The organism is Ornithinimicrobium sp. INDO-MA30-4 (genome assembly GCF_021535045.1).
GTDB lineage: Bacteria > Actinomycetota > Actinomycetes > Actinomycetales > Dermatophilaceae > Ornithinicoccus.
The window spans coordinates 1357251-1411647 of record NZ_CP091056.1 but is presented as its reverse complement, the minus strand read 5'-3'; the positions used below and the strand labels follow the sequence as shown (position 1 = coordinate 1411647).

Below are 54397 nucleotides of genomic sequence, written 5' to 3'. Positions count from 1 at the left end.
CCAGGAGCTCCGTAGTCTTCTGCTGCTCGTCGGCCTGCTTGATCCTGTCCAGCGCTCCCATGAGCCTGTCCCTTCTGTGCGTGATAGTCGAAGATCTCTTGAGCACCTTCGGCTGTGAATTCGGGTGTCAGCGCCGAGGCCTTCTTCCGTCCGAGCTTCCCGTTGTCATCCCGGCGCATCTTGTAACTCCAACCGTCGCGGTTCGTCACCGCGAGCGTGACCCCGCGCTCGGCGAGGACGTGCTCGAACGCCTCGCGATTCGTTGAGCGCGAGTCGGTCAGTGCGTCATAGACCTTGTCCCCGAGGGCCTGCTCGAATCCGCCCGGCGCGAATTCCTCGCGCCGCAGCTCCCAGTCGGGCTTTGGTTCCGCGGGATCGGGGAGCACCCGCAGGCCCTCGTCTGCCATCAGCTCGTCGTTCAACTGGCGCAGTCCGTGCTTCCACGATGTGTACCGCTGGAGGCTCTTACCGGTGAGGTTGTCGTGGTTGATGACCAGGATGTGGCATGCCCGTGACCTCCGGCGGAATCAGAGTGCACCGCGACCATGTAGTCAGCGCTGTGCATGCGTTCCGCGAGTTCGACGGCCACGTCCCGGATGCGTTCAAGGTCGGCCTGCGAGGTCACGTCGAACTCGTCAGGGTGGAACGCCAGAACGTAGCTCTGAAGTTGGTTCGTTCGGCCATGAGCAGCGGCGTGCGCCTCAGCACACGCGATGAACTCCGCCGGAGTCGACCCGCCGTCGACCATGGACATCGCATACGCGGCCGCACGTGTCGATCCGACCCTGAGGAGCTCCCTGCGCACCTCAGGGTCACGCCCGTAGAGGATGTACCCCACGGCTCCTGCAGCATTGGTCGAGGGGCGGACGTTCACGGTGCTCATGTCCGCGTCCGGTCGCCGAGCGAGGCACGCACCTCGTCCACCGCAACCATCACCTCGTGAAGGAGGCCGTCATCGACGGCAGCACCCTTGCGGAGCGCCTGGTTCAGGTTCACACCAACTCGACGCAGCTGCTCTACTGCAGGAACAAGAGACGTAGGCGCCGCCTCCTTCACTCCCGCGTTGTTCTCCAGCTGATCGACCTTCGAGGACCTCGAGTCCAGCGCGTCGAGCATGACGGCACGAGCCCATGCGCTCGGCTTCACGCCGAGCACGTGGGCACGGCGGCGGATCGCATCGCGATCAGCCACCGTCAGCCGCACGTCGAGAGAGACCTCCCGACGACGGCTGTTCCGAGGCTCCACCGGAGCCTCGGCCGACCCTGCCCTCTGCGCAGCACCACGACCGGTGTTCACCTGGGAGTCGTGGTGCAGCTCCGCTGCCAGGGCCGGGTCTTCCGCACACCCTCCGCACGAGCCCGACCAGCACTGCTTGGGGAGTTGTGCTCGCTCTCCGGGGCGTACGGAAGACGGCCAGCAGGGTTCTTGTCCGACAATTCGCTGGCGCTCATGTCCTCCAAGAACCGCTGGCCCTCGTCCTCGGTCGCTGCGCTCCCTGCGGGCGAGGGGATCCCGGGACGCTGACGCAAGTCCCGGATCGGAGTCGTCAGCCGTTCCACGGTGCCGCCTCCTCATGCTCGGGATCGACGGACTGCGAGGCAGTCCCGTCGTTCGCCGACCCCGAAGACGATGCCGCCTTCTTCGCACGCCTCGACCTCTTCGCCTTCTCTGCCTCCAAGGTATCGGCCGCCTCCTCGGAGAGCCGGTCGTAGAGAGCGGGGCTTTGGTCGCGCAGCAGATTGATGACCTTCTCGTCGATGCGGCGCTGCTCGGCAGCGGCAGCACGCTTGAGCTTGGCGATGCGCTCGGACGCTCGGCGGCGCTCCTGATCGATCAGCTCGTCGAGGTTCGTCTTGGTCTTATTGCTCATGGTCAGTTCTCCTTCCCGTTGAGAGGGTGGCCCTCTCCGAGGACAAGCGACGCGATCTCGGACGGGAGGTCGAGGGCGGCGATGATCGTGTCTTCGGGCAGGCCTTCGTCTCGTGCTTCCTGCACGTCCTCGCGAAGCAGGTCGAGCGCTGCGCCAAGCACGAGTGCCTCAGAGCGCAGGGAACCCTCGATCGTGGTGCGCCGGGGGTCGCGGGCCTGCCAGGCGTCGCCGGGTGCGCGTCCGCTGATCAGCCAGTCCGTCAACGCGACGCGCGCGGCGCCCCTGTCCTGAATGTCCTTCATCAGGTCGTCCAGCATCTGGTCGTCGCTGTTCATGGTCGTTCCTTTCGAGTCGTTGAGTTGGTCAGTACGGGAGCCGGTCGGCGTCCGTGGGATGTTCGCCGGACGACATGGACGTCATCCGGCCGAGATACGGGTCGAGCGTGTCGATGGGGAGCATCTGGGACGCCCGCTCGGGCCGGCGGGCGTTGTCCCAGTCACCGCGCGAGACGGTGCCGAGCCCCCACTCGCCGAGCCAGTCGAGCCGCTCGGCGATGCTCAACGAGCGGTCGGCGAGGTGGGGATCGTGGTCACACCCTGGCGATGCGCCATGACGATGGACATCAGCACAGCGCGCTGCGGGGTACTGATGCGGCGACCCTTACCGTGCGAGAACTTCACGTTCCAGTCGTGCCATTCAGAGACGGTGCGCAGGCATCCCGTCTCGGCCATGTCGCGGGCGATCTGGCGAGCGCGCAGGCAGTCCTCGACCCGATCCCACGGCTGCGTGGCGAAGGTCGCCATCTCCTCAACCGAGCCGTCCGGCAGGGGCACCATCTCGGGTGTCATGGAGGACATAACGGGCTGGCGCTTGAGGTCGTAGTCCATGCTGACCGAGCGCTCGATCCGGGACGGCAGGAAGTCTTTCCGGTCCTCCTTGCGTGACAACTCCTGGAACGAGGGGAACCGCGTGTACCCGTTGGGAACCCGACCTTCCCTGCTCACGACGGAGGCCAGCAACAGCTCGCGGTCCTCGATACTGTCAGGGACAATATCTTTCGGTGCCTTGAGGCCGTTGTGAGCGCATACGCCGCCGAGGTCGAGAGAGACGTTCCCGCGCGTTGTGAAGTTCACCAAGTCGGACTGCGCGTGCTTGATCTCCCAGATGGACGGGTCGCCGGTCAGGGCAACCCGGGCATCGCCGAGCACCTCTTCCAGACCGTAAAGGTCGAGGGCAGCGACCTCGTCCACGGTGGCGTCCGTGATGAAACCGTCGGTCGTCACCGAGTAGACATCCCTACCGTTCTCGCTCAGCTGGTTCATCGTCGCCAACAGCTGCGCCCGGACCAGTGACGTGGTGGTGGCCGCGTGGTACGGGCTGGACACGGCGGAACCGCCGACGTTGTCCATCTCCTGCGCACGTGCATCCCAGGACCGCTGCTCAGCCACGTCCTGCGCGGTCTTCCCATAGATGCTGTTCACGCCGGTCTTGAGGGTCTGCTCCTCCAACGAGCCCTTGCCGAACAGCGCCTTCGCCGCGTTACGGTCGTCGATGAGCTGCTTGACGCCATGCCGGAGGGAGAAGCTCGGCCACCGTCGTGCTGCCGCTCACGACCGAGATAGCCGATCTGGCAGTGCACCTCAGCACCCAGGGTGAGCGCGAGCCACAGCTCCGGGCCGCACACCCATGTCCCGGCGACACCCTCGGATGTGCGCGGGTAGATGAGCGTCCCGTCGGCGACGATGGGCAGGCACGGGTGCAGCACGTTGGTCGGGAACGTGAAGGACACGAACCCGACGAAGGGCGTCGTGGCCGTCGGCACGTCATCAACGGAGAGGGCCCGCTCATGCACGACTTCCTCGATAGCACCGGCCTCCCAGTCGATGTCACGGACCAGCGCCATCGCCGTCGGGTATGCGTTCTGTGCGTCGATGTCCACGGTCGGTACCGGGTAGTAGCCAGGCATCGGGCAGCTGTTGAGACCACCGTGGTAGGCACGGGCGAACGCCGACGACAGCTGAGCAGCAGCGCCGTCCAGCGGGTTCCGTCCACGCTTCGCGTAGAAGCTCAGGCGGTCGCCCTCCTCGACAGCCTCGACACCCTCGTCCTCGTCCACCAGCCCGGCGAACAGCCGACGGAACTCGGCCGGAGTGGAGGCACCGAGGTAGGCGCTGCCCGAGTTGACGAGGGCAGCGGCAGCACCACCGCTGAGAGTAATCGGCGGAACGGTGCCGTCGCCCCACAGCCGGGCGAGGTACTCAACGACGATCACCGCGTCGTTGACGCCGTACTCCAGGAACTCCGCGAGGTGTTCACGGCGATAGTCGGTCATCCTGGAGATCCAGCCATCCGGCACGTCGAGCTTCGCGACTCCGCACGCCTCGCCGAGCGCCGCCAACGTCTTCTTCCCTGCCGGAGCCTGCGACATGGTGTCGCGCACGGTCACCGACAGGCTCTGCCACCAATGCCCGTTCTCGTTGCCGCGCTGGGAGCGAAACGGCAGGAGAGTCACGAGGCCACCGGCCGCCGAGGTCAGGCGGACGAGGGGGTCCAGCTCCGGGACTGACCACCCGAGCGGAACGTCGTCAGGTCGGCAGCGCCGTAGTGGCAGGCGAGGACGAGGGGAACCCTCAGCTTCGCGAGTGCCTCCCGGCGCTCATCCCAGTCATCCGTCCAGAACACCGAGCGAGGCACACCGCGCGGACCCACCCCGGTAGGCACCAGATGGGACCGCCACAGCTCAGCTGCTGCGACTACGGTCCACAGCGCCGTGTGCAGGGAGATGCGCGCACCGGAGCCCAGCGGCGGCAGGATGACGACCTCGACCATCACCGATGGGTCGAGCGGATCAGGTACGGCGAGCTGGTAAGAGTCGACGACCCGAGCACCGCCCACGGTCGTGAACTCGGTGTCGAATCCGACGACGATCCCGGCGCGGCCCGTGCCCATCGCCTTCACCGACGGGAGCTCGCCGAACGCGGTCGTCGGCAGCGACATGACCCTGCGACGGCCCCCGGCGAGGGCGGCGCCCAGCTGGTCGCAGAGCCACGGTCACACGGTCGAAACCCGGGGCTCCCCATAGGGGCTATTGACCGTGCCCGACCATCGCCCTCCTGACCGGGGGAAACGTTCGTCTCGGACGGTTGAAAAGGTGTGACAGTTCGGAACTGTCACACTCGGTGGCGGGCGTCTGAGACCTCTTCGCCCCGCCGTTCGAGGCGTCGCTGGGCACACCCGCGCCACCGCTGACCGCTGCTCGCGCGCGCCGCCGCACGAGCACCTCAAAGACGATGCCGTGCCTCGCACCGTCGGTGATCTCGTGGTGCTCCCAGCCAGGAGCCGCGGCGCTCATGACGCACCGCCGAAGATCGTGCTGAGACGACGAACCTGGGCGTCGCTCAGTGGGGAGAGCGGAAGCGACGAGCCGTTCTGCGGCAGCTTCGACGTCCTCGAAGGTCGCGGGCCTGACGGCGACCGCGAGAGCGTCGAGGTCGGTGCACAACACCTTGATGCGGGAACCGATCTTGACGGCGGGCAGCCGACCGTCAGCGATCCACTTCCGGAGGGTCTGATACGCGCCGTAGCCGAGCGAGACGGCTTCCTGGAGCGTGATGTAGTGAGTGAGATCGGACGAAGGAGGCGGGGAGTACCCCATGACAACTCCAGACAGCTTGAACTGTCCGGAGACGGGGGAATAGTTGTCCGGCTACATTCCCGGTCGCCGTGCGCGATGCTCCACTGGGCCCTGTTGAGCCTCCGTGCCTTACGGGAGAAGTCACTCCCTGCCGGGGCGTCTGTATTTCAATCTCGACGTGGTTCCCGGCGCTACCCGGTGCTGACTATGCGCTGCTCACCACAGCCCACGTGGGGTGATCCTCCTCGAACACCTTGCGGTCGCGGTGATCAAGGGCTTGGGGCGATCCTATCCAGTCTGTCAAGCGGGGTCAAGTTGGAGTGCCACTGACCGTAGTGGTGTCCGTAACGTGGTGGTGGAGTTCCGGTTTGCGGTCTAACATCTGCCAGCGCTGGTGGGCGGTCAGGTAGATTGCCTGTATGGAGCAACCTGGCGAAGTCAGCGGGACAATCGGCAATTGGCTCGAGAGCGCGCTACGAGAATCTGACGGACCCTCCCACTTTGCGAGCCCCTACCTTTCGTACGACGTCTGTCGCGTTTTGGCTGAGGCAGCTATGCAGCGGCGGCAGCCGTTTGTCCTGTTGACGGCGCTTGACCCTAGCGCCGTTGCGAACGGCTACCTGTCAGGGATTGAGGAGATTGGTCAGCAGCGGGGTTCTCGTTCGTCATGTCGACAGACTTCACGCGAAGTGTTTCATCGTTGGGCCGAATGGTGCGTTGGGGTCGGCTAATCTCACTGGCTCGGGACTTGGATCTTCTGTGAGCCCCAATAAGGAGCTCTGTGTGGTCCTCAATTCTGAGCAGGTGGAGTCGGCACGACGACTCATGCTCGATTGGCCCTCGCGACCCATCGACGCTATAGCTCTAGATGTCCTTGAAGAGGCCGCCGCCCGTTTGGGTAAACAGCACAAGTCGCAGCACGATACGCTCGACGCCGACTCTGCTCTTCAATTAGCCGAATCGCTTCTTGCTGATGCGCGCGACGGAGAACGCGGCTTCTGGTTGAAACTAGAGTATGGGCAACCTGCCCTTGATAGTTGGCGAGCGGAATCATGGTTCGCGAGCCCGAAGAAGGAAAGCCCGGATTCCGCGCTGGGGACTTCGTTTTCATTTGCGCTAAGGACACCAAAGACTGTTATGCCGTTGTGGAAGTGAAGGGTGAGTCAGAGTTCCAAGCCCCCTTTTATGAGTCGTGGACCGAGTCGCACGACCCCGAAGCGTTCTCGCGGTGGCCGTGGACCACGTCGACGATCCCTCGCTTTGTCCCAAATCGACTCCTCGAGTTAAAGCTCTCGGAGCTGGGCGTCAGCGGGCAAGCCCTTCAAAACGGGCACGTGCGCTTGAGGCTGGATCAGTTCACTGCCGGAGTCAGAGCGCTCGCGAGGTTGTCCACGGACTGAGGCCCCACGCCGACGAGTGGTCAGGCCGATCTCTGCAGACGCTATTCCGCTACGGAACGTGGTGGAATTTAGGTTCAATGTATAAGAGTAGCTTCTGACCTGGGAATTTGTTGCTTCGTCTCACGATTTGAGGCGTGAAGCGGCGCAAGGATCGTGTTTTCTGCATGACCAAACGCGCTGTTCGGTAAGCCCGACGGACATTAAAGGACCGCGGCCTAATTGAGCATTCGCCTCCGGGGCAGCATCAGGGCATGCCTGAAGTTGACTATGACGGGGGCTGATGTCTCCTTGAGCTTGTCCGCTGGCATGATCGGGGTCATGGCCTTGGATGACGAACCCGATCTCATCGATGAGCTCCTTGAGGAGCTAGTGCCGCCTGATCTCGAGGCGCGACCCAAGGCCGAGCAGGTTGCCGTGGGCACCTCGCTGCTCCACCGATTGAAGGAATCACTCGCCAACGATCCTGAGTCACTCACCCGTCAGATGTCCCGGCGGCAGGTCAGCCCGGAGCTCCCGCAGCTCATCGGTGAGGTTGTCATCGCCGCGGCCTGGGCCGAGGACGCCGGTGGCACCTTCCTGCAGGCGACCTCGGGCGACTGGGACACGCGGGCAAGAGGTTACGACGACACCAGTTCACGCCTCGTCAAGGCCCTCCGCGATACGGCACCGAAGGCGCTCGTCGACCGCCTGGAGGCAGCGCTTGAACTCCGCCACTTCGTTGTTCATGGCGTGTGGGTCAACGGCTCGTTCGTCAAGCACCCGGGCACCGGCGAGCCGTTCGACTTCGTCTCCATGAAGCGCAGGTACCGGACAGAGGCCCCGGAGAAGGACACCAAGGCCTTCATGAAGTCGGCCCTGAAGTGGCTCGCCCGTGAGTTCTGGGAGATCGAGGACGAGCTCGAGAAGCTCCACTCGAGGTGCTCTTCGGCAAGGGCAAGGCCGAGTAGGCGGCCCCCAGAGTGCCGACGCCGGCAGCGGCTCATCCTGTTCATTCCGGCCGGAGCCTGTGGGCACCATAGTCTGTTGGCATGAAGACGCTTAACGTTGAGCTGACCAACTGCCACGGGATCCGATCGCTTGACGCGACGCTGGACTTCGGCGACCGTAACGCAGTGGCCATCTACGCGCCCAACGGCACGATGAAGACCTCCCTCGCCCGGACCTTCAAAGACCTCGCCACGGGCAAGGAGACCACCGACCGAGTCTTTCCTGACCGTGAGTCCTCGCGCTCGATCGCCGATGAGAACGGCCAGTCGCCAGACCCCGGCGACGTTGCCGTTGTCCTGTCCTACGACGAGGAGCTTGGCCCGACGGAGTCGACCTCGACCCTGCTCGTCAACCCTGAGCTTCGGAAGGAGTTCGAAGCGCTCCAGGTGGAGCTCCTCGATGCCCGCGACGCCTTGGTCAAGGAATTGACGGCTCAGTCGGGCACGAAGCAGGACGTGATCTCGACGATCTCCAAGGTCTTCACCCAGAGCGATGACAAGTTCTACGACTCCCTCGTCCGCATTGCCTACGAGGTCGAACAGCTCGAGGACGCTCGGTTTGCCGACCTGCCACACGACCTGCTCTTCAACGGCAAGGTGGCTACCGCGCTCCAGGGCGCTGACGTCCAGGCCCAGCTGGCTGCGTACGTGAGCCAGCTCAACCAGCTTCTCGAGGAGTCCACGTTCTTCAACCGGAGTTCGTTCACGTACTACAACGCCACGAACGTTACGAAGAGCCTCGGTGCCAATGGCTTCTTCACCGCTCAGCACTCGCTCCTACTGCACGGCGAGGATGAGCCCCGCCAGATCACGAGCGACGCTGACCTGCGGGCGCTGATCACCGAAGAGAAGAAGCGCATCAGCGAAGACGATGCGCTGCGCAAGAAGATGGACGGTGTCGAGCGTGCCGTCCAGCGCAATGAGGACACGCGAAAGTTCTTCGAGTTCATCGCGAATCGGGAAGACCTCCTCCCGGAGTTCGCCAACGTCCAGACCTTCCATCAGGACGTCTGGAAGTCCTACCTCAAGGCACACGAGGAGGTGTTCCTGCGCGTCGTGACGTGCTACAAAGACACCGAGAAGCGCCGCAAGGCTATCGAGCAGCAGGCGGCTACCGAAAGCACCCAGTGGGACAGGGTCATCAAGATCTTCAACGAGCGCTTCTTCGTGCCGTTCACTCTCCGCGCGGAGAACAAGCACCAAGTGGCCCTCGGCCAGGACTCCATGCTCAAGCTCGTCTTCGAGTTTAATGACGGCCAGGAGTCCGCCAGCGTCGAGCGGGATGACCTGCTGTCAGTGCTCAGCAACGGCGAGAAGAAGGCGCTCTACATCCTCAATGTCCTCTTCGAGATGGAGACGCGCAAGGCGACGGGTCGGGAGACGATCTTCGTCATCGATGACCTCGCCGACTCGTTCGATTACAAGAACAAGTACGCCATCATCCAGTACCTCAAGGAGATGGCTGATCATGCGAACTTCAAGCTCATCCTCCTCACGCACAACTTCGATTTTTTCCGCACGCTTCTCAATCGAAGTGTCGTTGGCTACAACAAGTGCCTCATGGCCCAGAAGGGCGAGGGGAAGGTCTCGCTGAGCCAGGCCAGCCACGTGAAGAACCCGTTCATCTATGGCTTCAAGAAGAACTTCTTTGGCAACGGCATGCAGCGCATTGCCTCGGTGCCGTTCGTGCGTAACATTCTTGAGTACACGAAGGGCGAGGGCGACCCTGACTACTTGAAGCTGACCTCGCTGCTGCATTGGAAGGCCGACTCGGCAAGCGTCGATAACGCCGAGCTCGACCGGATCTTCAACGAGACCTTCCAGCCGGGTAACAAGAAGAAGTCGTGGAGTACCAGCACGAAGCCGGTCATCGACTTGCTGTTCGAGCAGGCAGAAGTGGCACTCATCGCAGACGAGGGCATCAACTTCGAGAACAAGATCGTGCTGTCCATCGCCACCCGCATTGTCGCCGAGCGACATATGGTCGCCGTCCTTGCCGACCCGCCGTTCACGGATGGGATCACTGGCAATCAGACCCAGGCGCTCTTCCAGGCGTACAAAAACCGGGGCCATGGAACCGACGAGTCACTCCGCACACTCGATGACGTCGTACTCATGACTCCGGAGAACATCCACGTGAACTCGTTCATGTACGAGCCGATCATCGATCTCTCCGACGCGGCTCTGCGCGAGCTCTACGCTCGGGTGAAGAGCCTCTGGGTGCGCCAGCGCCGGCGGTGGTTCCTAACCGTGGAGATTGGTGCGAGCGGCGGCATGCGCGATGATCACGGCATACGTTCTTAACCGTGGCGATGTGGTGGAGTTCCGGTTCAACGTTTGATGTGAGCCGATCCTGCTCCGCGGGCCCCGTCGATCTTCGTGATCGGCGGGGCTTCGTTGGCTTGTTGTGGGCTGTCCGCATCCAGCCATCTGCGCTATCGTGGTTGATAGCAGAAGGAGGTGGCCCGGATGTCATCCATCATCGTGCGCGGTCTCGATGACCACGTGAAGCAGCAGCTCTCATCGCAGGCGAAGGAGCACGGGCGGTCAATGGAGGCCGAGGTTCGCGACATCCTCACGAAGGCCGCTCGACGGCCGCACATCGGCATGGCTCTTCTGTCTGCGGCACGGGATGTCGATGGGGTCGACGAGTTGCCGATTCCGACGCGCGATGATGTCGCAAGGGCGGCGGACCTCGAATGATCGTCCTCGACACTAACGTCATCTCGGAGATCTTTCGGCCCTCTCCGGAGCCTCGTGTCGTCGAGTGGCTTGTGTCCTTGACGGGCGACGTCGCGATCACTTCCATCACTCTCGCGGAGTTGCTTGCCGGTGTGCGCAGGCTCCCGAACGGCCAACGCAAAGACGAGCTGGCGCAGAGGATCGATGAAGCGGTAGCGCCGTATCGGGGGAGCCGGTCGGTGCTCGCATTCGATGCTGACGCGGCGGAGCGATACGCGGAGGTGCTCGCGTCGCGTGAGGCAGCAGGCGCACCGGTCAGTACCGCCGACGCCCAGATCGCCGCGATCTGCCTGGCGCACGGGGCCACCTGTGCTACGCGCAATGTGAAGGACTTCCAGCACACCGGCGTCGAACTGGTGGACCCATGGAAGGTGGACGCGTGAAGCGTCATTCGATCGAGGTCCTCGCCCACCAGGAACTCACTGAGGTCGATCTGGGTGAACTTCGGCTGCTCTTCGACAGGGAGTACCTCAAGGAGTTCGGAGAGTGGGATCCGCAACAGCCATACGGTTACGCGTCACATGATGTCCACATCATGGCGCGGATCGAAGGCCGCGTCATTGGCCACGTGGGATGGGCGCGCCGCGAGATCGCTGTCGGTACGGAGACCCTCGCGATCGCGGGAGTCGGCGGTGTCTTGATCTCCGGTGACGCGAGAGGGATGCGTCTCGGGCGCGAACTCATGAGCTGGGCAGCGCAATCGATGCGCGATCGCGGTCGCCTCGCGTTCGGCTACCTGGGCTGTCGAGAGCAAGTCGTCCCGTTCTACGAGTCATGTGGTTGGAAGAGGATCCTTGCTCGCGAGAAGTCGATCGGGCGTGATGGCGAGTCTGTCGTGGACGAGCTCGGCCCGCCGATCCTCATCCTGCCAATCGCCCCGCTCGAGACATGGCCTGACGGAGAGGTCGACCTGCGCGGGCGGGCTTGGTAGTCGCTGACTGCAGATGGTTCTCCGTGCCGGAACGCGGTGGAGTTTAGGTTCAACGTGTGATCGACGGCCGATTACCGGGCACGCTGGACTTCAGTTCATCTGTGGTCGAGTGGCCCAGGCGTTGACATTGCATTGCTGCTCGGTGTGGTCGCCCGCAGCCACGACTGTGCCGTCGGCGCGCAGCCCAAGCGAGTGTCTCGCTCCGGCTGCGATCGCTGTGATGCCGGTCCATGACTGGACATCGCACTGGCCGAACTGGTTGTCGCCCGTTCCGAAGACCCTTCCGGTCTGGCTCAGCGCGAGCGTATGGACGGAGCCGGCCGCCACTGAGGTGATTCTTCTCCACGATGACACCTCGCACTGGCCTCTGCTGTCGTCGCCGACGGCGACGACGGTACCGTCTTCGTGTAAGCCGACGGTGTGCAGGTAGCCGGCAGAGACCCCGGACACGTGTGTCCACCGGGCGACGTCGGTCTGCCCTCGCTGATTGTTGCCAGTTGCGAGGGCTGTGCCGTCGCGTCGAACTGCGATTGTGTGCCAGTCGCCGCACGCGATCGCGACGATCCCGCTCCACAACTGCACGTCACACTGTCCTTCCGCGGTGCGACCGGTGGCGACGACCGATCCGTCGGCACGTAGCCCCACGGTGGTCCTCCAGCCGGCGGCTATTGCCGTGATCTCGCGCCACTGCGTGACGGCGGTCTGCCCGGCGTCGCTCCAGCCGGTAGCAAGTGCAGTCCCATCGGCTCGGAGCCCCACTGTGTGAGACTTGCCGGTATTGCGGGCCGTGTGGACGCTGCCAGCGGCTACGGCGATGACGTCGGACCAGGGTAGGACGTCACACTCGCCGGCTTGATTGTTGCCAGTGGCAATCACGGTCCCGTCCTCGCGTCGCAGCACTGAGTGCCGGTTCCCGGCCGCGAGTACGGTGCGCACGTGGACCTCCTCCGCGGTTCTCGTCGCCACCTGATTGTAGGCCGTCATACCAGTCGTTGCGGCAACGCCCGTCTCGTGGCCCCAGCGCGACGTGGCAAGGTTACCGACCTCGGAACTCGGACGAGCTCCAGCACTCCCGCGACCGTAGTGACAGCTCTGGTGCTCGCAGTCGTTCGAAAGCTTGTGATCGTCCCGATCTCCCACATGGGAGCGCCGGAGGGACGGTGAGCGAGCACCGACCTATGGACATAGCTCTCCAAAGGTGATTCGGCTACGGAATGCGGTGGAGTTTAGATTTTCGCTTTAACCTCTGGCGTTCATTCGCTGGCTCAGGCCATGCCTTCACGCGCAGCATGACAGCATTGAAGGGTCGGTGGTGAAGGCCTTGGCGGCGATCCGTATGCCTTCCGCCATGGTCAGGTAGGGGCCCACGCGTCGGCGACCTCGGAGACCTTCTTGCCGAGCACGTGGACCCTGCGGCGGCGAGTTCCCCGGCGTCCTTGGCGACGGCGGTCATGCCGAGGATCTCGCTCGTGTCGGCGTTCACGACGATCTTGATGAACCCGCGGGTGTCGCGGTTGACCAGCGCGCGGGGCACGTGGTGCAGGGGCAGGACGCGGCAGTCACAGCGGATCCCCGAGGCGACGATCTCCTTCTCCGTCATGCCGACCGCCCCAATCGCCGGGCTGGTGAATGTCACCCTCGGCAGCCGGGCATAGTCCACGGCCCGGTCGGCTTCAGCGAAGGCGTTCTCGGCGACCAGGGTGCCGTGGTGGGCGGCGACGTAGACGAATTCGGGGTGCCCCGTCACGTCGCCCGCGGCCCAGATCTGCGGGTTGGAGGACTGCATGCGGTCGGAGACGAGCACCTCGCCGAAACCGCCGGTATTCACCCCGACCGCGTCGAGATTCAGCCTGTCGGTGACCGGGCGGCGTCCGAGCGCCACCAGGACCTGGTCGGTCCGGAACTCCTGCGCCCCGCCCGACACGTCCGCGGTAACCAATACCTGCCCGGTCTCCGCTTCCCGGGACACTCGGGTCGGCAGCGCACGGCGCACCACGCGGATCGCCTCGTCGGCGAACACCTGCTGAAGCGCCCTGGACACCTCCGGCTCCTCCTTCGACGCCAGCCGGGACCGGGCCAGCACGGTGACCCGGGAGCCGAGACGCGCGAACAGCTGCGCCTGCTCCAGGGCGACGTAGCCGCCGCCGAGCACCAGCAGCGACTCGGGGACCTCGTCCAGCTCCATCGCGGTGGTCGAGGTCAGGTACCCCGCCTCGTCCAGACCATCGATCGGCGGAGCCCACGGACGAGACCCCGTGGCGACTAGGTAGTGCTGCGCCTCGATCGCCTCGACCGTCCCGTCGGCGGCTGCGACCTCCAGCGTCGGCGCGTCGGTGGTGCCCGCGAACGCGGCATCCCCTTGCCGCATCTGCCAGCCGTAAGAGTCGGCGACTTCGGCATACTTCTCGCCGCGCAGAGACTCGACCAGCGACTGCTTCCCGGCAATCAGAGTGGGCATGTCCAGCTGCTCAGCCGTCGTCGCGATCCCCGGGAACCGGGGCGAGGCGTCCGCGGCGACGTGTCGCGCTTCGGCGGCGGCGATGAGCGCCTTCGACGGCACGCACCCGGTGTTCACGCAGGTCCCGCCTGGCGTGCCGCGCTCGATCATCACCACCGACTTTCCGAGGGTGGTCGCGCGGATCGCTGCGGCGAACGCACCGCCACCCGATCCGATGATGGCGAGGTCGTACTTCGTAGGCATCGCAGCTCCCGTCAACGCTTGGACTTCTCTTCCTACTCAGCCATACTGGACCTTCCGGTGCAGGGGAAGGTCAAGGGTGCTCCTGACGAAAGGATGGAGGCTGCCATGCGCATCGGGGAACTCGCCGAGGCTGCGGGCACGACGGCGAAGACGCTACGGTTCTACGAGGAGCAGGGCTTGCTGCCCCGGCAGAGCGCACCCCGTCTGGCTACCGCGACTACGCGCCCGACGCCATCGCCCGGATCGACTTCGTCCACCGAGGGCAGGCCGCTGGCCTCAACCTCGCCCAGATCCGCCAGATCCTCGACATCCGAGACAGTGGCCACGCGCCCTGCGAGCACGTGCGCGACCTCCTCGACGCACGCCTGGCCGAGATCGAGCAGCAGATCGCCCGGCTCACCGCATTGCACGCCACGATCGCCGACCTCAGGCACAACGCCGCGCATCCGGACTCCGACACATGCGGAGCGGATATGGTGTGCCGCTACCTGTAATTCGGTATAGCGGGAGAATGCAGAGGTTGGTAGCTGCTGGAACTCGGTGGAGTTCCGTTTCAACGTGTGACTGTCCGGTGTAGTCAAAGTTGAATCGCCGCCCTCATTGATCTCTTTCTTATCGCCTCGATCCCTGGTTGGGGCGGCGCGAGCACGATTCGGTTCTTCGACGTTCACGCCGCAAAGGTAGCGTCCGCGGAACTATATGTGAGAAGCCAGTCGCGACCCTAGGATGACGTTATGGATCCTCTGGACTTGATTGTTCCTGCGCTCGCTCTCGTAGGTGCGCTGCTCGGCGGCTACCTGACACAGATCGTCGGTGGTTCTGTTGCCGAACGGCGGGAGGATCGACGGCTGCTACGCGAAGCTCGTGTGGCGTTGGAGCGGTGGGTAGCCACCCGTACTGGCCCAATGGGGCTGGCGTACCCGGGAATTACGGAAGCAGACATGGCACCCATTCAGAAAAAGTCCTTCGAGGACTTCTTTAGTCGACACTTTCAAGCAACTTTCGAGGCGAAAGCTGCCCTCGGTGCCGTTCGCAGGTTCGATGAAAGAATTGGGCGAATCCTCGACCATGATCGGTGGGACTTGCCGATTGAAAGCGTGGGCGAGCTGCGAGAAGCACTAACCCAGGCAGAACGGCGCGCGAAGCTCACCAAGCGCGAGACGAAGGCGCTTGTCGTCGATGGTCACTCCCGATAAGGATTCCTCTCGTCGCCAGCGGAATACAAAGTTGACGGGACCAGGATTGGTTCCCCGCACAATCACGATTCGCCGAAAATTCTGCACCGAGAGTCGTTGCGGACCGAGCGCTCCAAGATCGACCTACTTGACGGCGCGCTCATCTTCTTCGCCCGACGTTTGCGAGGGTCTCGCAACAGGCGGTGTTCTGAATCGGCCTACTCCTCGGCCTCGTCCTCCGAGGCTGCCGTGACGGCTGCCGATGACCCGTCCCGCTGCTCGGCAAAGATCCGCCGTGCGGTCTCGACGCGGATGCGCTCCTTCTGCGGCTCCGGCAGGTTGGCGATGAACGGCTCGAGCGCCGTGAGGGTCAGCTGCACTTGACGCGCTGAGTGCTCCTCCATGCGGTGCTGTCCCGACTCCCTGATGAGGACGTAGCCGACCGCAGCAGCGCCGACGGGCGCAGTGAGCTTCTGCAGGACGCCCTCCCACCACCCGAGTCCCCGCCGAATCCGAACAGCGGTGCACCGGCCACGACGAGGAACGCGGCGGCGGCGATCGATAGCGCGATGACCGCACCGATGCGCCACCGGTTGGCAGCCTCGTTCTGCGCGTTCGCGTATGCGCCGTAGTCGGTGGCCGTCGCGTTGACGCCCACTGCCGACAGGACGTTCCGCGACTGCTCCTCGTGCTCGCGCATCGCAGCAAGGTGCTCCTGGAGCTTCGCGTTGTTCTCCGAGAGGAGGGCGGACCACTTTCGGTGCGATCGTCCTGTGCGGACGAGAACTTCTCCTGGTAGGAAGACAGCGCCGCATCGAGACGTGTCTTCTGCTGCTCGATGATCGAGTCCGCGTCGCTGGCGGCCTCGCGCAGACGCGCGAGCTCGTCCTGCAGCTCGGTGGTCTTCTCCTCGATGAGCGCCGCGAACTGCGTTCGCTGCTCCGCCAGGGCGGCTTTGTGCTCGTCGAGTGCTGCCGCGATCGTCTCGGACTGCTCGCTCGACTGCTTCTCGATCTCCGACAGGCGCTCGTCGAGCCGTTCGTTCAGAGCCTTGAACGCCGCCTCGACCTCCTCGGCCCGCGAACCGAGTCCGTTGAGACGGGTCGTCCCTGTCGCCGGCCAGGTGCGGACGTACTGTGCGAGCTGGACGAACGGGCTCAGACCGTTTCGGTTACTCGGGGGCGGGGAGAAGATCGTCGCGGGGGAGTCGGGGAGCGCGGCACCGATGCCGTCGGCGACGTTCTTCACCGTCGTGAGGTGTGCCGTTGCCAGTGCGGCGTGCGGCTGGTCCGCGTGTCCGTCGATCTCAGTGAGGAGCGCCCGCAGGTGGGTCAGGTCGTCGGTGAGCTCATCGGCGGGGACTTCTGACAGTGCCTCCAACGTCTCAGTGACGGAGGTCCACAGCTCGTGATTCCGGTAGTCTTCTTCCCACGCCATCGGCGGCTCCTCCTGGTCACGCAGCCGTCGCACGGCGCTCGCTTCGACGCCTCCGCAGGGCATCGAGGGCGTTAAGGCTGAGCATATCGGCGGCGTCGGACATCGGGCACGACCAGCGATACTTCTTGGGCCAGGCGAGCCCTGCTGATGGCCGTACGTGCCGGAACTCGGTCGAGTTCAGGTTTTCAAACTGACATCTGGCGGCGAGATTTAACGTGGATTGCCTCGCCTAACGACCGATTGAATCGCGGTGAGGTCCGCGAGTTCGCCCCGGGGCGGCAATCCGCTGGTCAGCTTCGCCGACACGGAAGTTTTCCGCGTTTCCCTGCCCCTACAGAGCCACCGTCAGGATGACTCGACGACTCTCCAACGGAAGTCGACGAAGGGTGGGACATACTGGCTGCCGCCCGGGTCCTCGCGCTGCACGTCAAGAATGTCGACTACTGCAAGACGCCCGTGGGCATTCATGAGTACGACGCTCTGGCCGACCTGCGGAGCGACGGTTCGTCCTGGCGTGAGGTGCTGTGCGAGGTCGACGTCGTCGACGCTTTCGCCTCGGATCAGGCCGACGGCCTTGATGGGATCCTTGTAGATGTACATCGAGTTGTAAGAGCATCCGCTGACCTGGAGTGCGAACTCGGATGCGCCGACGCCCCAGCAGAAGGTCTTCTGCGGTGCGTCGTCATACGCGAAGTGCGCCTCGCCGACGAGGTCCGGACTTCTCCACTGCGCTGGGTTACTGCGTAGATCGTGCTGCTCGAGCCGCGTGGCCCGCTCTCGAAGAGTCGCGATCGGCGTTGCGCTGTCACGATTGGCGGGCAGGTAGGCAATCCAGCGCCACAAGTCCTCGATCTGCTCGGCCCCGGGGAACTCCTGCAGGCTGCCTGGAGTGTGGTTGAAGTCGAAGCCCTTGGGCATCCTGTCGCCTAGCCATGCCGGCAAGCTGCAGGAGTGGTTGTCGACAAAGAGGACTGACAACCAAACAGTGTCGTGGTCCGCACAGGCCTCGGCGATCCAGCGGTTCTCCTTGCCGACGCCCGACTCCGGCATGTTGTCGGCTCTGGCGACATAGTTCTGGTCGACGACGAGTAACACCCGCTTGGAGTCGTCCACCCTGCGCATGAACCCGTTGAGGTCGTTGCCATAGTCGACGTCGGCATCGATGAGGATGTCGAACCCCAGCGCCTTGAGTTGGGCTGCGAGCAGGCGCACCCACTCCCGGTGCCCCTCCGACGTCCAGGTGTACGAGATGAACAGGTCTGCGCCCACGAGCTTCCTCACGTTTCATTCGCTGAATGCTGCTCGCACGTGAGCAGCTGTCGTCACGAGACTACGGGCGGCTGCGGACACACTGAGAACGATGCGGGTGAAGTCGGACGGCCTCCGCAAGTTATTGCGAGCACCCGCCTACCTATGTAGAGTTAGCCCTATGAAGGTCACTCATTCGCTCGCACTCGTGGCGATCGCGGTCCTGCAGATGGACCAAGAGGACGACGGTCGGATCTGGGGCTACGCCCTGTCGAAGAAGTCCGGCGTCCGGTCCGGCGTTCTCTATCCGATCCTCGACAGGATGATGGGTGAGGGCTGGCTCGAGGACTACTGGGAGGAGCACGCCGAAGGCAAGAAGCGCCCGCCGCGTCGCTACTACAAACTCACCGATGCGGGCCGCACCGGCATCGGTGCGGTGGTACGGAAGGTTGAGCAGGAGCAGCGCTTCGCAGCGATGAAGGTGAGGTTCGCCTGATGAGTTCGGTGATGCTGGTACCCGGCGCGCTCGGCGCGTTCGTGATCGCTTTGCTCATCTTCGGGTTCCTGCCCGGACTGGTGTTGGCGCTCATCGTCAGGCTCTTCCCCAAGGACGACCCGAGACGACGGGAGCTGCAGGCGGAGCTCTACGCCGTCCCGCGCTGGGAGCGACCCTTCTGGGTGTGCCAACAGTTCGAGGTTGCTCTTCGCCTCGGGCTCGCCCCCGAGATTGCCTGGTACTGGGGTCGCTTCGTCTGGCATCGAGCCAAGGTCGAGTCCGGACGGGAGATGCACAAGAAGTACCCGGACTCGTTCTGGGTGCCCGACGCTGAGGAGAAGGCGATGCTTCGTCCCGGCGATCTGGTGAAGCTCATGTGGGAAGTGAAGCGTTCACCGGGGGAGCGGATGTGGGTGAAGATCCTCCACCGCGACGGCGATGTGCTCATCGGCCGGCTGCGCAACTGGCCGGTCTACGTCCACCTCGATCCCGACGCCATCGTCCGGTTCCGCATCGACGACATCATCGACTACGAGCTGGCCGACGAAGGCGATGGTCCCGAGACCATCGCCGCCTGACCTCGCTCCAACCGTCGAGCCGGTGTCGGATCTGACTGGCAACATTGGCCCATGGCACCGCTTCCGTTGCATTTTCGCACCTTCGGGATCACGAAGGTCACCGTCGTCCACGACCCCGGCACCGAGGATGAGGAGCGCTTCGAGACAGAAGCGCACATTCAGGCCACGACCGGATTCTTCGCCGTCGACACGCCGATCTATGAGGGCGACGTCGTCGAGTTTCCGGACCCGCGCGGCGGCACGACGAAGAAGGTCGCGGCGACGGTCGACGTGAACAATCCCACGGGATCCTCGTTCCGTGGCATGCAGCACATCCATGTGACCTGGGGAGCAGCCCCACCGAGCCGCGTCCCACCGGTGCGTCGGCTCTCGATCGAGAACCTCCACGCCGAAGTCATCAGCTCCTCAAGCGAGCTGTTCGCCGACGGACACTACGAGGCTGCGGTGAGCGAGGCGTTCAAGGCGATCGAGGTCCGCGTGCGGACCATGACTGGTTCGGCTCAGTCCGGCGTCAAACTGATGGGCGAGGCATTCGGAGGGGCGGACCCCCGGGTATCGGTGGCTTCGTCAGCCGGTCAGAGTGGCAAGGACGAGCAGGAGGGGTTCGCGGCTCTCTTCCGCGGCGCGATGCTCGGCGTACGCAACCCTCGTGCTCACGACTTGTTTGAGCCGCGCGACCCCCAGCAGGCACTGGAGTTTCTCGGCTTCGCCAGTTGCTTCACCGGCAGCTCGACGGCGCGGTCGCGAAGTAACGTCGACGTCCTCCGTCAGTCTCTGGACCACTGGTCTGCGCAGAGGTTGGTCTGTACCGGAGCGCGGTGGAGTTCAGGTTCGCGCTCTAACAGCTGGCAGCACCCGCAGTACCGGCCTTACGGTTCTGCCCGTGTCCTGGACCGAGCACGCTGTCGCCGAGTTCGGGGAGCGGCCACAGGAGATCCCCAACCATCAGATCGTCGAGGAGGCCGACCTCGCTGTGGCGCTCTTCCAGGATCGCCTCAGGACGCCGAACGGCGAGGCCGAGTCGGGCACGGCAGAGGAGATCAAGGTCCTCGTCGCCGTGGGGAAGTCTGTGGCGGTCTTCGTGAATTCGGCCCCGCACCCGCCCTTGAGCGGAGAGGCGCTCGACGAGCGCCAGCGGCCTAGCGCCTCCCTGGGCGAGTTGCGCAGGACCGCTCTCGTCTTCGAGTACGGCAACGACGGGGCCCTCATCGGTCACCTCAACAACTTCCACCGTCGAGCGACGGAGCAGTTCCAGCAGTCGGTCGAGTCCTCGAAGGACGCGCAGCCCGAGGGGCCGGACCCTTCTGAGGGCGTGTGGCCGCGAGCCGAGGTGCGCGAGAGTGTGGCGACCGACAGCAAGGGTCGCGTGAAAACCCAGCGGCACTGGGCGCTCGTGCTACGCAACACCTCCCGCGGGCCGGCGAGCGATGTCGACTTCGAGTTTCTGGACCTGCCGGAGGACGCGATGTTCTGCACGCATCGAGAGGAAGGCCTCTCGGAACGATCCCGCCCGGCCAGGATGCGCGATTCCCCCTGCTGCTGGCCCTGGGGTCGCCTGACGCGGTCGACTGCGTGGTGACGTGGACGGACGCCACGGTCGCGAAACGAGGGCGACGGTCCGAACCTGACGTTCCTAACCGTGGCGACGTGGTCCGAGCACCCCACGCCTCATGGCTAGGGCCGTCGACGGGGTCGCGCCCGCTTGATGTACGGCAAGCGCGGTCAAGCACAGCGACTAGCTAGTCGTCATCGCAGAGGGCGCACGCACCGGTGCCCCCGCATGCGGGACAGTTCGGATTGGCCGACGCGCGACCCTCTTCGCCGTCCCATCGTTCGAAGTCGCTGTCCCAGACCGAGTAGCCGTCCGGGTTGTGGTCGTGGCCGATGGTGCAGCGGCAGGGCTCGTCCCAACGCGATGAAGGGCCATTCTCCCTCCGGATCACATAGTGACTCTTGCCTGTGGGCATACCGTTCCTTTCCAGTGACGCACTGTGACGTCCACGCTACAGAATCTGGTGGAGTCCCGGTTCAACGTGTAGTGGACCGTCGCAAGTCACGGAATCGGTGTGGACGGCGACGCGGACGTATTCAGCCTGCGGCCGGGGGTCCTTCTGCTGACCATAACGTTTCTAGCCGTGGGAACGTGGTGGATTTTAGATTTTCGGTCTAACGTCTGTGGTCGTCCTTCGTGCGGATCGCGGACCGAATATCCACGGGGCTCGGTTGTGTAGGAGGGCGAGTGCGGGTACCTTATGAAAGGAAACCATTTCGTATCGAAAGGACGGGGCATCGTCATGACAGAGGGCTCAGGTGGACTCGGAGGATCGTCAGGTCGCCCTGTCAATGCTGAACTGACGCCGGCGATCATGGAGGCGGTGCTGTCTCTGCTCGCGGACGAGGGCTACGCCCGGCTGACCACCGCTGCGGTCGCGAAGCGGGCCGGGGTGTCCACAGCGACGCTGTACCGCCGATGGCCCTCCAAGCGGGAGCTCCTGCTGGCCGCGGCTGGTCAGATCGGCGAGGCCGAGGCGGACGACGTCGACACCGGCACAGTGGAGGAGACCTGCGCGCGCTGCTGGCCCATAAGCGTGCTGTGCTCTCCGGCAGGATCGGCGCGACACTCGTCGCGCTCGTCGGCGAGTCGGCGCATGACCGAGAACTCGCCGCGATCGTGCGCACCAGCATCCTCGAACCGACGCGGGAGCACCTGGAGGCGATCTTCGACCGTGCTGCCGCACGGGGCGAGGCCGTGGAGCCGATGCCGCATCCGCGGCGCACCTGGTCGTGGGGACGGTCTTGGCCCGCGTCGCTTTCGCGGAAGGCGCAGGACACGACGACCTTCTGCCGGGCAGCGACGTGACACTCCTGATCCAGGCCATCGCCGGTGACACCGCCCAACCGGGTCCCGGCGGAAGGGCCCGGAGGCGATGACGATGGAGCAGACCGTGGTGATGACCGGAGCGAGCCGCGGGATCGGCCGCACGGCGGCGCGCCGCCTGCTCGCCGGTCGCCCGCAGGCGCATCTGGTGCTGCTGAGCCGTACCGTCCCGCAGGCACTGGTCGACGAGTTGCGAGCAGCCGGCGGGTCGGTGACTGTCATCCGCGCCGACCTGTCCTCTCTGCGCAGCGTGAGCGAGGCGGCTGACGAGGTGGTGGAGCTGGTGCATCCCGGCCGCCTGCCACCGATCGGAGCGCTGGTCTGCAACGCCGGGGTGCAGCTGACGAACGCACTGACCGAGACCGTGGACGGCTTGGAGGCGACCTTCGCGGTCAACGTCCTGGCCAACCACGTCCTGCTGCGGAGGCTCCAGGGGCACCTGCCTCCCAGCGCGCGGGTCGTCGTGACGGTCAGCGACACGCACTTCGGCGACCTGAGGCACAACCTCGGCATGGTGCCGGGCCCGCTGTGGCACCCGGTCGAGACGCTGGCTCGGGTCGCCGCGTTCCCCGACCCGAGCGGCAGCACAGCGGGGCGGGCCGCCTACTCGACCAGCAAGCTCGCCGCCATCTACCTCGTGCACGAATACGCGCGCCGACTCCCGACCGGCTTGACGATCACCTCGTTCAACCCGGGCTTCGTGCCCGGCACCGACCTCGCACGCGATGCCGATGCCATCTCCCGGTTCGCCATGCGACGGGTCATGCCCCTGCTGACGCTCACCCGCTGGCGACCTCCCCAGCCTGGCAGGGCGATTCCTGGCTGACGCGGTGCTCGGCACGGTTGCGGCCCCGTCTGGCGCGTATATCGACCGTGACCGAGTGGCTGCATCATCGCCGGCGTCCTATGACCGGCAGCGCGAGCGTGAAGCCTGGGAGGCGGTCGAAGCGCTCACAGCCCGGTTCCTCCCCTCCGCTGCTGACCCGAACCCAGGAAGGAGAACCGATGAGAACGATCGTCATCACCGGAGCCAGTGACGGCATCGGCGCGGCAGCCAGCCGACAGCTCGCGGAGACCGGCGCACGGCTGATCCTCGTAGGGCGTTCGCCGGAGAAGACCAGCGCGGTCGCCGCCGCCACCGGTGCCGAGCACTATGTCGCCGACTTCGCCAGGCTCGACGACGTACGCCGCCTCGCCGGCGAGCTGAACGAGGTCTGCGAGCGGATCGACGTGCTGGCGAACAACGCGGGCGGCATGTTCTCCGGACCGACAGTCACCCAGGACGGCTTCGAGAAGACCTTCCAGATCAACCACCTCGCCCCGTATCTGCTCACGCACCTGCTGATCGACAAGTTGCTCGACAGCCGCGCGGCCGTTGTCAACACCTCCAGCATCGGCGCGAGACTGTTCGGCCACATCGACCTCGAGGACCTGAACAACTGGGCGGGGTTCTCACCGAACAAGGCCTATGGCGACGCCAAGCTCGCCAACATCCTGTTCACCAAGGAGCTGCACGAGCGCTTCCACGGCCGGGGCCTCTCCTCAGTCGCATTCCATCCTGGCAATGTCGCGACGAACTTCGCCTCGGACACAGACAGCTACTTCCAACGCGTCTACCACGGCGCGCTCAGGGCGTTCCTGATCTCCCCAGAGCAGGGAGGAGCACGCCTGCGGCACTTCATCGAGGGTCAACCGGGCCGGGCGTGGACATCGGGGGAGTACTACGGTGCACCGGGCCGGATCGGCCGCACGAACAGGCAGGCCTACGACGCCGGTATCGCGGTTGAGCACTGGCGGCGAAGCGCGGCCATGCTCAGCATCGACTGGTGAAGAGCATGCGCCCACAACCCCTCGGCTGCAAGTGAGCGGTCTCAGTGACCTTGATCCCTGATCGGAACCAGATGGCTGTACGTACCGGAACGCGGTGGAGTTCCGCTTCAACGTCTGAGTCTATTTCTTGATCTTCATCTTGCCCGGTGGGCAACGCCCATGTGCTCGTCGCCCACGAGAAGTTGGGGCCACCGATCACACTGCCAACGTTTAGGTGCCACGACTTGTCGGGCGCGAGGGGGCTATTTGCGCGACCAGAAACGGCAGAGACTTCGCCGAGGCCGGAGTCTAGTTAGTCGATCTTCTGAATGAGGCTACTAACTGCGCGGTGGACCGGAACCAATAACCAGGCCTTGTTTGCGTTGGTGCACGGTGAGATAGCGCAGCCCATCGCCACCTGCGGTGAACTCCCGCCGAGACCGGCGTGGCAGGAAGACCAGGTCGCCGGGGGAGAGTTCAACGTCTCCCAGCTCGGTGGTCAGGCGCCCTTGTCCGACCAGCACATAGATCAGCACATCGAGGTCAGGCCCGGTGTGGGCATCAATGCGTCCCTGCGGCGGCAGAGCAATGATGTTGGAGTCCAGGTCGCGCTCGCGGACCTGGAGCTTCCACGCGGCACCGGTCATATCCGGGGTAGCGGCTGCACCGGTGAGGTCGTTGGTATTGACCAGCACCCGGGGCAGTGGCGCGCTGCTGGCCTTGCTGATCCGGATTCGCCAGTCGCGGGGCTCCTGGTTGAGGTACTCCCAGCCGTAGCTGCCCGGGTGCTCCATCTCGAACTCGTCCCGCAGGTGTTTGGGGTCGTGATCATTGATGAGCACGAACGAGCCGCCGGCCGGGAGTGCCGCATACGCGGCGAAGATCGCTGGATGCTTATCTGGCTTGCGCATCGGGCGCACGTCAAGGCGTTGCGCCGAGTGCGGAGCGGTCTCATCGGTATTCATTGGGCCTCCAGGGCTATTTAATACAAGTGCAGATTGTGTAAACTCTAGACCATGACTTACGTGATCGGACAGCCGTGTGTCGACATCGTCGATCGAGCCTGCGTGGACGAGTGCCCAGTGGACTGCATCTACGAGGGCAAGCGGGCGCTGTATATCCACCCGGACGAGTGCGTCGACTGCGGGGCGTGCGAGCCGGTCTGTCCGGTGGAAGCGATCTACTACGAGGATGACCTGCCGGACACCTTGCAGCCCTACTTGACCGACAACGCCGACTTCTTCAGTGAGACGCTGTCGGGGCAGGACGCCCCGCTGGACTCCCCAGGTGGCGCGGCCAAGCTTGGTGCCTTGGGGGTGGACACGCCCCTCGTCGCTGGATTGCCGCCGCAGGGGGATGGGGCAGGAGAATGACAGCTATGCGGGAAGACACCTCAGCGGACAGGGAGAGCCAAGCACTCGCACGCAGGTGTTGCAGGCGCTCAAAGACGCCGGGGGTCCGCTGACGATTCTTGACCTTGCCGAGCGCCTGGAAGTGCACCCCAACACGATCCGCTTCCACCTGACGAAGCTGGTTGAGCAGGCCCAGGCCGAGCGGGTCAGCGAGCCACATCAAGTCCGGGGTAGGCCGCCCCAGTTGTTCCAAATTGCCCCAGGGATGGATCCGACCGGGCCACGGCACTACCAGGCGCTCGCGGCCGCCTTCGTGCACAGCGTCGCGGCGGGTCCGGACCCGGGCGCCCAGGCCCTCGAGGTGGGCCGGGCCTGGGGCCGTGAGTTGGCCTCGTCGCCTTCGACTCCCGCACCAAAAGAGCCGATCGAAGCGCTAGTGCTGATGCTAAATCGAGTTGGGCTTCGCCCCCGAGTGGGATCGAGACGTGCCACATTCGCAGATCGAATTGCAGCACTGCCCGTTCCTCGAGTTGGCCACCGAGCAGCCCGAGGTGGTCTGCCCGTTGCATCTGGGGTTGATGCAGGGCGCGGTGCAGACCTGGCAGGCGCCCGTTGATGTTGATCGGCTGGAGCCGTTCGTCACCCCGGACCGGTGTCTGGCCCACCTGTCCGCGGCAACCAGGTGAGGCGGTCACCGAGTCGCCCTGAGGCTGCCTTAGTCAGTATCGGCGTGGGTTGCGTCGTCTTCGGCGGCCTCGTGGCTGCGGCAACGGGGCCGCTCGGTTTGGAGCAGGGCAGTTGGGTGGCGGCCTATTTGGTGCTTGTCGGCGGGGTCGCCCAGGTCGCGATGGGACTAGCGCCAGCCTGGTTGACCAGGCGCCCGACATCACCCACCATCAGTTGGAGCACGCTTGCCTCGTGGGACCTGGGCAGCGCCCTCGTCATCGCGGGAACCCTGGCTGACCTGCCGCTCGTGGTTGACGGCGGCTCAGTTTTACTGGTGATCGGGTTGGCCACTGCGCTGTATGCCGTCCGCCGCGACGCACAACACTCGGGTGCCCTAGACGCGGGATGGCTATTGGATGTGGCTTATCGAGCGCTGTTGTTTGTGCTGCTGGTCAGTATCCCTATTGGAGTTGTGTTCGCTCACCTGCGGGCGGATGGCTGAGGTTGCCAAGCCGACATCTGACTACATTTCTGGTCGTTCCGCGAAGAACCGCACCATCATCGGTTCAAGGTTGCTAGTGGCTAGCAGTTCTTGCCATCCTGCATCGAGCGGTAAGCCGGCCGTGAGGTCAGCAAGCGCCTGTGGCCAGTTTGACCAGCTGTTGCTTGTTTATACGTTGCCGATATGACCAGCGAGCCGCATACACACCCAGAGGGACTTAAGGCCCTATCGGCGTGTCTAATCAATCATTAATCTTCCACTATCCGCCTACAGTGTTCGATTGCGCTGAACAGTGGCCTACCAAGTCAAGGAGATAGTTATGGCATTGCCATCAACCACCGACCGGGTCATCGTTGGATATGACGGGTCAAAACCCTCAGAGGCCGCACTTCAGTGGGCCGCTCGGGTAGCTGATCACCAGGGCCAAAAGCTTATCGTCATGCATGCCGCTGAATGGATTACCTACACTCAAGACGCGGGTAGCGGTTTGGCAGAGAATGCTGACATTCTTGCCGAAGCACGAGAGATCGCCGAACGGGGTCGGGACAAGGTGTTGACTGATTTCCCCAACCTTGACGTCGAGGTAGCCACTTCCCTGTTTAGCGCAAAGGTGGCGATTGGCGAACTCTCCACCACCGCCTCTCTTGTCGTGCTTGGCAGTCATGGGCGGAGTCGCTTCGGCACTCTGTTGATGGGGTCGACCGCGTATGCGATGGCTGGATATGCCCGCTGCCCCCTGGTCATCGTTCGTGAAGGAGCCAACGATCTGCCCGGCCCGACCCGCCCAGTGGTGGTAGGCGCGGACGGAACCAGCGGCGCCGCCCGAGCGGTCGAACGCGCAGTTTCAGTCGCTCGGGAATGGGGTGCCCCGCTGATGCTAGCCACCACCTGGGCACCCGCCCCGCCGGACCCATGGGACAAGGGACCGCTGGGCTACCACTCGGCTGGTGAGGCCAGTGCCGCATACAAAGCTAAGGCAGAGACCGAAAACGCTGCGGCTGCAGAGCGGGTCTCTGCTGCCAATCCTGATCTGCAGGTCCTCGGCGCCGTGATTGAAGACCATGCTGTCGCGGGGCTTGTTAACGCCGGTGACCGAGGCGGCCTGCTCGTGCTCGGCACCCGTGGTCATGGCGCACTCGTCGGCTCCTTGCTGGGCTCCACTAGCCTAGGTGCACTGCATACCTCAACTTCGCCGGTCATGATCGTGGACTGACGCGGGGATGTGGTCACCAACAAGAGCGGGACGAAGACGAAGGAGTAAACATGGCCAAGGCGGGCGCGGGCAACGTAGTTGTCGCGGTAGACGGCACCACGGGATGTCAAGGTGCTTTGCGGTATGCCGTCGAGCAAGCCGTGGAGCGCGATTGCGGCCTGAGCTTGGTGCATGTGCTACCTCGGCTCAGCGCTCAGGCATTGGCGCTGCCCAATGTTCCTCAGCAAGTCGAGGCCGCAGGCACTGCAATATTGGCGGAGGCAGCTGCGCTCTTAGCCGAGCTAGCCCCTGATCTGAAGACATCGACGGACTTGCGCACGGGGTCTCGGATCTCAGAATTGCTGAAGGCTGCCACTGCCGAGCAGTTGCTGGTGGTGGGCCGCGAAACGTACACGGGGATCGATCGGCTCGTCTTCGGAGCGACCACCGCTGCGGTCGTAGCCCGATCCGACGTGCCGACCGCTGTGGTACCGAGTGACTGGGAGTCGTTGCCGACGCAGAAGCGGGTCGTCGTAGGCATCCGGACAGATGAAGGTAGCGAGGGCTTGTTCGAAACAGCCTTTGAATACGCCGTTGCTAATGATGCCACCATCGAGGTCGTCCACGCGTGGGCAATCCCTGATCCATACATCGACCGCATAGAAAGCCGAGACAATCTTGGTGGTTGGGTCGAGGCTGGCACCAAAATGGCAGAGCAGGCTTTGCAGCCATGGCGGGCTCGCTACCCTGACGTTGCTGTCTCAGTCCGAATTTTGCACGATCAGCCTATCCATGCGCTGTTGGAAAGCGCTAAGGGTGCTGCCGTGATGTTCTTATTGCGCAGAGCTGCACCAAGATTCCTGGGTGCACACCTGGGCAGGACGGCCCGCTACGTCATTGGCGAAGCGCCCTGCCCCGTCCACGTTCTGCCCCACCCATCCACGTAAGCCGGTCAGCCACCAAGGGGTCACGAGGCACCGGGTGTGCAGTCACCCCTAGAAGGAGCACAGATGCGACCCATCGTCGTAGGAGTAGATCCAGAAGAGCCAACTTCTGCGGCTGTAGATTGGGCTATCGGTGAAGCTAAATTACGCAAACGCCCGTTGTCTCTTGTCCTGGCCTGCGGAATTCCAGCAGCGCCTCAACATGAATATCCCATTGGGATGAACCTGCCGCTGAAATGGGCAGAAGAGGTAGTCGCTAAGACCGCCGAGTATGTCCGGGCTCAGGCGCCGCAGGTGCAGGTTGATAGCCAAGTTGAGCCAGGCACCCCTGGCCAAGTGCTCGTGGCGGCATCAGCGGGCGCCGAGGTCGTCGTCGTCGGACGCCAAGGTCTCGGTAGGGTCGAAAGTGCGAGGCTAGGGTCCACGTCTGCGCAGATTGCCGCCCACGCGCGGTGCCCCGTGGTCGTCGTTAGCGACAAAACTGACCCACATGTCGATCGCCCAGTCGTCGTGGGAGTTGACGGGTCACAAGCCAATTCGGCAGCGATTGAGTATGCCTTTCAGGCGGCACAATTGCGTAAGGTTCCCCTCATTGCGATCTATGCCTGGGAGCTAAATCTCTCCGAGAAGGCCATTCTAATGTGGATGGGTCAAGAGAACTTTGACAACCTATGCCGGGACCAAGAGCGGGTGGTGCATGAGGCAATGGCCGGCTGCTCGCAGAACTACCCAGACGTCGAGGTAGACCACGTGGTCTCCCGCCAGCCACCGCTAGCCAGGCTGGAGACTGAAGCTCGCTCGGCTGGACTGCTGGTGGTGGGCAGCCGTGGGCGCGGTGGATTCGCTCGCTCAGTGTTGGGTTCGGTTAGTCAGGGCCTGTTGTACCGCGTGCATGAGTGCCCCGTGGTTATCGCCCGCGACGTTGAGTGAAAGCGGTACGGTGGGCGCAACGCACTAGACTCCGACCGTATGGATCAGCCTTCGGCCACCGCCACCGCCACTGATACTGACACTGTCGACATAGAGCGAGATCGACTCCGACGTCTGTTGGGCACCGTCCAAGAACTAGGTGCGATGGATGCCACTGATCTAGACGGTTTACTGCGCCATATCGTGCAAGTCGCCTGCCGAATGACCAGTGCCCGCTACGGTGCCCTAGTCGTCTTGGCTGAGGACGATCGCGAGCGAATCAGTCATTTCATTACGCATGGGCTATCTGAAAAACAGCGCCGTGCCATTGGCGGCCACCCGGCCTGTGAAGGCTTATTAGGCAGGCTGATGCGCCGACCCGTTGGCTTCAGACTGGACGACGTCACAAAAGAACCTGACGCTACCGGGTTTCCCGCGGGTCATCCTGTGATGCACACGTTCCTTGCCATGCCGATCCGCATCGGGTCAACCGTTTTTGGTCACCTCTATCTCACTGAGCGCGAGCGCAATACCCTTTTAGTGACCAGGACGAGGAAACGGTTGACGCCTTGACGGTGGTCGCGGGCAGTGTCATCGATCTCACCCGGCAAAGGTTGGAGGCCAAGAGTCATCGCGACCTCAGCGACTCGCTGCGACAGATCAATCGCGCGCTGCTCGCCGAAAGTGATCCGACGCGAGTTTTGCCACTGGTCCTCACTCAAGCGCGACACCTTCGACAGGCCAAGGCGGCCGGTGTCCTGCTAGCCACCGACGATGACCGCGAGTTCGTCGTCCTGGCTGCGGACGGCGCCAGTGGCAGTGAGCTGCTCAAAGATGCGCGCCGCTGTGTGCAACACAGTTTGGTGCGTAGAGAAAGTGTGCATTGGACCAACGGTGCCGCACCGTCGGATGCTGGTGCGGGTCCGAGGCACAACAGCGCAGTTCCGGTTCAATTGCAGAACGGATCTTTTGCGGTTTTGGTAGTGGTGGGTTGGCTCCCGACGACCACCGTCACCAGCCGGTATACCGAGGAAGTGTTTGAAGCATTTGGTGATCAGGTGGGGCTAGTCCTAGACCGGGTAAAAGCCGGACAGAATCACGATGTGCTGGTCAAGGTTGAGGACCGCGAGCGCATCGCACGAGACTTGCACGATCTGGTCATCCAACGAATCTATGCCGCTGGTTTGGCCCTGCAGGGAGCGAGCCGACTGGAGCCTAAGCCGGCGGTCGCAGAGCGCATCGATCGCACGATCGTGGAACTCGATGCCACGATCCGAGACCTACGAGCCACCATTTTCGCCTTGACTCCAGCCAAGGTCGGGCACTCGGTCCACGACCAAATCGGAGAATTGCTGAGCGGTTATGCCCTGAATCTGGGCTTTGAGCCAGCCATGCGCTGCGATGAAGAGATCGAGGGGGTGCTAGATATAGATGGTCGGCAGGCACTGATGATGGTTCTGCGGGAGGCGCTGTCGAACGTGGTCCGCCACGCCCAGGCAACGTCGGTCGAAGTAGCCGTCTTTGTTGAGGAGAAGCACTTGGTGGCGGTGGTCACGGACAACGGCGTAGGCCTGCCGAGCCAAGTGATGGAAAGCGGACTAAATAATGTGCGCACCCGTGCCCAGCAACTGGGTGGGTCGATGGACCTGCTAGCTCATGCCCCGCGTGGCTCGGTGTTGCGGTGGCAGGTGCCCATTCACTACTAGCAGTGCGTGGCCCATCGACCCAGCGAAAGTTGTCAGCGAAGGATGGGCATCTTCTTGACGATGTCTGTGTTTTTCCACCAAGTGCCGATGCCCAGGGTGTCGCCTGCTGAAGCAAGGGCAAAGTAGACCACGATGAGTGCGCCGGTCAGGTGATCATCAATGAAAGGGTTGGTCGCAATGGGGAGTGCGGCCAGCCACATAAACATATAGAGCAAGCCGCCAGAGACAGCGGCAATGTACATGCCTGCCCCACTCATTAGGGCCACTCCAATGCCAAGTAGCCCCAGCATAAACAGCCACGAAACCCATCCCTGTCCGGCCAGACTGCTGAAGAAGGATGAGAAGGTGCCTTCGCTGTTGGACAGGTAGCCAAAGGTCGGGTCTCCGCCATTGATCCAAGCATTCTCGCTAGCAGTGGCTTTGCCTAGTCCAAACAGCTTGTCCAGAAAAGCCCACAAGAAGGTGAAGCCGAAGAGGATGCGCAACACCCCAAGTAGCATCCGCGCGGGGGACTTGTTGGCGCCTTCGAAGGACGCTGGTTGATGGTCAACATGGTGGGTCTCAGCTGAGGCCTCATTCATGATTTCTCCTAGATAGGGGTTCGGATCTGGGCAGTTCCCTGATGGGACGGGCACGGCCTACTTCTAGGATCTTGCGGGGAGGCGTTGAGCACTACGGGCTTTAGTCCCGAGTGTTCAAATAGTTTTGGGGTTAATGCTCTTGGAAGCGAGTGCTCAGCACGGCAGCCTGCGTGCGACGTTCTAGGCCGAGCTTGGCCAGGATCGAGGAGACATAGTTTTTAATAGTCTTCTCCGCTAGGTGTAGTCGATCTCCGATCTGGCGGTTTGTCAGCCCTTCGGCGATCAACTCAAGAACTCGCTTTTCCTGCGGAGAGAGCACGTTGAACTGATTGCGCTCCGGGTCTCCGTGTTGCATTCGATCCAGCACCCGCGCACTTTCCGCCGGCTCCAGTAGCGACTTTCCCGAAGCCACTAGGCGGATGCTGTCGACCAAACCCGATCCGCTGATCTGCTTGAGCACGAATCCGGAAGCGCCCGCGATGATCGAAGCGAAGTGTGCATCGTGATCATCGTATGAAGTCAAAATGAGTGCGTTTACATCGGGAGCTTGAGCGCGGACATCGCGACATACCTCGATGCCTGACCCGTCAGGTAGCCGAGCATCTAGCACCGCAACGTCAGGGCGCAAGGAAGGGATTTGAGCCAAGGCTCGGACCGCACTTCCCGACTCGCCAACGATCTCCATGTCAGGCTCGACGGAAAGTAGGTCCCGTAGCCCGCGTCGGACCAACTCGTGATCGTCCAAGAGATAGATCCGGATCGGATGTGCGCCGGGGTCTGCAGGTTCCATGCCGAAACACTAGCGAGTGGCAGATGAGCCTTCCAGGGCCGTTCGACCCTGAATGAACACCACCATGTGCTCAACGCCACTGAGGCGTGGGTGGAGTTCCGCAGCCTGTCTGTGGTGTCATCACCAGATGAGCCACGATTTGAAAACCGACACCGAACCGACCGAGCCTGACGCAAAGGGAGAACAGGAACTCGCTGAGTCCGATCCCGTGCTGACCGACCAGCAGTGGGGTCTTGTCCTTGAGGCTCGCGTCGACTACGCCGAGGCCGTGGCGCCAGCATACGACGAGGTTTTCGAGGTTGTCGCCGCACAGGCAGTAGCAGTGGGCAGTCTTGGCAAAGCAGACATCGCAGCTTTGGTCTTTTGGAAGCGGGCCACTACCAAGACCGAATGGGTCATTGGTCTGCTCGCCACCCCCGAAGCCGACGTGCGGGCCGTCACCGCCCGTGCTTTGACGTTGGTGAACGACCCCGCCCTTTCCACCGCGGAAGCCGCGGACCAAGCTCGCGAGGTCTTGGCCGACCTGCCCGGGCTCGACAAGGGCGATGCACTCATCTCGGCCGTCTTGGCGGCAGCGGCCCCCGCGCGGATGGCTAATTTCAGCCGCCAAACGCAGGCCGGTCTAAAGAAGGTCGGTATTTCCGTGGGCACGGGCGAAGCCGTCTACCGTCGCTACATGGAGTCTGTTGACTCCATTGTTGCCCTGGCCCGCACTCACGGTCACCCATGGACCAGCGGTGACGTCGCCGTGGCGCTGCACCAGTTGGGCCGGACCAAGAAGTAGCCGACCGGCTAGCCTGTCTCTAACGTCGCAGACAAGCAGACAAGGCAGCACATGACTGAGCAGGTCCACCGCGGGCACCAAATATTGGCGACAGCAGATTCGGCTGCCTTTTCTTCGGTTCGAAAAACGCCAACCACCCGCCAAGAGCGATATGCAATGGGCAAAGCTCTGCGCAAACAGGTCCCGCGCAAGTCATTGGCTCACTGGCAGCCCTTCGCGGACCGTTCCAACCCCGTGGATCTGCTCCGCGAGTCTCATGAAGGCCGCGTTGCAGGATTAATCCCGGTGCGGGTGGCCCGCATGGTCACCTCGCCGTATGGCTTCCTGCGGGGGACTGCGGTTGTGATGGCTGCTGACGTTGCCGCTCTGCCAGCCACGGGAATTATGCCGGTCATCGGGGGAGATGCGCACTTCGGCAACTTCGGCTTCTACGCCTCGCCCGAAGGTGAATTAGTGATCGACCTCAACGACTTTGATGAGGCACATCCGGGTCCCTGGGAGTGGGACCTGCGACGACTGGTGGCCAGCATCTGGGTGGCGGGCCGGGAAAATGGACTGAAGGAAAGCGAATGCGAGTCCGCCGTTCGCGCCAGTGTGGCTGCTTACCGCGAAGAACTGCGATTCCTGGCCAACCAGCCACTCATGATGCGCTCCTACAACCGTCTTGACGTGCACCGAATGCACGAGACTGCCACTGAAAAGTCGCTCCGCAAGGAGATCAAGCGATCCGCCAATCGGGCGCGAAAGCGCACCAGCGACCGCGCTCTGCCTAAATTCACCAGTGACGACGGTGGCCAGCGGCACATTGTCGAAGACCCGCCCACCATCGTGCGAGTCACGGGCAAAGAGCGAGATGACCTGGAGGAGGCCATCGACGCCTATCTGGACACGCTGGCCCCCCACTGGAGACGTGTCGTCGGCGGCTACACGATCGTGGACGTAGCGCACAAAGTGGTTGGCGTTGGCAGCGTCGGATTGCGTGCCTATGTCGTCCTCTTGGAGGGCAGCACCCCCGACGACGTCTTGTTCTTGCAACTCAAGCAGGCTCGTCGCTCCGTTCTGGCACCGTATGTGCACGGTGACTCGGTTTGGCACGCACACCAGGGCCAACGCGTCGTCGAATATCAGCAGGCCCTACAGACCGTGAGCGACCCGCTCTTGGGATGGACTTCGGTCGGCGACAAGACCTATTACGTGCGCCAATTCAGAAACAGCAAGGGCACTATTCCGCTAGATTCGATGGATGCGGCGGCGCTCGCAGACTACGCGGGCATCGTCGGTCACCTTCTCGCCAAGGGGCATGCCCGTACGAGTGGGGCCTCGATGATCGCCGGATATGTCGGCAAAAAACCCAAGGTGGACAAGGCGATGGCCAAGTTTGCCCGGAGGTATGCCGACCAGACGAGCGCGGATCACGCTGAGTTGGTCAAGGCGGTCAAGAGCGGCGACATACCCATCACCGAGGGCGCTTTGGACAACATGGGTTCGGCCTTCCGCCCGTCGTGGTAAGGACTCGGCAGCTTCAACATAGGTGGAGCGAGCCGCAGGGGAGTCGCACCGCAGCGAAGTACGGGCGGGCAACAGGATCGGCTACAGCGAAGGTGGCTTGTCCTGTGCGATGACCTCAAACGCCTCATCAGCCAACTGGATGCCAGCGCCGCTATAGAGCTGGAGCACCGAGTCAGCTCCAGGTGCCTTCACGTCGGCGACCTCGTCGTCATATTGCGCGACGGCCGCGACCCGACCCGCGAAGTCGCTGTCGCGCAAGTTGCGCAGCGCAGCCAGGTTGGACCCGTGGAATGGCATCGCCAGCACGACGAGCCGCACGTTGTTGGCCATTGACACCCGCTCCCAGAACGCCGCGTCGGTGGCATCGGCCTCTTGCACATCGAGCCCATAAGCCACCAACTCCTGCACCCGGTTGATGTTGTTCTCCACGCCAACAACGCGCTGGCCATACTCCTCTTCCAACTGGTGATAAGCCGCGCGGCCAATCCGGCCCATGCCGAGCACGACGGCGTTGCCCCGACTAAGGTCGATTGGCCGGTCTTCGGGGTGCAGAGTGGTGGCGTCTTGCATCGGAAGGCGGGGAACGAGCACTGACACGATCTTGCTTTCGGTGCGGTTGGTGATGGCTGAGATCACGAAAGACAGAGCAACGGCCACCGACAGCACAACGAGCCATTGCTCATCAATCAGTCCCCCTTCGACGCCGACAGCAGCAACGATCAGCGCAAACTCGGAGAAGTTGCCCAGCGCCAAACTGGTCAGGATGGCTGAGCGATGCCCGAGTCGCTGCCAGGCCAACAGGAAGAAGTAGCTAGCCGTCTTGATCGGGATCAGCACCATCAACAAGATGGCGATCACGATCGACTCACCGGTCGGCATAGCGCCCAATCCGATCGAGATAAAAAAGCCAACCAGCAACAGTTCTTTGATCGTGAACAGGCTCTTGGAGAGCTCCCCAGCGGCGGGGTGGCCGGCCAGCAGCGCACCAACGATGAGGGCGCCCAAGTCGCCCTTCAACCCCACCAACTCGAACGCGGCATACCCAGGCACGAGTGCCATCACGATGCCAAAGAGCGCCTGCATCTCACCGTGCGGCACCATGTCCCAGACCTTGCGGATCACCCAGGCGCCGGGGATCAGGAGCAACAACGCCAAGGCCCACGGGCTGGGCGGACTGCCTTTCAACGCGGTTAAAAAGACCACTGCGGCAATGTCTTGCATGATCAGCACGCCGATCGCGACGCGTCCGTAGTGTGACTGCGATTCGCTGCGATCAGAAAGCACCTTGACAACGAACACGGTGCTGGAGAACGACAAGGCAAACGCGATGAGCACTAAGGCGCCGAAGTCCGTGCGGGCCAGCAGCGGAAGGCTGAGCAGGTTCACCGCGGCGAGCAAACCTAGGCCGATCACGACGGTGAGGCCCATGTGGGCCGCCGAGGTGAGCCATACCTCTCGCTTGATCAGGCTGCGCACATCCAACTTGAGCCCGATGCCAAACAACAGCAACGTGACACCCAGGTCGGCGAGCGTGGTGAGGGCATCAAACTGCTCGACACCAATGCCATTGAGCACAAAGCCGGCGGCCAAAAATCCAACTAACGGGGGAGTCGAATAGCGACTGCGACCATAGCCGCAACAAACGTGACGGCCAAGTACATCGACACGGTCGCCATGGTGGAGCCCTTCATCGTTGCCGGGGAGTGCAGGGGTTGCGCTGAGTTTAATCTACCGAGTCACCCCTACTTGCCGGTCAGAGCTCAGTGAATAAAGTCATGAAGTGCTGCCGAAATTGCTTTGAGGTCCATCTTTGTGATGAGGTAAACCTTGCCGAGCAGATCTTGAGCGGGGAGATCCAGAGGCGAGCCTAACGTTGGCGAGCCTGGCATTGACTGCACAAGCACGCGCAACAGGGCTAGGTTTGACGTATGAGTTCCTTTCAGGCATTGATGCAAGAGCAGGTCCGCAACGAGTTCACTGCTAGCCAGCAGTACATCGGGATTGCCGTCTGGTTTGACGGTCAAGACCTCCCGCAACTGGCCGCGCACTTCTATCGCCAGTCGCTCGAAGAGCGTAACCACGCCATGATGCTGGTTCAGTACATGTTGGATCGTGAGATGCAGGTGACGATCCCCGGGGTTGAGGTCAAGCCAGTCAACTTCCAGCAGGTGACTGACCCGATCGTCGCTGCCTTGGAGCAGGAAAAGGAAGTCACCGCCCAGATTGAAAAGCTCTTCCGTGCGGCCCGCGAAGAAGGCGACGTCATCGGCGAACAGTTCATTCAGTGGTTCCTCAAGGAACAGGTCGAAGAAGTTGCCTCCACGAGCACCTTGTTGACCGTGGCCGAGCGCGCGGGCGACAACTGGTTCCACTTGGAGGACTACCTGGCTCGCGAGACGGTCGGCGATGAAGGTGCAGACGCCTCGGCCCCCGCAGTCGCCGGTGGCGCGCTCTAAGCGACGCGTGAGATTGGACGACGCACCGAAGGCGCAGGCCAAGCGTTGTGCTATCCATCACGTATGAAGCAGCAACAGGGCCTCGTGGTCGTCGTCGCAGGGGCGATTGTTGACGACCTCACCAGCCCCACCAACTCCTGGCGGCCCGGCGAACAGCACCTGCTGACCTCGCCGGGCGCTGGAGCTGCCTGGTGGGAAGGTCGAGCGCGGCGAGGCCTTCGAGGCAGCGCTGAGCCGTGAATTGGCTGAAGAATTAGGGGTAAAGGTCCAGGTGGGGGCGGTTATTCCGGCAACTGGTGGGGGTCGGTGGCCGTTGCGCCCCGCATACGAAATGGTTGTTTATTGGGCGACCATCAGTGCTGGCGATCCAGTGCCGCTCGAAGATCACGACGCGCTGGTGTGGGTTGACGCGAGTGAGGCATTGTCGCTGGACTGGCTGCCGACGAACCGGCCCATCGTGGAGCAACTTCTGCAGACCATGTATAAGGTTCGCGCAGACTCCTGAGATACTGATCAAATGTCATCTCTTTCGACCGAGGCAACCCCTGCCCAAGATCCACGTACTCGCACCGATGTGCGCAACGTCGCCATCGTCGCTCACGTTGACCACGGCAAGACCACTTGGTTGACGCCATGCTCCGGCAGTCAGGTGCTTTCGATGACCAGCGCGGCGACGATGTCGACCGCGTCATGGACTCCAACGACCTGGAGCGCGAAAAGGGCATCACCATCTTGGCCAAGAACACCGCTGTGAACTACAGCGGTCCTTCGGCAGCCAAGTACGACGCACCCAACGGCGTCACCATCAACATCATTGACACCCCCGGCCACGCCGACTTCGGTGGCGAGGTTGAGCGCGGTTTGTCGATGGTTGACGGTGTCGTTTTGCTCGTTGACGCATCGGAGGGCCCGCTGCCGCAGACCCGCTTCGTGCTGCGCAAGGCGCTCAACGCCAAAATGCCCGTCATTTTGTGCATCAACAAGGTGGACCGACCCGACAGCCGCATTGAGGCCGTTGTGGACGAGGTCTACTCCTGTTCATCGACTTGCTTGAAGACGGCGGCGGCGACGACGCTGTCCTCGACTTCCCAATCGTCTACGCCTCGGCCAAGGTTGGCCGCGCGTCGCTGACTGCCCCCGGCGCTGGCGAGATCCCCGAGGAAGAAAACCTCGAGTCGCTGTTCGAGACCATCTTGAGCACGATCCCCGCACCCACGTATGACGGTGCTGCACCGCTGCAGGCACACGTCACCAACCTTGACTCCTCACCGTTCTTGGGCCGCCTGGCCCTGTGCCGCGTGCGCAACGGTGAGATTCGCAAGGGTCAGCAGGTCGCGTGGTGCCGCAGCGACGGCTCGATCAAGAGCGTCAAGATCACTGAACTGCTGCTGACCGAGGCGCTTGACCGTGTCCCGGCCGAGAAGGCTGGCCCCGGCGACATCATCGCTATCGCCGGCATCCCGGACATCACCATCGGTGAAACCCTGGCAGACCCCGACAACCCCATCCCGCTGCCGCTGATCACCGTTGACGAGCCCGCGATCTCGATGACCATCGGCACGAACACCTCGCCGCTGGCCGGCCGGACCAAGGGTGGCAAGCTGACCGCTCGTCTGGTGAAGGACCGCCTTGACCGCGAGTTGATCGGTAACGTCTCGCTGCGCGTCCTCGACACCGAGCGTCCAGACGCGTGGGAAGTTCAAGGCCGTGGCGAATTGGCACTGGCCATCCTGGTCGAGCAGATGCGTCGCGAAGGCTTTGAGCTGACCGTGGGGAAGCCGCAGGTGGTCGTCAAGGAGATCGACGGCAAGGTTCACGAGCCGGTCGAGCGGATGACGATTGACACCCGGAAGAGCACTTGGGCACCATCACGCAGTTGATGGCCGCGCGCAAGGGCCGGATGGAAGAAATGACCAACCACGGCACCGGTTGGATCCGGATGGAGTTCATCGTGCCTTCACGTGGCTTGATCGGCTTCCGCACCCAGTTCCTGACCGACACCCGTGGCACCGGCATCATGAACCACGTCTTCGAGGGCTATGCGCCCTGGTTCGGCGACATCCGCACGCGACTTTCGGGATCGCTTGTTTCGGACCGCACAGGTGTTGCAACTAGCTATGCGATGTTCAACATCCAAGAGCGCGGCACCCTGTTCCTCTCGCCTACCACCGAGGTGTACGAGGGCATGATCATCGGTGAAAACTCCCGGGTCGATGACATGGACATCAACATCACCAAGGAAAAGAAGCTCACCAACGTGCGTTCCGCTGGCGCTGAGGTTCTCGAGCGTCTGGTGCCGCCGCGCCTGATGAGCTTGGAGCAGTCGCTGGAGTTCTGCCGCGAAGACGAGTGTGTTGAGGTCACCCCGGCCGCCGTGCGCATCCGCAAGGTGATCCTGGACCAGACCGTTCGTGGGCGGGTGGCCCGCTCCAAGAAGACTTCGTGATCGATTGGGCCAGCACGGTCGGGCAGTCGCCTTTGCGGCTGCTCGCCGTGCATGCTCATCCCGATGACGAAACGCTGGCTACTGGGCTCGCGCTGGCGCATCACCACCTTGCCGGCGACGACGTGCATGTCATCACCTGCACTGCAGGCGAGGAGGGCGAAGTCATTCCGGCCGCGCTCGCTCACCTGGAGGGCAGCGACGAACTTGAGCGCACCGGCGCACTGAGCTCGCTGCAGCCATGAGCACACTGGGTGTGCACCACGAATTCCTAGGCGAGTATGCGGGCAGGGGTCCACGCTGGTGGCGTGACAGTGGGATGGTCGGTTCAGCCGCCGCTGCCCACGCGCAAGCCTTCACTGGTGCCCCGGTTGAGGAATTAGCGCAGGCGCTGCGCGATCGAGTCCTTGCGCTAAAGCCTGACATCGTGCTGACCTACGATCCGCAGGGCGGTTACGGCCACCCGGATCACATCCGTACTCATGATGTGACGGTCTCCGCGCTGGCAGGCATCCCGGCGAGCGACCGGCCTCGACTCTTCATGGTGTTAACGCCGAAGACTTGGGCGCAAGAAGACCGTGACTGGTTGGCTCACAATGTGGCGGCCGATCTGGGCTGGACCATCCTGACCACGGACGATGACTACGCGGTCTCCGTTGTGCCGGACGATGAAGTCGAGTATGAACTCGTGGATCCTGCTGCGGCGCACCTGCAAACCGAGGCGTTGCGCTACCACCGCACCCAGGTGACTGTCGGTGCTGGGTTTTATGCTCTGAGTAATGACATCGCAGCCCGCCTCGGCGAGCGTGAAGGCTATACCGAGTTCGATTGGGATCGCTGACACGGCTATTTTGGCAGGGAGGGCATCACACCGGTGGGCCCAAAGCTCAGCAAAGCAGAGACGACGAGGGGAGTAATGAGTGACTGAACAAGCGAACTTCACAACGGACCAATACCGGCGGGCGATGGGGCGTTTTGCCAGTGGGGTCACCATTGCTTCAACGTTGGCTGGCAAGCAAGACCACGCAATGACTGCCAACGCGGTCGTCAGCGTCTCGCTGGAGCCCACGCTGTTGATGATCAGCGTTGGCACTGAATCGCGATGGTTCGAGGCAGCCCAAGAGAGTGGTGTCTGGGGGATCAGCCTGATGCCAGCCACCGGCCGCAAGATCGCGGAATGGTTGGCTACGCCGGGCCGCCCGATGCTGGGGCAACTCGGGCGAGTGCCGCATCACCGGGGCGTGACAGGCGTGGCGTTGATGGATGACGCGCTCACCACCATCGAATGCCGCACGGTGGCTCTGCACGAGGCGGGCGATCACCACCTGTTCATTGGAGAGGTCATTGCACTTGAAGTTCCCGAGTCTGCGCACGCCCCTCTCGTACACTGCCAAGGGTCCTACCGCACCCTCACCACTAGTCCCACCGATACTTGAGGTTTAGTCCGTGACTGAACAAGCAGCACCACTGCCCGAGCAAACCCCACCGCGTAGCGAATGGGGTGGCATCCTTGTGCGCTCCATCGTGGCCCTGGTGGTTTTGGTGGGTGGATACGTTGCCCTGGCCTATTACCTCGGCGACCGTATCCCCAGTGGCACGACTGTGGACGGTGCAAATATCGGTGGCTTGAACCGAGAGAGTGCCGAAGAAGTCCTCGTTGACGATTTCGAAGAGATCACGGTTCAACCCGTGGTCATTGAGTTGTCCGGCGAGAACGTCGAGTTGGATCCCGCAGAGATCGGGCTGGCACCTGACTACGCGGACACCCTCGATGGGGTGACTGGTCTGACGCTAGATCCGCGCAATCTGTGGGCTCAACTGAGCGGTCAGGGCCGCGAGTTGGAATTATCGACAACAGTTGACCAAGAAATGCTGACCGCCGCCTTGGACGAAGTTGCTCCGGAGTTGGTGCAGGAGCCCGTGCAGGCCAAGGTTGTGCTGGCCCAGGGTGAGGTCAAGCCCACGATGCCAGAGGCTGGTGTCGAGCTTGATGTTGAGGGCACGGTGGAGGCCATCTCGAATGACTGGCCACGCGAGTTGCGGATCGAAGGCGCAAGTGTCGCGATTGAGCCTGACGTCAGTGCCGAAGACGTCGATGAGTTCATCGCCGACTACGCCGAGCCAGCCTTGTCCGAAGATGTCACCGTCAAGGCTGATGACGCCACGGCTGCGGTCACCCCGACACAGATTTCACGTGTTCTGAATGTTGTCCAAGATGGAAGTGGCCCTGGTGAGGGTTCATTGCGATTGGTGCAGGACGACGAAGAGCTGCTCAACATCGTTAACGGCAACCTGTCTGACGTGGTCAAAGATCCGAGGGATGCCACGGTCAAACTGTCCGGCGGTAGCCCTGAGATTGTGAACGCAGTCGTTGGGTCTGAGGTCGATGAGCCGGGCATTCTCTCTGGGGCGCGAGAGGTGCTGAAGGTTGAAGATGCTCCCAGCGGGGATGAGGCGGGAGCCACCACTGATGCGCCAGAGCCGTCCGCCACCGACGAAGGCACACCTGAAGTCGATGGCCGGACCATCACGGTCAACGTGGTGAGGTCAAGCCGGAGATCAGCAACGCGGACGCCGACGGCTGGGAGATGACTCAGATGGCTGAGTTCACTAGCGAAATGCCAACTGGTGCCGCCAACGCAGACCGGACTGAAAACATCCGAGTGGGCCTTGGGCACGTGAATGGCGCTGTGGTGATGCCGGGCGAGAGCTTCAGCCTTGGTGACGCTCTGGCACCTATCACTCCCGAGCGCGGGTATGTCGAGGCTGGGGTGATCGACTCCGGCCGCCTAGTCAAGGGCATCGGTGGTGGCCTGTCGCAGGTCTCCACCACGCTGCTCAACACCGCTTGGTTCGCCGGCGTGCAATTGGATGAATTCACGCCGCACTCGTATTACATCTCGCGTTACCCCGTGGGGCGCGAAGCAACCATCGCCATTGGTGTCATCGACAACAAGTTCACCAATGACACCGACACTCCGATCATTATCGAAACCTATCTCCAGGGTGACTCGATCTACATGCAGTTCTGGGGTGACCGTCAGTACAGCGTCGACACCACCACCGGATCGCGATACAACATCACTCAACCGGAAACGTTCACGGACAACTCGGCAGAGTGCTTGACCCAGGGTGCTGTTGAAGGCTTCAGCATTAACGTCAACCGCACGCTGTCGCAGTCTGGATCAGTCGTGAGCGACCGGGATTACACCACGACATATCAGCCGTCACCAGGAGTGACCTGCACAGGATAAGGAGGAAGTATGTCGCCCCGGTTAGAGTCATCGGCCTGTGCGCGGCATACTGTCTGACATGACGTACGTGATCGCCCAACCGTGTGTGGACCTCAAAGACAAGGCCTGCATCGAAGAGTGCCCTGTTGACTGCATCTATGAAGGGGAGCGCTCGCTCTACATTCACCCCGACGAGTGTGTCGACTGTGGTGCCTGTGAGCCTGTCTGCCCCGTAGAAGCGATCTACTACGAGGACGACGTCCCCGACCAGTGGACTGAGTACTACAAAGCAAACGTTGAGTTCTTTGACGACCTGGGAAGCCCCGGGGAGCAGCCAAGCTTGGCGTCATCCCCAAGGACCACCCGATCATCTCTGACTTGCCGCCCCAGCCGCACGACGACTAGGCGCCAAACCCTTAGCGATTAACCGCTTCGCGGTAGGTCCGTGATCTACCGCATACAGCATCCGTGTATGAAGCCCCAACGACGGGGCACGATCAGGAGGAATTCATGACCGACAACGCCACGCTCCACTATGGGGAGCACGAGCTGCCGCTTCCTGTCGTGCCCGCGACGCAGGGCAACAACGGTTTGGACGTCTCCAAACTGATGAAGACCACCGGCGACACCACGCTCGATGTGGGCTTCGTCAACACGGCATCCTGCAAGTCCGACATCACCTACATCGACGGTGACGCTGGCATCTTGCGCTACCGGGGATACCCGATTGAGCAGCTGGCCAAGCAGTCCAACTTCTTGGAGACCAGCTATCTGCTGATCCACGGTGAGCTGCCGACAGCAGACCAGTTGGCTGAGTTTGACTCGTCCTTGCGTCAGCACACGCTCCTGGTCGAAGACATGAAGGGCTTCTTCAACGGCTTCCCGCGGGACGCGCACCCGATGCCAGTGCTCTCTTCTGCAGTCTCTGCGTTGAGCACCTTCTATCAGGACAGCCTTGACCCGTTCGACGACAAGGCCGTTGAGCTGTCGACGATTCGCCTGATGGCCAAGCTGCCGACGATTGCCGCTTATGCCTTCCGCAAGAGCCAAGGCCAGTCGCTGCTCTACCCGAACAACGACCACAACCTGGTCGAGAACTTCCTCTGGATGACCTTCGGTCAGCCCACCGAGAAGTACGAGATGGACCCCGACCTGGCTAAGGCCTTGGATCTGCTATTCATCCTGCACGCTGACCACGAGCAGAACTGCTCTACCTCGACGGTGCGTCTGGTTGGCTCGTCCGAGGCCAACCTGTACGCCTCGGTGTCGGCCGGCATCCACGCGTTGTCTGGCCCGCTGCACGGTGGCGCCAACTCGGCAGTGCTGGGCATGCTTGACCGCATCCAGGCCGATGGTGGAGACGTCAAGGACTTCGTGCGCCGCGTCAAGGACAAGGAAGACGGCGTCCGCCTGATGGGCTTCGGCCACCGTGTCTACAAGAACTACGACCCGCGTGCGGCCATCATCAAGGAAACGGCCCACGACATCCTGTCGAAGATGGGCAGCAACCCGCAGTTGGATCTGGCTCTGGAGTTGGAGCAGGCGGCTTTGGAAGACGACTACTTCGTCGAGCGCAAGCTGTACCCCAACGTCGACTTCTACACCGGCTTGATCTATAAGTCGATGGGCTTCCCGACCAACATGTTCACCGTCCTCTTTGCGATTGGCCGGTTGCCCGGTTGGATCGCGCAGTGGCGTGAAATGATCCGCGACCCCCAGACCAAGATCGGCCGTCCACGCCAGGTCTACACCGGCCACGGTGAGCGCAACTACTTGGACATGAACAACCGCTAGTCACACAACCACAAAAGCGCCGACGCCCTCGCAGGGTGTCGGCGCTTTGTGCGTTACCAGTGAGGCCGGTCTCGAGTGGCCAGCGAAACAGGTTTAGGTCGCGAACTCGAAGACGACGGTGACGTCGTTGCTCAGGCCGGAATCGTCGCTTGACCAGGTGAGCGGATCAGAGTCTCGCTGCCAGGTTTGGGCATCGACCAACACCGCCGTGATGTTCTCTGTCTCGGCGTGCGTGACCCCCACGATGCGACTGCCCAGGCCTGTGAACCGGTCGACGTGACGAAGGTGAGCGTGTTGCCATCCGGGACGCTGGAGTAGCCGAAGTAGTTGGCAGCCTTAGCCGACGTGTCCGAAGCAGAGCCTGCCGCTGATGGGCCGTCGAGTCGGCAGCCAACGCCAGCGGGAGTTTCACCGGTCAGCACGGACGCAGCAACCCGGGCCTCAGGCTCGTGGTCGGCGTAGGCAGTCGGGAAGGCGCTGCGCTGGACTTCCTGGGCAACCTCAGTCACCACGCCGTTTTCCCAGCCATCAACCTGCACCAGGGCGTCGTAGAAGGCGTTGGCGGCATATACCGGGTCAGTGACTTGCTCCTCAGAACCCCAACCCTGGCTGGGGCGCTGCTGGAAGAGGCCCAACGAGTCTGCGTCGCCGTAGTTGATGTTGACCAGCTTTGACTCTTGGATGGCCGTCGCAATAGCAATGGTCGCCGCACGAGGGGCCAGGCCACGCTCGACGGCGATCATGCTGATGGTGGAGGCATTTGCCGATTGCTCAGGGCTGAAAGATTCGGTGCTGTCACCCACCACAAACTCACAGGTGGGGCTGCGCAATTGATCCACTGTCCACGTTGCTCCAAAGATTCCGGCAACGGCAGCACCAACGGTCAGGGCAGCGACGGTAACGGTCCGAGCAGGGGAGGGCATGGCGGACATATTACCGAGGCCCCTGTGTGCAGAGTGTTAAGCAGGCCAGTGTCAGCCCGACAAGATAGCGTCAGCGGTGTGACATCGCCACGAGATTACTTCAAAGGTCCCGTCCGCCTGCGCGGAGTCAAGGTGCCCAAGCGCACGACTGACCAAAACCTACTGGACGGCGATGACTCAGCCGACTGGGTGCACGGCGATCCGTGGCGAGTGTTGCGCATCCAATCCGAGTTTGTTGAGGGCTTTGGTGCGCTAGCTGAGCTCGGCCCTGCGGTGAGTGTCTTTGGCTCTGCGCGCACCGGCCCGGGGCACCCTGCCTACGACCTTGCCCAAGAGGTGGGACGCCTCTTGGTCGATTCCGGGTATGCGGTGATCACCGGTGGCGGTCCTGGCACCATGGAGGCGGCCAACAAAGGCGCCAGCGAGGCGGGCGGCACCTCCGTAGGCCTGGGCATCGAACTGCCCTTTGAAACGGACTCAACGACTACGTGAACCTCGGCATCAACTTTCGGTATTTCTTCGCGCGCAAGACGATGTTCGTGAAGTACGCGCAGGGATTCATCGTGCTGCCTGGTGGGTACGGCACCCTGGACGAACTCTTTGAAGCCGTCACGTTGGTTCAGACAGGCAAGGTGACGAGTTTTTCCATCGTGCTGCTCGGCGTCGACTTCTGGACGCCCATGCTGGAGTGGATCCGCGGGACGCTCATCGAGCAGGGCACGGTGTCAGAGAAGGACCTCGATCTGCTGCACCTGACGGATGATCCGGCCGAAGCCATTGAATTCATCCAAAAGACTCGAGCCGGGCGGCCCGCTCCATGACGATCTTTTTGGCCTGCCTGGTGGTGCTGCTGGTGGGAGTTCTCATCGCTGTGGTGGCCGATCGTGTCCCGATTTCCTCGGTGCAAGAGCCGGTGACCTCAGACTCCTACCCCGGCGTGCCCGACGGATCGCTCAAGGCGGCCGATATCGATCACCTGAAGTTCAACGTCGTCGCCCGCGGCTACAAGATGTCACAGGTCGACGAAGTCATTCAGCGGTTGCAAGTGCAATTGGCTCAGCAGGAAGCGGCAGCTGAGACGCCTGCCGAGGCGCTAGAGGAGGTTCCCGATGGGGACATTTGAGATTGTCCAGACCGTCCGTGCCGACCTCATCACGACTTTTGACGTATTTAGCGATTTCCGGATGCATGGCAACTACATCCCGCTCACGCGCATCCGTGCCTCAGATCGGCCGATGGGCAAAGGCTGGCGTTTCACAGCGCTCTCTGGATTCGGCAGACTCTCGCTCGTTGATCGCATGGAGATCACCCAGTGGGATCCGCACAACAGCCTCACCATCACAAAGTTTGGGCCTTTGCTCGACGGTTGGGCACAGGTGCACTTCACTGCTGAGGGTGACGACACCCGGGTGGTCTGGCGCGAAAACATCGTCCTCCGGCCAGCAGCCGCGGGGGCGTTGCTCGGCCCGGTGCTCGATCCGGGCAATCGCGCGATGTTCGCTCGATCCATCAAAAAGATGGCGGCCGCCGCCGAGGCCAATGACCGACTTGACCCCAGCACCCGAGCCGCCCGCCCTGGTCGAGGGCCAAGACGGGCTCAAGCGTTGCGCCTGGGCTAACCCTGCCCAACCCGACTACGTGGCCTATCACGACACGGAGTGGGGCTGGCCCGTTCATGGTGAGCAGCGACTCTTCGAGCGGCTGACGCTGGAAGCGTTTCAATCAGGTTTGTCCTGGCTGACGATCCTGCGCAAGCGTGACAACTTTCGAGAAGCCTTCGCCAACTTTGATGCCGATGTCGTCGCTCGCTTTGGTGAGGCTGAAGTCGAGCAGCTCATGGGCAATGCCGGCATTGTGCGCAATCAGCGCAAAATCCGGGCCACCATCACCAACGCACGAGCCGTTCAAGAACTGCGACAGCACGCAGGCCTGGACGCAACCTTCTGGGAGCCAAGCCAACTGAGCACTCCCGGCCTGAGAGTGTGGCCCAGGCGCTAGCCAGCACCCCAGAGTCGGCAGCGTTGGCCAAAGCCCTCAAGAAGGCCGGTTTCGCGCACTTGGGCCCAGTCACGCTGTACGCCGCGATGCAAGCCTGCGGCGTCGTTGACGACCACTTTGCGGGTTGCTTTCGGGCCCATGGGAGTGAGCTGGCGTCGTGACCAAGCACCTCAGAGCGGCACTGCTGGGGGAGCGGGTGCCGTTCCTTCTGGCTGTCCTGGCCATCTGGACAGCCTTACGTCTGTTCACCACCGGTGTCCTAGTGTGGATCGCCACTAGTGAGCAAGACTCATCTATCTACTCCGGAGACGTCCCTCGCTACTTTGAGGTCGCAACCCTGTGGGACGGGCAGTGGTACGAGCGGATCGCAACCGCGGGCTATCCGGACTCATTGCCACTGGACGACTCCGGCCAGGTCCGGCAAAACGAGTGGGCCTTCTACCCCGTCTTTCCTTCCTAGCCCGAGCCGTGATGCTCACCGGGGCGCCTTTCTCCGTCGCCGCCGTCATTGTCGCCACCCTCCTGGGGTATGCCGCGGCGCTCGTTATCGCGGGTCTCGTCAAAGACGTGGTCGGTCCCGTGGCGGCGCTAGGGACGGTTGCGCTCGTCGGTGCCTTCCCAGCCTCGCCCACGATGCAGGTTGCCTATACCGAGTCACTCGCCATGCTGTTGCTAGCGAGCGCGCTCTGGCTCCTCGCAAAACGCCGGTGGGGAGCTGCGGCCCTGGTGGCCCTGCTCACCGGCCTAGCGCGGCCCATTGCGCTGCCACTTGGCCTCGTAGCGCTCGTGGCCGTCATCGTTCGTTGGCGGCGCCGCGACGACAACCCCATTGATCGCCGCGAGTGGGCGTCTATGGCGAGTGCGCTGGTTGCCTGTGGAGCTTCGGGCCTGATGTGGCCTGCCATCGCCTGGTGGGGCACTAGACAATCTGATGCCTACACCGTCACGATGTCCGCGTGGCGTCAAGGCGAGCCGATTAGCCCCTTCACACCCACGATTGAGATTGTCCAATTCCTCTTTGGCCCAACGGCTGGCCCGGTCTACCTGGCGATCGTGCTTATCGCGCTCGTTGTGGCTGTCCTAGGCCCATGGGCGCGCGGCCTCGGCCCCGTCATGCGGACCTGGTGTCTGGGTTATCCGCTGTACCTCTTTGCTGCGCTGGACCCTTGGACGAGCATCTACCGCTACCTATTGCCGCTTTTCCGCTAGCCATCGTGTTGCTCGGGCTGGGCTGGGAACGCTCAGACCCACGTGGCCGGGTCCCCGGGTGGCTTACGGCGATCCGGGTCGCGGTCTTTGTCGGCTTGTTCCTCGCCTGGCAGGTGTGGTGGACGTGGGAGCTGTTCATGTTCGTCCCGCCGCAAGACAACCCGCCGTAAGCGCGGGCTATTGACCGGTGAAGTTGGGCTTCTCCTTCGAGAGGAAAGCCTCGACTGCGATCCTGTGATCAGCGCTGGACCCGGTCCGGTCCATCATTGTGGCTTCAAATTCCAACGCATCGCTGATCGATGCGCCAGTGGCGTAGGCCAGGGCCTGACGCATTGAGCCGTAGGCCAGCGTGGGCCCTTGGGCCAACTGCTGAGCCAAAGCCAGTGCTGTTTCTTCCAGCTCGGCAGCGGGCAGAACCCGCGTCGCCAGACCCAAGTCCAGCGCGGTCTGAGCATCAATGGTGCTGGGCTGTAGCAGCAACTCTTTAGCCTTAGCCATCCCCACCAGTTGCGGCAACAAGAACGAAGCACCGGTGTCACAACTCAGAGCGACCCCCGCGAAAGCCAAGTTGAAGCCAGCCGTGTCTGCCACCAACCGCAAGTCAGCGCCGAAAGCAATCGAGGCGCCAGCACCGGCGGCGACGCCATTGACGGCCGCGATCACGGGCTTATCCATCGTGGCGATGAGCTCAGCGATCGGGTTGTAGTGGTCTCGGACGGTGCGCGCGACCATCGCTGGGTCGTCGCGCAGCAAGGTGATGTGCTCACGAAGATCCTGACCGACACAGAACGCGCGGCCAGAGCCGGTCAGGACGACGGCGCGTACCTCAGGGTCTGCGGCCACCTCGCGCAGGTGCTGCAGCAGCGTCTCTTTCGTCGCAATGTCGAGAGCGTTCATGGCGTCCGGTCGGTTGAACGACAACAAGGCGACATGGCCCTGGCGAGTCAAAAGGACGTTTTCAGTCATTGATGTCTCCTGAAAGAGGATGGCTACGAAGTGCAGGAACTTGCTCTAGAACCCCAGATTATGACGTGGCCGGTCATTCGGGCGATAATGGACCAAAAGATTGCTCTAAGCAATGAGGCAAAGAGCGTTAGTGGCTTCGGCCGCGTCAGGAGGAAGTCAGATGGCAGCAATGAAGCCTCGCACCGGGGATGGCCCCTTGAGGTGGCGAAGGAAGGTCGAGGCATCGTCCTGCGTATGCCCCTCGAGGGCGGCGGACGCCTCGTCGTTGAGATGAACGCCGACGAAGCGGGCGCCCTCGGCGACGCGATCAAGGAATGCCTGGGCTAGTTTCCTACAGCAAAATGTGCTCGTCCGCTTGTTGCGGGCGAGCACATTTGTGTTTGGTGTCCCGGCACGGGTGATGAAACGCACCACGGGATAGGCGCTATTGGCGAATGCCGGAGAACAGGCCATCCCCAACGGGGAGCAGAGTTGATTGCAGACGCTCGTCGTCGCGCAGGCTCTTGCCCAAGTCACGCACCAGGACTGTTGCCTTGTCGCGAATGGCGGGGTCTGCGACGCGATCGCCGTAAAGCATGTTGTCGATGAGCAAGACGCCACCAGGGCGCAGCAGCCGAATCGACTGATCTACATAGTGCTGATAGGACGCGATGTCGGCATCAATGAAGACCAGGTCGTAGGCGGCATCAGTGAGCCGAGGCAACACATCATTGGCGTCGCCGTTAATTAAACGGGTGCGCTGAGATGGGATGCCAGCGTTGCGGAAGGTCCGGCGGGCCACGTTCGTTATCCCAGGCTCAATATCAATGGTCGTGAGGATGCCCGTGTCCGACATGCCCTCCAAGAGCCAGAGGCCAGAGGCCCCGGCACCAGTGCCGACCTCAACGACATGCTTGGCCTGGCCAGCAGCGGCGAGCAAACGCAGGGCTGAACCCACGGCAGGCTTCACCGGAGCGGCGCCCATTTCTGCCCCCTCACGCCCCGCCTCGTCAATGAGGGGTGGAACGCCCACAAAGTCTTCGGAGTAACTCCATGAGGCCATTCGCAACACCGACATACCGCCAGCCTAGACTCACCACCTCTCACATGGGTGATTGCTGGCTCCGTATCAGCCAAATCACAGTTACCGGTGGCATTATTTGTCTCTAGTAACCACTGCGCCAAACCCCAGGAGGTGCGCTGAATGGATACTCAATTAACGGCCTCATCCGGGGCCGCCGCCTCGACGGACGCACAAGCTGATTGGGTCATGCCCACCTGGGACGACGTGGTGCGCGAGCACTCCGCCCGGGTGTATCGGCTCTCTTATCGTCTGACCGGCAACCAGCACGACGCCGAAGACCTGACACACGACGTTTTCATCAAGGTGTTCCGCTCGCTGGAGACCTACCGCCCCGGGACCTTCGAGGGCTGGCTGCACCGGATCACCACCAACCTCTTCCTTGATCGAGTGCGTCGCAAAAAGCGCATTCGCTTCGACGCCCTGACGGATGAGTTCGCGGCCCGACTGCCCTCACGCGTTGTCTCACCCGAAGACGCGTTTGACTTGAATCATCTTGATGGCGACATTCAGGGCGCTCTCGATGCGTTGACGCCCCAGTTCCGCGCCGCCGTCGTGCTGTGCGACATCGAGGGTTACTCCTACGAAGAGGTGGCACAGACCTTGGGCATCAAGTTGGGCACGGTGCGATCGCGCATCCACCGCGGCCGGGCGCAGTTGCGCCAAACACTTGCCCACCGTGCTCCAGCCACCGCAGAGCACCGGTCCACCGTCCGCCCAGCCGTGCCGGCTATGGGCTAAATGACAAGCACCAACTCCAACCGCAGCGTCATCGTTATCGCGATGGCGCTGCTTTTGGGGTGTCGGCGGCGGTATTGCCGGTGGGATAGTCGCGGCCACGGTCAACGGCGCCATGCAGCCCGCAAGCACGCCCACGGTCACTCAAGCACTGCCGATCAATACTGAGCCAGCGAGTGAATCGCCTGCGACTCAGATCGCGCAAATGGTGCTGCCCAGCGTGGTGTTTATCGCAGTGGAAGCAGGCGACGAGGGCGGGCTTGGCTCAGGCTTTGTGATCCGCGAAGACGGATACATCGTCACTAATAGCCACGTCACCGCGGGTGCATCGGAGGATGGCATCACTGTCGAGTTCACCGATGGCACGTCCGCAGCGGCCGAAGTGGTGGGCAGCGACACGTCATACGACATTGCCGTTTTGAAGGTCGACCGCGACAACCTTCCAGTCCTGGCCTTCGCTGACTCCGACGATCTCCAGGTGGGGCAGCAGGTGCTCGCTGTCGGCGCACCGCTAGGGCTCGACAACACCGTGACCTTAGGGATCGTGTCTGCTCTGGATAGGCCCGTGGTCGCCGGCGAGTTTTCCGGGGCTTCCACATCAACGCGATCCAAACCGACGCAGCTATCAACCCGGGCAATTCCGGCGGGCCGTTGCTCGATCTCAGTGGCCGAGTCGTCGGGGTGAACTCCGCGATTGCGCAATTGCCGTCGGCGTTGGGCAGCGCCGCTAGCGGCAGCATCGGTCTGGGCTTCGCCATCCCTGCGGAACAGGTGCAGATCACCGCTGAGCAGCTCATCGAGACGGGCACCAGTGAGCACCCGGTGATTGGTGTCTTCCTCGATCTGGAGTATGCCGGTGACGGCGCTCGCGTCGGTGATGACTTGCAAGACGGCACGCCTGGTGTTGACCCAGACGGTGCGGCGGCGGCCGCTGGCCTTGTCTCAGGCGACATCATCACCTCCATTGACGGGCGAGACATCGAAGATGGAAGCCAACTCATCGTGATTCTGCGTTCTTACCGGGTTGGCGACATAATCGAGGCCGAAGTGCTGGATACTGATGGCGGCACGCGCACCGTGACCATGACGCTGCAAGGCTCATCAGAGTAGTGAGATCGTGAGGCAGGAGGACGAATGCTAAATATCGGCGGTGGTGAGTTTTTCCTGCTCGCAGTGCTTGCCGTCTTTATTATTGGTCCCAAGAACCTGCCAGCGTATGCCGCAAAACTGGGCGACATGGTGCGCTCCATGCGGGACATGGCTGAGGGTGCCAAGACGCAGATCAAGGAAGAGATGGGGCCTTCCTTCAACGATGTCGATTGGCGCCAACTCGATCCGCGTCAGTATGACCCGCGACGCATCGTTCGAGAAGCGCTCAAGACCCCCTCTAAGACGACGGCCGAAGCGGCTGGCATGGTGCCGGTGGACGACAAAGACACCGCTGCGGTGCCCAGCACTGCAAACTCAGAAACAAAAACTGAGCCCCGCGCTGCCGCTAGGCCAAATCGCCGCCGGTTCAACCCGGAACTGCCAACGCCCTTCGACCTCGACGCAACATAAACCGTTGCACCGACGCCGAAGAGCGCTGGATTGTCAGGCGCTGACTTAGGTCGGGGTGATCCCCAACTTGCGACCGGCCAAGCCGCGTCCACGCTGAGCAAGACCGCGGGCAATGCCACGCAGGGCCGTGCCAGAGGCTGAGTCTGGATCTCCCAGCACTACCGGGACGCCACGGTCCCCGCCTTCGCGCAGCGTGACATCCAACGGGATCTGGCCCAACAACGGCACCGGAGCGCCGATCGACTTCGACAAGGAGTCGGCGACCAATTGGCCCCGCCGGAGCCAAGATCTCCTGGCGCGAGCCATCGGCCGCTTCCAGCCACGACATGTTTTCGATGACACCAACCAAGCGCTGGTGAGTCTGCAGCGCAATGGCGCCAGCACGCTCAGCCACCTCAGCTGCAGCCTGCTGCGGGTGGTGACGACAATGAGTTCCGAGTTGGGCAGCAACTGCGCCACCGTGATGGCGATGTCGCCGGTGCCCGGGGGAGGTCGAGCAGAAGCACGTCGAGGTCGCCCCAGTACACGTCGCCCAAGAACTGCTGCATCGCACGGTGCAACATGGGGCCACGCCAAACGACCGGTTGGTTGCCCGGCACGAACATCCCGATTGAGATGACCTTCACCTCTTGGGCGATCGGCGGCAAGATCATTTCGTCGACTTGGGTGGGCGGGTTGCTCACGCCCAACATGCGCGGCACTGAGAAGCCGTAAATGTCAGCGTCGACGACGCCAACGCGCAGACCCTGCTCGGCCATGGAGGCAGCGAGGTTGACGGTCACCGAAGACTTACCAACACCTCCCTTGCCGGAGGCCACCGCATACACGCGGGTGAGGGTGTCCGGGCGAGCAAACGGGATCTCTTCTCGGGTGCCCCGCCGCGAAGGTTGTTGCGCAGCTCAGATCGCTGGTCATCGCTCATGACACCGAGGCTGACCTGCACGTCGGTGACGCCGGCGACCGAGCTCAGGGCTGCCGTGACGTCCTTAGTGATCGTCTCTTTCATCGGGCAACCGGGCACGGTCAACAAGATGGTGCTGCGGACTGAGCCGTCGTCGTCAATATCGACTGACTCCACCATGCCGAGTTCCGTAATGGGCTTGCGGATCTCGGGGTCGTTGACCTTGGTGAGGGCAGCGTGCAGTGCATCGAGCGTGGGGAGTGACATACCCCCATCGTATGCGGCGTGCTCACCGC

General features: G+C 62.8%; 66 protein-coding genes and 9 pseudogenes (2 of these 75 only partly in view). 50 read left to right on the top strand and 25 right to left on the bottom strand.

What is annotated here, in order from left to right; genetic code table 11:
• The 11 genes from L0A91_RS08145 to L0A91_RS08095 all read right to left on the bottom strand — a co-directional run.
• Positions 1 to 422: the 5' end (the start) of a hypothetical protein gene (locus L0A91_RS08145; protein WP_397333682.1), read on the bottom strand. Its footprint begins 883 nt before the window's first position; only the first 422 of its 1305 coding nucleotides appear in the window; the start codon lies at positions 420 to 422; its stop codon lies off the left edge, out of view.
• Entirely contained in the window at positions 419 to 883 is a 465-nt protein-coding gene (locus tag L0A91_RS08140; protein ID WP_235243802.1) for a relaxase/mobilization nuclease domain-containing protein, read from the bottom strand. Before L0A91_RS08140 ends, L0A91_RS08145 begins: the two co-directional genes overlap by 4 nt.
• A complete protein-coding gene (locus L0A91_RS08135) occupies positions 880 to 1296 on the bottom strand; it encodes a plasmid mobilization protein (RefSeq protein WP_235243801.1) in 417 nt (138 codons plus the stop codon). The genes L0A91_RS08140 and L0A91_RS08135 overlap by 4 nt, the downstream gene beginning before the upstream one ends.
• The gene (locus tag L0A91_RS08130; RefSeq protein WP_235243800.1) at positions 1293 to 1559 is read right to left on the bottom strand and encodes a hypothetical protein; all 267 of its coding nucleotides are present in this window, start codon (positions 1557 to 1559) and stop codon (positions 1293 to 1295) included. Before L0A91_RS08130 ends, L0A91_RS08135 begins: the two co-directional genes overlap by 4 nt.
• Positions 1547 to 1870: a hypothetical protein gene (locus tag L0A91_RS08125; protein ID WP_235243799.1), complete on the bottom strand. Its 324-nt coding sequence runs from the start codon at positions 1868 to 1870 to the stop codon at positions 1547 to 1549. Before L0A91_RS08125 ends, L0A91_RS08130 begins: the two co-directional genes overlap by 13 nt.
• Before the next feature lie 2 nt (positions 1871 to 1872).
• Entirely contained in the window at positions 1873 to 2205 is a 333-nt protein-coding gene (locus L0A91_RS08120; protein WP_235243797.1) for a hypothetical protein, read from the bottom strand.
• A 28-nt stretch (positions 2206 to 2233) separates the two neighbouring features.
• Positions 2234 to 2431, bottom strand: a complete 198-nt coding sequence (locus tag L0A91_RS08115; protein ID WP_235243796.1) for a hypothetical protein — start codon at positions 2429 to 2431, stop codon at positions 2234 to 2236.
• On the bottom strand, positions 2428 to 3378 hold the full coding sequence (locus L0A91_RS08110; RefSeq protein WP_235243794.1) for a hypothetical protein: 951 nt from the start codon (positions 3376 to 3378) through the stop codon (positions 2428 to 2430). Before L0A91_RS08110 ends, L0A91_RS08115 begins: the two co-directional genes overlap by 4 nt.
• Positions 3348 to 4382: a hypothetical protein gene (locus L0A91_RS08105; RefSeq protein ID WP_235243792.1), complete on the bottom strand. Its 1035-nt coding sequence runs from the start codon at positions 4380 to 4382 to the stop codon at positions 3348 to 3350. The genes L0A91_RS08110 and L0A91_RS08105 overlap by 31 nt, the downstream gene beginning before the upstream one ends.
• Positions 4383 to 4402: 20 nt before the next feature.
• Positions 4403 to 4867 (bottom strand): hypothetical protein, encoded by a 465-nt coding sequence (locus tag L0A91_RS08100; protein WP_235243790.1) that lies wholly within the window; start codon positions 4865 to 4867, stop codon positions 4403 to 4405.
• 88 nt (positions 4868 to 4955) lie between these two features.
• Positions 4956 to 5525 carry a helix-turn-helix domain-containing protein gene (locus tag L0A91_RS08095; RefSeq protein ID WP_235243789.1) on the bottom strand — a complete coding sequence of 190 codons (570 nt, stop codon included), beginning with the start codon at positions 5523 to 5525 and terminating at the stop codon, positions 4956 to 4958.
• A gap of 1031 nt (positions 5526 to 6556) precedes the next feature.
• On the opposite strand from L0A91_RS08095, the gene L0A91_RS08090 reads away from it, so the two are divergent.
• The 6 genes from L0A91_RS08090 (at position 6557) to L0A91_RS08065 (ending at position 11563) form a co-directional block, all read left to right on the top strand.
• Complete coding sequence (locus L0A91_RS08090) at positions 6557 to 6904, top strand: hypothetical protein (RefSeq protein ID WP_235243787.1); 348 nt, start codon at positions 6557 to 6559, stop codon at positions 6902 to 6904.
• Positions 6905 to 7171: 267 nt separating this feature from the next.
• Positions 7172 to 7936 (top strand): hypothetical protein, encoded by a 765-nt coding sequence (locus L0A91_RS08085; protein WP_235243786.1) that lies wholly within the window; start codon positions 7172 to 7174, stop codon positions 7934 to 7936.
• A complete protein-coding gene (locus tag L0A91_RS08080) occupies positions 7933 to 10194 on the top strand; it encodes a hypothetical protein (RefSeq protein ID WP_235243784.1) in 2262 nt (753 codons plus the stop codon). The genes L0A91_RS08085 and L0A91_RS08080 overlap by 4 nt, the downstream gene beginning before the upstream one ends.
• A gap of 165 nt (positions 10195 to 10359) precedes the next feature.
• Entirely contained in the window at positions 10360 to 10593 is a 234-nt protein-coding gene (locus tag L0A91_RS08075; protein WP_235243782.1) for a FitA-like ribbon-helix-helix domain-containing protein, read from the top strand.
• Positions 10590 to 11015: a type II toxin-antitoxin system VapC family toxin gene (locus tag L0A91_RS08070; RefSeq protein WP_129702391.1), complete on the top strand. Its 426-nt coding sequence runs from the start codon at positions 10590 to 10592 to the stop codon at positions 11013 to 11015. The genes L0A91_RS08075 and L0A91_RS08070 overlap by 4 nt, the downstream gene beginning before the upstream one ends.
• Positions 11012 to 11563: a GNAT family N-acetyltransferase gene (locus L0A91_RS08065; protein ID WP_235243780.1), complete on the top strand. Its 552-nt coding sequence runs from the start codon at positions 11012 to 11014 to the stop codon at positions 11561 to 11563. Before L0A91_RS08070 ends, L0A91_RS08065 begins: the two co-directional genes overlap by 4 nt.
• Before the next feature lie 90 nt (positions 11564 to 11653).
• On the opposite strand, the gene L0A91_RS08060 is transcribed toward L0A91_RS08065, so the two are convergent.
• Positions 11654 to 12547, bottom strand: coding sequence for a chromosome condensation regulator (locus L0A91_RS08060; RefSeq protein ID WP_235243778.1), 894 nt, complete (start codon positions 12545 to 12547; stop codon positions 11654 to 11656).
• Positions 12548 to 12841: 294 nt separating this feature from the next.
• Positions 12842 to 14264, bottom strand: a pseudogene (merA, locus tag L0A91_RS08055) (mercury(II) reductase).
• A 105-nt stretch (positions 14265 to 14369) separates the two neighbouring features.
• Between merA and L0A91_RS08050 the strand changes: the two are divergent.
• Together L0A91_RS08050 and L0A91_RS08045 are read left to right on the top strand one after the other, a co-directional pair.
• Positions 14370 to 14758, top strand: a pseudogene (locus L0A91_RS08050) (heavy metal-responsive transcriptional regulator).
• Between the two features lie 240 nt (positions 14759 to 14998).
• Complete coding sequence (locus L0A91_RS08045) at positions 14999 to 15460, top strand: hypothetical protein (protein ID WP_235243776.1); 462 nt, start codon at positions 14999 to 15001, stop codon at positions 15458 to 15460.
• A gap of 197 nt (positions 15461 to 15657) precedes the next feature.
• Here L0A91_RS08045 and L0A91_RS08040 read toward each other — a convergent pair whose 3' ends face one another.
• From L0A91_RS08040 to L0A91_RS08030, 3 genes are all read right to left on the bottom strand, one after another.
• Entirely contained in the window at positions 15658 to 15819 is a 162-nt protein-coding gene (locus L0A91_RS08040) for a hypothetical protein (RefSeq protein WP_235243774.1), read from the bottom strand.
• Entirely contained in the window at positions 15810 to 16139 is a 330-nt protein-coding gene (locus L0A91_RS08035) for a hypothetical protein (protein WP_235243772.1), read from the bottom strand. The genes L0A91_RS08040 and L0A91_RS08035 overlap by 10 nt, the downstream gene beginning before the upstream one ends.
• A gap of 1082 nt (positions 16140 to 17221) precedes the next feature.
• Positions 17222 to 18145, bottom strand: a complete 924-nt coding sequence (locus tag L0A91_RS08030) for a toll/interleukin-1 receptor domain-containing protein (RefSeq protein ID WP_235243770.1) — start codon at positions 18143 to 18145, stop codon at positions 17222 to 17224.
• Positions 18146 to 18305: 160 nt separating this feature from the next.
• Here L0A91_RS08030 and L0A91_RS08025 point away from each other — a divergent pair, with 160 nt between their 5' ends.
• The 8 genes and pseudogenes from L0A91_RS08025 (at position 18306) to L0A91_RS08000 (ending at position 23906) form a co-directional block, all read left to right on the top strand.
• A complete protein-coding gene (locus tag L0A91_RS08025) occupies positions 18306 to 18620 on the top strand; it encodes a PadR family transcriptional regulator (RefSeq protein ID WP_235243768.1) in 315 nt (104 codons plus the stop codon).
• The gene (locus L0A91_RS08020) at positions 18620 to 19198 is read left to right on the top strand and encodes a hypothetical protein (protein ID WP_235243766.1); all 579 of its coding nucleotides are present in this window, start codon (positions 18620 to 18622) and stop codon (positions 19196 to 19198) included. Before L0A91_RS08025 ends, L0A91_RS08020 begins: the two co-directional genes overlap by 1 nt.
• Positions 19199 to 19249: 51 nt before the next feature.
• A pseudogene (locus L0A91_RS19830) lies at positions 19250 to 19855 on the top strand (TIGR02391 family protein); the annotation flags it as partial.
• 226 nt (positions 19856 to 20081) lie between these two features.
• Positions 20082 to 20777, top strand: a complete 696-nt coding sequence (locus tag L0A91_RS08015) for a hypothetical protein (RefSeq protein WP_235243764.1) — start codon at positions 20082 to 20084, stop codon at positions 20775 to 20777.
• Between the two features lie 673 nt (positions 20778 to 21450).
• Positions 21451 to 21642 (top strand): annotated as a pseudogene (locus tag L0A91_RS19825) (hypothetical protein); the annotation flags it as partial.
• Positions 21643 to 21791: 149 nt separating this feature from the next.
• The gene (locus L0A91_RS08010; protein ID WP_235243762.1) at positions 21792 to 22058 is read left to right on the top strand and encodes a TetR-like C-terminal domain-containing protein; all 267 of its coding nucleotides are present in this window, start codon (positions 21792 to 21794) and stop codon (positions 22056 to 22058) included.
• A 73-nt stretch (positions 22059 to 22131) separates the two neighbouring features.
• On the top strand, positions 22132 to 22902 hold the full coding sequence (locus tag L0A91_RS08005) for an SDR family NAD(P)-dependent oxidoreductase (RefSeq protein WP_235243760.1): 771 nt from the start codon (positions 22132 to 22134) through the stop codon (positions 22900 to 22902).
• A 179-nt stretch (positions 22903 to 23081) separates the two neighbouring features.
• On the top strand, positions 23082 to 23906 hold the full coding sequence (locus L0A91_RS08000; RefSeq protein WP_235243752.1) for an SDR family NAD(P)-dependent oxidoreductase: 825 nt from the start codon (positions 23082 to 23084) through the stop codon (positions 23904 to 23906).
• Between the two features lie 317 nt (positions 23907 to 24223).
• Here L0A91_RS08000 and L0A91_RS07995 read toward each other — a convergent pair whose 3' ends face one another.
• Entirely contained in the window at positions 24224 to 24850 is a 627-nt protein-coding gene (locus L0A91_RS07995) for a DUF2249 domain-containing protein (RefSeq protein ID WP_235243750.1), read from the bottom strand.
• Positions 24851 to 24901: 51 nt separating this feature from the next.
• Between L0A91_RS07995 and fdxA (L0A91_RS07990) the strand changes: the two genes are divergently transcribed.
• The 8 genes from fdxA (L0A91_RS07990) (at position 24902) to L0A91_RS07955 (ending at position 31156) form a co-directional block, all read left to right on the top strand.
• Complete coding sequence (gene fdxA / locus L0A91_RS07990; protein WP_235243748.1) at positions 24902 to 25258, top strand: ferredoxin; 357 nt, start codon at positions 24902 to 24904, stop codon at positions 25256 to 25258.
• A gap of 55 nt (positions 25259 to 25313) precedes the next feature.
• A complete protein-coding gene (locus L0A91_RS07985) occupies positions 25314 to 25853 on the top strand; it encodes a metalloregulator ArsR/SmtB family transcription factor (protein WP_235243747.1) in 540 nt (179 codons plus the stop codon).
• Between the two features lie 36 nt (positions 25854 to 25889).
• Positions 25890 to 26405: a hypothetical protein gene (locus L0A91_RS07980; RefSeq protein WP_235243745.1), complete on the top strand. Its 516-nt coding sequence runs from the start codon at positions 25890 to 25892 to the stop codon at positions 26403 to 26405.
• A gap of 319 nt (positions 26406 to 26724) precedes the next feature.
• Positions 26725 to 27618, top strand: coding sequence for a universal stress protein (locus tag L0A91_RS07975; RefSeq protein ID WP_235243743.1), 894 nt, complete (start codon positions 26725 to 26727; stop codon positions 27616 to 27618).
• Positions 27619 to 27668: 50 nt separating this feature from the next.
• Positions 27669 to 28544, top strand: a complete 876-nt coding sequence (locus L0A91_RS07970) for a universal stress protein (protein WP_220121585.1) — start codon at positions 27669 to 27671, stop codon at positions 28542 to 28544.
• Positions 28545 to 28607: 63 nt separating this feature from the next.
• A complete protein-coding gene (locus tag L0A91_RS07965; RefSeq protein ID WP_235243741.1) occupies positions 28608 to 29471 on the top strand; it encodes a universal stress protein in 864 nt (287 codons plus the stop codon).
• Positions 29472 to 29615: 144 nt separating this feature from the next.
• A complete protein-coding gene (locus tag L0A91_RS07960) occupies positions 29616 to 30023 on the top strand; it encodes a GAF domain-containing protein (RefSeq protein WP_235243739.1) in 408 nt (135 codons plus the stop codon).
• 2 nt (positions 30024 to 30025) lie between these two features.
• A complete protein-coding gene (locus tag L0A91_RS07955; RefSeq protein ID WP_235246572.1) occupies positions 30026 to 31156 on the top strand; it encodes a sensor histidine kinase in 1131 nt (376 codons plus the stop codon).
• Between the two features lie 32 nt (positions 31157 to 31188).
• Here the strand turns inward: L0A91_RS07955 and L0A91_RS07950 are convergent, their stop codons facing one another.
• The gene (locus L0A91_RS07950) at positions 31189 to 31737 is read right to left on the bottom strand and encodes a hypothetical protein (RefSeq protein WP_235243737.1); all 549 of its coding nucleotides are present in this window, start codon (positions 31735 to 31737) and stop codon (positions 31189 to 31191) included.
• Between the two features lie 130 nt (positions 31738 to 31867).
• Positions 31868 to 32527 carry a response regulator transcription factor gene (locus L0A91_RS07945; RefSeq protein ID WP_235243735.1) on the bottom strand — a complete coding sequence of 220 codons (660 nt, stop codon included), beginning with the start codon at positions 32525 to 32527 and terminating at the stop codon, positions 31868 to 31870.
• 127 nt (positions 32528 to 32654) lie between these two features.
• Here L0A91_RS07945 and L0A91_RS07940 point away from each other — a divergent pair, with 127 nt between their 5' ends.
• Together L0A91_RS07940 and L0A91_RS07935 are read left to right on the top strand one after the other, a co-directional pair.
• The gene (locus L0A91_RS07940; protein ID WP_235243733.1) at positions 32655 to 33311 is read left to right on the top strand and encodes a hypothetical protein; all 657 of its coding nucleotides are present in this window, start codon (positions 32655 to 32657) and stop codon (positions 33309 to 33311) included.
• A 51-nt stretch (positions 33312 to 33362) separates the two neighbouring features.
• The gene (locus L0A91_RS07935; RefSeq protein ID WP_235243731.1) at positions 33363 to 34820 is read left to right on the top strand and encodes a DUF2252 domain-containing protein; all 1458 of its coding nucleotides are present in this window, start codon (positions 33363 to 33365) and stop codon (positions 34818 to 34820) included.
• 81 nt (positions 34821 to 34901) lie between these two features.
• Here L0A91_RS07935 and L0A91_RS07930 read toward each other — a convergent pair whose 3' ends face one another.
• A complete protein-coding gene (locus tag L0A91_RS07930; RefSeq protein WP_235243730.1) occupies positions 34902 to 36410 on the bottom strand; it encodes a cation:proton antiporter family protein in 1509 nt (502 codons plus the stop codon).
• Positions 36411 to 36748: 338 nt separating this feature from the next.
• On the opposite strand from L0A91_RS07930, the gene L0A91_RS07925 reads away from it, so the two are divergent.
• The 11 genes and pseudogenes from L0A91_RS07925 (at position 36749) to L0A91_RS07885 (ending at position 44746) form a co-directional block, all read left to right on the top strand.
• Positions 36749 to 37276: a ferritin gene (locus L0A91_RS07925; RefSeq protein WP_235243729.1), complete on the top strand. Its 528-nt coding sequence runs from the start codon at positions 36749 to 36751 to the stop codon at positions 37274 to 37276.
• A gap of 63 nt (positions 37277 to 37339) precedes the next feature.
• Positions 37340 to 37516: a hypothetical protein gene (locus tag L0A91_RS18860; protein ID WP_311197729.1), complete on the top strand. Its 177-nt coding sequence runs from the start codon at positions 37340 to 37342 to the stop codon at positions 37514 to 37516.
• Entirely contained in the window at positions 37455 to 37781 is a 327-nt protein-coding gene (locus L0A91_RS07920; protein WP_311198155.1) for an NUDIX domain-containing protein, read from the top strand. Before L0A91_RS18860 ends, L0A91_RS07920 begins: the two co-directional genes overlap by 62 nt.
• Before the next feature lie 12 nt (positions 37782 to 37793).
• A pseudogene (typA, locus tag L0A91_RS07915) lies at positions 37794 to 39722 on the top strand (translational GTPase TypA).
• Positions 39719 to 39964 (top strand): PIG-L family deacetylase, encoded by a 246-nt coding sequence (locus L0A91_RS17405; protein ID WP_260115164.1) that lies wholly within the window; start codon positions 39719 to 39721, stop codon positions 39962 to 39964. The pseudogene typA and the gene L0A91_RS17405 overlap by 4 nt, the downstream one beginning before the upstream one ends.
• The gene (locus L0A91_RS07910) at positions 39961 to 40560 is read left to right on the top strand and encodes a PIG-L family deacetylase (protein ID WP_260115163.1); all 600 of its coding nucleotides are present in this window, start codon (positions 39961 to 39963) and stop codon (positions 40558 to 40560) included. Before L0A91_RS17405 ends, L0A91_RS07910 begins: the two co-directional genes overlap by 4 nt.
• Positions 40561 to 40639: 79 nt before the next feature.
• On the top strand, positions 40640 to 41155 hold the full coding sequence (locus L0A91_RS07905) for a flavin reductase family protein (RefSeq protein WP_235243728.1): 516 nt from the start codon (positions 40640 to 40642) through the stop codon (positions 41153 to 41155).
• Positions 41156 to 41165: 10 nt separating this feature from the next.
• Positions 41166 to 42311, top strand: coding sequence for a peptidoglycan binding domain-containing protein (locus L0A91_RS07900; RefSeq protein WP_235243727.1), 1146 nt, complete (start codon positions 41166 to 41168; stop codon positions 42309 to 42311).
• 5 nt (positions 42312 to 42316) lie between these two features.
• On the top strand, positions 42317 to 42973 hold the full coding sequence (locus L0A91_RS07895) for a VanW family protein (protein ID WP_235243726.1): 657 nt from the start codon (positions 42317 to 42319) through the stop codon (positions 42971 to 42973).
• A gap of 58 nt (positions 42974 to 43031) precedes the next feature.
• Positions 43032 to 43357: pseudogene (gene fdxA / locus L0A91_RS07890) on the top strand (ferredoxin).
• A gap of 105 nt (positions 43358 to 43462) precedes the next feature.
• Positions 43463 to 44746, top strand: a complete 1284-nt coding sequence (locus tag L0A91_RS07885) for a citrate synthase (protein ID WP_235243725.1) — start codon at positions 43463 to 43465, stop codon at positions 44744 to 44746.
• A gap of 131 nt (positions 44747 to 44877) precedes the next feature.
• On the opposite strand, the gene L0A91_RS07880 is transcribed toward L0A91_RS07885, so the two are convergent.
• A complete protein-coding gene (locus L0A91_RS07880) occupies positions 44878 to 45669 on the bottom strand; it encodes a hypothetical protein (RefSeq protein WP_235243723.1) in 792 nt (263 codons plus the stop codon).
• Positions 45670 to 45717: 48 nt separating this feature from the next.
• Here L0A91_RS07880 and L0A91_RS07875 point away from each other — a divergent pair.
• The 8 genes and pseudogenes from L0A91_RS07875 to L0A91_RS07845 all read left to right on the top strand — a co-directional run bounded on the left by L0A91_RS07875 (position 45718) and on the right by L0A91_RS07845 (position 49046).
• A pseudogene (locus L0A91_RS07875) lies at positions 45718 to 46490 on the top strand (TIGR00730 family Rossman fold protein).
• Complete coding sequence (locus tag L0A91_RS07870; RefSeq protein WP_235243722.1) at positions 46487 to 46792, top strand: DivIVA domain-containing protein; 306 nt, start codon at positions 46487 to 46489, stop codon at positions 46790 to 46792. Before L0A91_RS07875 ends, L0A91_RS07870 begins: the two are co-directional and overlap by 4 nt.
• Complete coding sequence (locus tag L0A91_RS07865) at positions 46779 to 47288, top strand: SRPBCC family protein (protein WP_235243720.1); 510 nt, start codon at positions 46779 to 46781, stop codon at positions 47286 to 47288. The genes L0A91_RS07870 and L0A91_RS07865 overlap by 14 nt, the downstream gene beginning before the upstream one ends.
• On the top strand, positions 47209 to 47667 hold the full coding sequence (locus L0A91_RS07860; protein WP_311197728.1) for a DNA-3-methyladenine glycosylase I: 459 nt from the start codon (positions 47209 to 47211) through the stop codon (positions 47665 to 47667). The genes L0A91_RS07865 and L0A91_RS07860 overlap by 80 nt, the downstream gene beginning before the upstream one ends.
• The gene (locus L0A91_RS18855) at positions 47652 to 47828 is read left to right on the top strand and encodes a DNA-3-methyladenine glycosylase I (RefSeq protein ID WP_311197727.1); all 177 of its coding nucleotides are present in this window, start codon (positions 47652 to 47654) and stop codon (positions 47826 to 47828) included. The genes L0A91_RS07860 and L0A91_RS18855 overlap by 16 nt, the downstream gene beginning before the upstream one ends.
• Positions 47825 to 48127, top strand: a complete 303-nt coding sequence (locus L0A91_RS07855; protein WP_235243718.1) for a hypothetical protein — start codon at positions 47825 to 47827, stop codon at positions 48125 to 48127. Before L0A91_RS18855 ends, L0A91_RS07855 begins: the two co-directional genes overlap by 4 nt.
• Positions 48128 to 48138: 11 nt before the next feature.
• A complete protein-coding gene (locus tag L0A91_RS07850) occupies positions 48139 to 48876 on the top strand; it encodes a hypothetical protein (protein WP_235243716.1) in 738 nt (245 codons plus the stop codon).
• Positions 48834 to 49046, top strand: coding sequence for a hypothetical protein (locus L0A91_RS07845; RefSeq protein ID WP_235243714.1), 213 nt, complete (start codon positions 48834 to 48836; stop codon positions 49044 to 49046). The genes L0A91_RS07850 and L0A91_RS07845 overlap by 43 nt, the downstream gene beginning before the upstream one ends.
• 7 nt (positions 49047 to 49053) lie before the next feature.
• Here the strand turns inward: L0A91_RS07845 and L0A91_RS07840 are convergent, their stop codons facing one another.
• Positions 49054 to 49842 (bottom strand): enoyl-CoA hydratase/isomerase family protein, encoded by a 789-nt coding sequence (locus tag L0A91_RS07840; RefSeq protein WP_235243712.1) that lies wholly within the window; start codon positions 49840 to 49842, stop codon positions 49054 to 49056.
• A 160-nt stretch (positions 49843 to 50002) separates the two neighbouring features.
• On the opposite strand from L0A91_RS07840, the pseudogene L0A91_RS07835 reads away from it, so the two are divergent.
• Positions 50003 to 50169 (top strand): annotated as a pseudogene (locus tag L0A91_RS07835) (DUF3117 domain-containing protein).
• A gap of 97 nt (positions 50170 to 50266) precedes the next feature.
• Here the strand turns inward: L0A91_RS07835 and L0A91_RS07830 are convergent.
• Positions 50267 to 50899 (bottom strand): O-methyltransferase, encoded by a 633-nt coding sequence (locus tag L0A91_RS07830; RefSeq protein ID WP_235243710.1) that lies wholly within the window; start codon positions 50897 to 50899, stop codon positions 50267 to 50269.
• Between the two features lie 126 nt (positions 50900 to 51025).
• Between L0A91_RS07830 and sigE the strand changes: the two genes are divergently transcribed.
• The 4 genes from sigE to L0A91_RS07810 all read left to right on the top strand — a co-directional run bounded on the left by sigE (position 51026) and on the right by L0A91_RS07810 (position 53200).
• Positions 51026 to 51643: an RNA polymerase sigma factor SigE gene (gene sigE, locus L0A91_RS07825; RefSeq protein ID WP_235243708.1), complete on the top strand. Its 618-nt coding sequence runs from the start codon at positions 51026 to 51028 to the stop codon at positions 51641 to 51643.
• A 112-nt stretch (positions 51644 to 51755) separates the two neighbouring features.
• Positions 51756 to 52325: a S1C family serine protease gene (locus L0A91_RS07820; protein ID WP_235243706.1), complete on the top strand. Its 570-nt coding sequence runs from the start codon at positions 51756 to 51758 to the stop codon at positions 52323 to 52325.
• A complete protein-coding gene (locus L0A91_RS07815; RefSeq protein ID WP_397333868.1) occupies positions 52238 to 52750 on the top strand; it encodes a S1C family serine protease in 513 nt (170 codons plus the stop codon). The genes L0A91_RS07820 and L0A91_RS07815 overlap by 88 nt, the downstream gene beginning before the upstream one ends.
• 24 nt (positions 52751 to 52774) lie before the next feature.
• Positions 52775 to 53200, top strand: coding sequence for a Sec-independent protein translocase TatB (locus L0A91_RS07810; protein WP_235243702.1), 426 nt, complete (start codon positions 52775 to 52777; stop codon positions 53198 to 53200).
• A 45-nt stretch (positions 53201 to 53245) separates the two neighbouring features.
• Here L0A91_RS07810 and L0A91_RS07805 read toward each other — a convergent pair.
• Positions 53246 to 54368: pseudogene (locus L0A91_RS07805) on the bottom strand (Mrp/NBP35 family ATP-binding protein).
• Between the two features lie 22 nt (positions 54369 to 54390).
• Positions 54391 to 54397, bottom strand: the end of a protein-coding gene (locus L0A91_RS07800) for a DUF1003 domain-containing protein (RefSeq protein WP_235243700.1). The gene runs 461 nt beyond the window's last position; only the last 7 of its 468 coding nucleotides appear in the window; its start codon lies off the right edge, out of view — the gene reads right to left on this strand; the stop codon is at positions 54391 to 54393.

Coding starts and splice junctions, on each gene's coding strand:
- L0A91_RS07880 (WP_235243723.1), bottom strand. CDS start 45,669: ATGCCCTCCCCTGCTCGGACCGTTACCGTCGCTGCCCTGACCGTTGGT.
- L0A91_RS07895 (WP_235243726.1), top strand. CDS start 42,317: ATGGCTGAGTTCACTAGCGAAATGCCAACTGGTGCCGCCAACGCAGAC.
- L0A91_RS08125 (WP_235243799.1), bottom strand. CDS start 1,870: ATGAGCAATAAGACCAAGACGAACCTCGACGAGCTGATCGATCAGGAG.
- L0A91_RS08140 (WP_235243802.1), bottom strand. CDS start 883: ATGAGCACCGTGAACGTCCGCCCCTCGACCAATGCTGCAGGAGCCGTG.
- L0A91_RS08020 (WP_235243766.1), top strand. CDS start 18,620: ATGAGTTCGGTGATGCTGGTACCCGGCGCGCTCGGCGCGTTCGTGATC.
- L0A91_RS08120 (WP_235243797.1), bottom strand. CDS start 2,205: ATGAACAGCGACGACCAGATGCTGGACGACCTGATGAAGGACATTCAG.
- L0A91_RS07865 (WP_235243720.1), top strand. CDS start 46,779: ATGGGGACATTTGAGATTGTCCAGACCGTCCGTGCCGACCTCATCACG.
- L0A91_RS07830 (WP_235243710.1), bottom strand. CDS start 50,899: ATGTCGGTGTTGCGAATGGCCTCATGGAGTTACTCCGAAGACTTTGTG.
- fdxA (WP_235243748.1), top strand. CDS start 24,902: ATGACTTACGTGATCGGACAGCCGTGTGTCGACATCGTCGATCGAGCC.
- L0A91_RS07950 (WP_235243737.1), bottom strand. CDS start 31,737: ATGAATGAGGCCTCAGCTGAGACCCACCATGTTGACCATCAACCAGCG.
- L0A91_RS07925 (WP_235243729.1), top strand. CDS start 36,749: ATGAGTTCCTTTCAGGCATTGATGCAAGAGCAGGTCCGCAACGAGTTC.
- L0A91_RS18860 (WP_311197729.1), top strand. CDS start 37,340: ATGAAGCAGCAACAGGGCCTCGTGGTCGTCGTCGCAGGGGCGATTGTT.
- L0A91_RS07965 (WP_235243741.1), top strand. CDS start 28,608: ATGCGACCCATCGTCGTAGGAGTAGATCCAGAAGAGCCAACTTCTGCG.
- sigE (WP_235243708.1), top strand. CDS start 51,026: ATGGATACTCAATTAACGGCCTCATCCGGGGCCGCCGCCTCGACGGAC.
- L0A91_RS07995 (WP_235243750.1), bottom strand. CDS start 24,850: ATGAATACCGATGAGACCGCTCCGCACTCGGCGCAACGCCTTGACGTG.
- L0A91_RS07910 (WP_260115163.1), top strand. CDS start 39,961: ATGAGCACACTGGGTGTGCACCACGAATTCCTAGGCGAGTATGCGGGC.
- L0A91_RS07840 (WP_235243712.1), bottom strand. CDS start 49,842: ATGACTGAAAACGTCCTTTTGACTCGCCAGGGCCATGTCGCCTTGTTG.
- L0A91_RS07860 (WP_311197728.1), top strand. CDS start 47,209: ATGACCGACTTGACCCCAGCACCCGAGCCGCCCGCCCTGGTCGAGGGC.
- L0A91_RS07960 (WP_235243739.1), top strand. CDS start 29,616: ATGGATGCCACTGATCTAGACGGTTTACTGCGCCATATCGTGCAAGTC.
- L0A91_RS08070 (WP_129702391.1), top strand. CDS start 10,590: ATGATCGTCCTCGACACTAACGTCATCTCGGAGATCTTTCGGCCCTCT.
- L0A91_RS07885 (WP_235243725.1), top strand. CDS start 43,463: ATGACCGACAACGCCACGCTCCACTATGGGGAGCACGAGCTGCCGCTT.
- L0A91_RS07940 (WP_235243733.1), top strand. CDS start 32,655: ATGAGCCACGATTTGAAAACCGACACCGAACCGACCGAGCCTGACGCA.
- L0A91_RS08080 (WP_235243784.1), top strand. CDS start 7,933: ATGAAGACGCTTAACGTTGAGCTGACCAACTGCCACGGGATCCGATCG.
- L0A91_RS07975 (WP_235243743.1), top strand. CDS start 26,725: ATGGCATTGCCATCAACCACCGACCGGGTCATCGTTGGATATGACGGG.
- L0A91_RS08045 (WP_235243776.1), top strand. CDS start 14,999: ATGGATCCTCTGGACTTGATTGTTCCTGCGCTCGCTCTCGTAGGTGCG.
- L0A91_RS07820 (WP_235243706.1), top strand. CDS start 51,756: ATGCAGCCCGCAAGCACGCCCACGGTCACTCAAGCACTGCCGATCAAT.
- L0A91_RS08085 (WP_235243786.1), top strand. CDS start 7,172: ATGACGGGGGCTGATGTCTCCTTGAGCTTGTCCGCTGGCATGATCGGG.
- L0A91_RS07850 (WP_235243716.1), top strand. CDS start 48,139: ATGCTCACCGGGGCGCCTTTCTCCGTCGCCGCCGTCATTGTCGCCACC.
- L0A91_RS08005 (WP_235243760.1), top strand. CDS start 22,132: ATGGAGCAGACCGTGGTGATGACCGGAGCGAGCCGCGGGATCGGCCGC.
- L0A91_RS08035 (WP_235243772.1), bottom strand. CDS start 16,139: ATGCGCGAGCACGAGGAGCAGTCGCGGAACGTCCTGTCGGCAGTGGGC.
- L0A91_RS08000 (WP_235243752.1), top strand. CDS start 23,082: ATGAGAACGATCGTCATCACCGGAGCCAGTGACGGCATCGGCGCGGCA.
- L0A91_RS08100 (WP_235243790.1), bottom strand. CDS start 4,867: ATGTCGCTGCCGACGACCGCGTTCGGCGAGCTCCCGTCGGTGAAGGCG.
- L0A91_RS07810 (WP_235243702.1), top strand. CDS start 52,775: ATGCTAAATATCGGCGGTGGTGAGTTTTTCCTGCTCGCAGTGCTTGCC.
- L0A91_RS08095 (WP_235243789.1), bottom strand. CDS start 5,525: ATGGGGTACTCCCCGCCTCCTTCGTCCGATCTCACTCACTACATCACG.
- L0A91_RS07870 (WP_235243722.1), top strand. CDS start 46,487: ATGACGATCTTTTTGGCCTGCCTGGTGGTGCTGCTGGTGGGAGTTCTC.
- L0A91_RS07945 (WP_235243735.1), bottom strand. CDS start 32,527: ATGGAACCTGCAGACCCCGGCGCACATCCGATCCGGATCTATCTCTTG.
- L0A91_RS08075 (WP_235243782.1), top strand. CDS start 10,360: ATGTCATCCATCATCGTGCGCGGTCTCGATGACCACGTGAAGCAGCAG.
- L0A91_RS07935 (WP_235243731.1), top strand. CDS start 33,363: ATGACTGAGCAGGTCCACCGCGGGCACCAAATATTGGCGACAGCAGAT.
- L0A91_RS08025 (WP_235243768.1), top strand. CDS start 18,306: ATGAAGGTCACTCATTCGCTCGCACTCGTGGCGATCGCGGTCCTGCAG.
- L0A91_RS07970 (WP_220121585.1), top strand. CDS start 27,669: ATGGCCAAGGCGGGCGCGGGCAACGTAGTTGTCGCGGTAGACGGCACC.
- L0A91_RS08060 (WP_235243778.1), bottom strand. CDS start 12,547: ATGACGGCCTACAATCAGGTGGCGACGAGAACCGCGGAGGAGGTCCAC.
- L0A91_RS08090 (WP_235243787.1), top strand. CDS start 6,557: ATGGTTCGCGAGCCCGAAGAAGGAAAGCCCGGATTCCGCGCTGGGGAC.